This is a genomic window from Sinimarinibacterium arenosum, from assembly GCF_005047655.1.
Lineage (GTDB): Bacteria > Pseudomonadota > Gammaproteobacteria > Nevskiales > Nevskiaceae > Solimonas.
Window position 1 is genome coordinate 512187 of record NZ_SUKF01000003.1, and the last position, 49118, is coordinate 561304.

Below are 49118 nucleotides of genomic sequence, written 5' to 3' on the forward strand. Positions count from 1 at the left end.
CGACATCACCTTGAGCAGGGTCGATTTTCCGGCGCCGTTGCGGCCGACCAGACACACGCGCTCGCGTTCGTCCAGCGAAAAATCGACGTCATCGAGCAGGACAGTGCCGGCGATGGCGAGATGAACCTTGTTGAGTCCGAGCAGCATAGGGAAGGGCGCACGCGAGGGCGCACAGTGTAACGACGTCGCGCCACGTTGGCAGCGAGGAATTTCCCCGGCGCAGCAATTCCGTCAGGTGCGGTAGCATCCCGCCATCATGACCCTGGGGGCGCTGCGTGATCGGTGGGCTGGACATTGTTGCGATCATCGCCGTCGGTATGGGGCTGGTGTTCTGGCTGACCGACCGTTCAAGCCCCAGCAGTCGCGCCCTGGCCTTGTTTTTCGGACTGCTTGGCGCGGCCGTGGCCGCCAACGCCGAATTGATTCCGCTTCGTTTGACCTTGCCCTTGCCGTGGTGGGCGCCCGGAGTGGCGATCCTCGATACCGCCACCTTCATCGTCGGCTGCGAATGGGGCATGCGCGCGGCGCGGACGGTGAGCGATACGGCCGGCGGCATCTCGCGCATCCGCGTGATCCGCGCCGCACAGGCGCTGACCGCGCTGTATGCGCTGCTGGTGATCATGTACCCGGAATTGCGCTATCACGCTCTCGGCCTCGCGCTGCAGAACAGGACTGCGCCGCCCGCGCAATTCCTGATTTTCATCGTGCCCCCAGTACTGGCCGGACTGCTGGTCATGACTGGCGGCCTACTGCTGCTGCGACGTCGGCCGGATACAGCGGAACGGATCCGCATCGTTGCCGCGCTGGCGGCGATGCCTCTGCTGGCCGGCTCGCTGGTTCTGCCGGAACGGTTCAGCGCGCTGGCCATGGCGCTGGGCGAGGTGGTGTTCCTGTATGGCGCGATCCGCTACTACGTGGTCCAGGGTGCGCGCGCAAACTTCATGTCGCAATTTCTGTCGCCCCAGGTTGCCGAGCTGGTGCGGCAGCGCGGCCTGCGCCATGCGATGGCGCGCAAGCGCGTGGAAATCACCGTGGTGTGCTGCGACATCCGTAGATTTACTGCGTATGCGCAGCAGCACTCACCGGAACAGGTCATGCGCCTGCTGCGCGCGTTCTATGCGGCGGTCGGCGCAACCGCCAGGGAATTCGGCGGGACGGTCAAGGATTTTGCCGGTGACGGCGCCCTGATCCTGATCGGTGCCCCGGTGCATTACGAGGACCGTGCACAACGCGCGCTCAATCTGGCGCGCCGGCTGCAGGCACGGGTGCGACCAGTCGTGCGCCGGCATTCGCCGGACTTGGGTCTCGGGGTCGGGGTCGCCAGCGGCAGTGTCGCCGTCGGAATTGTCGGCGAGGGTGACCGCTTCGAGTACATGGCGGTTGGGGCCGCGGTGAACCTTGCTTCAAGACTGTGCGACAAGGCCGGCGACGGCGAGATTCACGTTGATGAGGTGACCTTGGCTGAATGCGGCGAGCCGGTGCCGGCACGCCGTCGCCGCCGGACGGTCAAAGGCATCGCCGAACCGGTGACCACCTACGTGATCGAGGCGGTCGATTGAGCGCCGCCCGCCGGTCCTGACCTCAGCACTTCATCGTCAGCGTCCGCTGCGTCCTGGCGTCGATGTAGCGAATCGTCGACTTCTTGAAGATCAGATCGACGAACAGCTCGCAGTAGTACTCATCCTTGCGCCAGCACATCGCGACGCTCTTGTCGTTGGAGTACTGCAGGGCGAAGCGGCCATCGAATGCCGGGTAGCTGCTGCGGAACTGCATCAGCTTGTGCAGGCGCTTGACCACCGGGAGCAGAACCGCGGCGTCGACTTCCTCGCGAGTATAGAAATGGCGGTTGATATCGCGCGCTTCGCCGGTCTGGTCCATCAGATCAGTGTCGTTGGTGCCGCACAGCCAGCCGACGTAATAGACCTGCGGGATGCCCGGCGCGAAGAACTGGATCGCGCGCGCGGCGATATAGGCGTCGTCGTTCTGCTTGACCGCGTCGTAGAACGTGCAGGTCAGCTGGTAGATCGCCCCCACGCTGTGCACATTGGCCGCCGAACGTCGCAGGATCGGGTCGGCCGAACGCTGCGAGACGTTGTGGATCATGTCCTGGATCTTGTCCTGCGGCACGATGCCCTCAACGTCCGGGATGCAGATGCCGTCATGCGTGTCCAGCACGGTGATCTGGTTGCGTGGGCACATGCGCAGCCACTGCTTCAAGTAGGTACTGTCGGCGTCGAGTAGCGCGTGTAGCAGCAGCGGCGGCAGCGCAAAACCGTAAGGGCGCATGCCATGCAACGCGATCGCGTACTGATAGCTGGGGTGGTCGTGCACCTCCGGCAGCATCTCCGCACCGTTTTCGGCCGCGACGCCGTTGATCCAGCGCAGAATCTCGTAGACGTCCGGTTCGACCAGGAAGCAGCTGGTGCCGATCTTCTTGGTGGTGTAGCCGAAAGCATCGAGCCGGAACAGCTTGACCCCGCGGGCGGTGAGGAAGCGGATGTAGTCCTCCATCAACGCGTAGGTCCGCGGCGAGTTGTAGTTCAGATCGATCTGGTGCTCGGTAAAGGTGCACCAGACCCGATCCTTGGTGCCGTCAGCGAAGGTTACTTCGCGAAACGGCTCCTTCTCCTTGCGGATATGGATCTTGGCCATGTCGTCCGGCGAGATTTCGCCGAGCTGGTCGACATGGACAAACAGTTCCGAATACTCCGAGCGATAGCCGTTCTGGATGAAGTCCTTGAACTCGACCGAATCGTCGGAAATGTGATTCAGCGTCAGGTCCAGGCACAGGTCGTACTTGGACGAAATGCGCTCGACGTCGGTCCAGTCACCGTAGACCGGATCGACTTCCTTGTGCGTCAGCGGCGAAAACCCGCCGTCGGCATTCGAGGGGTACAGCGGCAGGATGTGCAGTCCGCCGATGGCCGAGCCCAGATGCGCCTCGACGATTTCAAAAAGGTCGGAAAGGTTGCCCCCCAGGCGATTGGGGTAGGCAATGAGTTGGACCTGATTGCGTAGTGACACGGGCGCCTCGCTGGTTTTTTTGCCTTGTTCTGACAAACAGGATGCGAGATTCGCGCCGAATGTCCAGTCTCGCGCTCGTTTCACAAACACAACGGCCGCCCGAAGGCGGCCGTCGATTTCCCAGAATGAAGTGAAACTCAGCGCACGTTGACCGGCCCACGCAGCGAACGCTCCAGCGGCCGACTGGCGCCGTCACTCAAGCTGCCGGCGATGCTGACGGTATAAATGCCGCTGTTCTCGACCGGCAACACCAGCATGCGCTTGTTATTTGCGCCGACCTCCCATTTTCCGGTCACACGCTTGCCGTGGCTGTCGGTCACGGAGATGCTCTGGTCTGCGGCGGCTGCACTGTTAAATGCACCGTTGAACATCAGCACGATGGCACGCTTGTACGCGGCAGACCCCGCATACACCAGGGACAGACGGCTTTCATCGACCGGCTCCCACCATTGGGTCATCTTCTGTGTGCTCGGCGCGGGCTTCGCCGCCGGCTTTGCAGCCGGCTTGCTGGTCACTGCCGGCTTGGGCGTCGGCTCTGCCTTGGCAACCGCCATTGGAGCCGGGGTCGGGGGCGGAGTCGCGGCAACCGTCGGCTCAGGCGTGGGTTCCGGAGTCGGTTCCGGCATGGGCTCTGGGGTCGGTTCCGGAGTCGGTTCCGGCATGGGCTCTGGGGTCGGTTCCGGTGCGGATTCGCTTGCAGTGGCAAGGTCCGAAGTGTCTTCAGCCGCAGCCAGTTCATCAGACGGCGGTTCAACATCTTCCGGTTCGCTGGCCGCGATTTCGGCAGCGCGTGCACTGATGGCTGCTTCCGCAGGAATGGTCTCGCCCGAACTCACCGTGTCATCGACGGCGACCTCCGGCGACGGCGGCGCGAGTGATTTGCCGAAGACTTCTTCAGGCGACAAGGTTTCTGCAACGGCGGCTTTCTCGTGCTGCTGCGGGTACAGGGCTTCAAGCCCGAAATACGTGCCTGCAGCGACGGCCACGGCCACGGCGCTCATGGTCAAGGCTTTTGCGCTCATCGGAAATGCCAACCTCCAGATTGGTTTTTTTGTGACGCCGTTTCTGCGGCGCACGCACCCGTTCGTCTCGAATACCTCAGGACGTCATCTGGCGCGAGCTTGGATTGAAGAACCTTCAGAAACTGCTTCCCCCCGGCGTCCCCGAATCGGGAGCGCGGACCTGCAGACTATCGGATAGACGCCCCTGTGCGTCAATGGCGGCAGCGGCGGGCGGTGGTGCCGCATCTGCGCTGTCGAAGCGCGATGCAGCCTGCGATAATGCTCGGATCAGCAGGCCATAAGCCCGCCGCAAGCCATTTTTCAGTTCTCGAACCTCTTCACTACAACCCGGAGCAGCGATGTCCGATCGCTATCTTGATTTCGCACATTCCTCGTTCGGCAAGACTTTTGCCAGCATGCTGGGACTGCCGACACCGCCGCGCCTGCGCCGACCGGACGCACCGTGGGCCGGCCAGCTACTTGAGGGCAAGTTCGTCCTGATCGGTGGCGATGACGCCGCGGTGCTGTCCGAGCCCTTGCTGACTGCGATCCACGGCATGGGCGCCGGTTTGCGCATTGTCCCCGAACATGTTGGCCTGCCGCCGCTGAAGAAAGCTGCCGCCAAGCTGAAGCTTTCGCTGGCCGGCAATCCCTCCGCTGAGAGCGGTGAGCCGCGCAGCCACGCCCTGGTGTTCGACGCCAGTGGCCTGAACAGCATCGAATCGATTCGCGAGCTGTACGACTTCATGCAGCCGCTGGTGCGCGGCCTGCCTTCGAACGGCCGCGTCCTGGTGGTGTCGCGCGCGCCGGAATCGGCGGACAGCGTGCTGGCGAAGACCATGTCCATGGCAATGCGCGGCTTCGTCCGCTCGCTGGCCAAGGAAATCGGTAAGAACGGCAGCACCGCGAATCTGCTGGAAGTCGAGATCGGCGGCGAAAGCGGACTCGACGCGCCGCTGCGCTTCTTCCTCAGCGAACACTCAGCCTACGTGTCCGGGCAAACCCTGAGCGTGGGCCCGGCGGAAGGCACCAGCCGGATCGCATTGCCGGGCAGCCTGAACGGCAAAGTGGCATTGGTTACCGGCGCCGCGCGCGGCATCGGCGCGTCGATTGCCAGCGTGCTGGCGCGCGAGGGCGCGCAGGTCATCGGCATGGATCACCCGTCGCAGGAAGGCGCGCTGGGCGAAACCATGGCGAGCTTGAATGGTGTCGGCCTGGCGCTGGATGTCACTGCCGCCGACGCTGCCGAGCGCATTGCCGCTGAAGTGGGTCCGCGCTTTGGCGGTCTGGATGTCGTGGTTCATAACGCCGGCGTCACCCGCGACAAGATGCTGCGCAATATGTCTCCGCAGTTCTGGGACATGGTGCTGAACATCAATCTGGGCGCCATTCTGCGCATCAATGAAGGCCTGTTGAAGAAAGGTCTGCAGCAGAACGGCCGGATCGTCTGCATCTCGTCGATCGGTGGCATCGGCGGCAACGCCGGGCAGACCAACTATGCCTCGACCAAGGCGGGCGTGATCGGCTATGCCGACGCCATGGCGCCGTTGATGGCGAAGCGCGGCGGCGCAATCAATGCCGTCGCTCCGGGATTCATCGAGACGCAGATGACTGCCGCGATGCCAATGGCGCCTCGTGAAGTCGGACGCCGCATCAACTCGCTGTCGCAGGGTGGCATGCCGCAGGACATCGCCGAGGCCGTGGCATTTCTGGCCTCTCCGGCGGCGGCCGGCATCAATGGCCGCACCTTGCGCGTCTGCGGTCAGAACTGGTTCGGCGCCTGAGCCGCATCGACGGCACCCTGAAGTCCTGCGCTCAAGCACGGGGACCGGTAAACTCCGGTCCCCGTGTTCGGCTTTGATTCCAGGCCGTCAGACGTCGAGAGAAACTTGTCCAAATCAGTCAATCACTTGGAGCGCATTGCCGAATCTCGGTTGCCGACCGTGTGGGCGGAATTCAGCATCACGGTGTTCAAGGCCGGTGACGGCAAGGAGCATGTCGTGGTCTCGCTGGGGGATCTGAGCGGCGAACCGCCGCTGATCCGCGTTCACTCGGAGTGCCTTACCGGCGACGCCTTGTTCTCCCTGCGCTGCGATTGCGGCGCGCAACTGGAAAGCGCATTGCAGCGCATTGCGGCCGAAGGCCGCGGCGCGGTGTTGTACCTGCGTCAGGAAGGCCGCGGCATTGGCCTCGGCAACAAGATCCGCGCCTATGCCTTGCAGGACCAGGGCGCCGACACCGTCGAGGCCAACCACCAGCTCGGGTTTCCTGCCGATGCACGCGAATACAGCCTGGCGGTAGAGCTGTTGAGTGCACTGGAGCTGCAGCGGATCCGTTTGATGACCAACAATCCGCGCAAGCTGGACGCCCTGCGCGCCGACGGCATCGAAATCGTCGAGCGGGTCGCGCTTGAAAGCGGACGCAATCCGTATAACGAGAAATATCTCGATGCCAAGGCGTCCAAGCTCGGACATTGGCTGACCTTGCCCTGAGCGCACGCGCCCCGATCGCAGCGACCATGGCAAACAAGGCCGATGCAGCGCCCCCCGGACTGCTCAGGGAACTAGGCGCACTGACCGTGTCGACCTACGCGGTGTCGCGCGGCTTTGCGCCACTGCTGCGGCTGCTGGCATCCGATCAGGACGTTACACGGGAAGCGCTCAACCAGGCGATCGACACCGCATTTACGGGGCTCTATAAACATCCGCTGCTGCACCAGACCGAGCGTCTGACCGGGTATCTGCGCGCCCGCAAGCTGATTCCCAATGAACAGTCGACTGAAGAACTGATCCGGTTTGTGGTCGAGCAGGCGGTTGCACGTTCGCCGGTTCAGGTCCCCGAGCAGTTGGTGCAGGAGTTCTGGCAGTTCTTCAATGAACTGTTTTCGTCGCCTGAGATCAAGGGCCTTGGCGAGCTGACTCTGGACATGGTCCGGCTGGTCATCGCGACCTATGAGCCATTGCTGGTCGAGACGATCAATATTCTCAAGGCCGGACGCCGCTTCAATCAGTGGCAGATGCAGGAAATCCTGCGCCGGGCGGCCACAGTGCGTCAGGACATCGTGATCATCCGCCGTCAGATCAAGGCGCTGCGCCACATCAAGCCGTTCTTCCAGGTCGACCCCAAGGACTTCAAGGCGCAGGCGCAGATCGTCGCGGCAATGGTGCGGGAATTTGGCCCGTTCTTCGTCAAGATGGCGCAGGTGGCCGCCGCCAATGCTGACTTCCTGCCCGACGAAATCGCACGCGAGCTGGCGGTGTTTCATGAAGACGTCGAGCCGATGACCGAAGAGGAGGTCGTTCAGGCCTTCATCGAGTGCTATGGCAAGCCACCGCACAAGCTGTATCTGGATTTCGACCCCGCACGCCCGGTGAAATCGGGTTCGGTGGGATCCGTCTACTACGCCAAGAAGCCGTTTATCGAGGACGGGCGTGAAGTGCTGCGCGCCGTCGTGATCAAGGTCGGGCGTCAGAACATCGATCGCGAGTTTGCAATCGGCAAGCTGGTGCTGGGACTGGCGATTATGTCCTCCCAGTACTGGGCACCGCACTCCAAGCTGGCGCCGTTCCTGCGTGCGATGCAGGCGCAGGTCGACGAGTTTGTGGCCGGTTTCGTCGAGGAACTGGACTTCGATGCGGAGGCGGCCAATCACCTGCGTTTCTACCGGCGCAGCCTGAAGTCGCAGATGTGGCGCGTGCCGGAACTCTACGGTCACTCGCGCCGCATCATCGAAATGGAATATCTGGCGGATGCCACCAGCCTGACCCGCGGCCTGCGGCGAATGCCGCGCTCGGAGCGGCGGCGGTTCCAGCGCCAGGTTTCGGAACGGCTGCTGTACACCTTGCTGTATCACGTGTTCGTCCATCACGAGATGCATGGCGATCTGCATCCCGGCAATGTGATGGTTGGCTCCGATGGCACCTTGCACCTGATTGACTGGGGCAACGTCGTCGGACTCGACGGCAAGTGGAACCTGATCTGGGACTATCTGGCGGCCGCAATCACCGCAGATACCGCCCAGCTGTCCGATGCGCTGCTGCGCATGAGTACCGAGCCGGACGCCGGCCCGGCGCGGCAGGCCGAAATCAAGGCGCTGCTCGACGAAACCCTGAACAAGAAGGGCATTACGCCGCTGACGCGGATGGGATTCGCCTTTGAGCTGCGCCGTGGCGGATTTGAAGGTCTGCATCGCCGCGGTCAGAGCGTGCTGCATCTGATGTCGAACACACAGCAGGCCGGTCTGGTGCTGCGGCGCGACTACCTGCATCTGTCGCGCGCGCTGTTCGCGGCCGCTGGCAGCTTCGGATCACTGTACGAAAATGATCCTCGCAGCCGCCTGCTGCTGGACCTGCTGCGCGGCGTGGTGCGACTGCCGGCGACGCTGGCCCAGGACAAACTGTTTGAAGAGGTCGACGGACTGCGGAGCCGTCTGGCCCGAAGCCTGCCGATTCCACGGCTGCTGCGCGAACGCATCGCGCCACCGCGCGCCCAGTTGGAGCATTGAGACAGATGTACGCGCTAGCACGCAACCTGCTGTTTCGCCTCGACGCGGAACATGCGCATGAATTGACCCTCGGGCTGTTCAAGCGCCTGCCGCATCTGAGCACAGCGCCGTTTCGCAGCACCGTTCCACCTGATCCGGTATGCCTGTTTGGCGTCGAATTTCCCAACCGCATCGGGCTGGCGGCGGGGCTCGACAAGAACGGCGAATGCCTGCAGGCCTGGCAGGCGCTGGGATTCGGTTTCGTCGAAGTCGGCACGGTCACGCCACGGCCACAGCCCGGCAATCCGAAGCCACGAATGTTCCGGATACCGTCGCAGCAGGCGATCATCAATCGCCTGGGATTCAACAACAAAGGCGTCGACCATCTGCTGCAGCAAGTCGAAAAATCCGGCTATCGCGGTGTACTGGGCATCAATATCGGCAAGAACTTCGACACTCCGATCGACCGCGCACCAGACGACTACCTGCAATGCCTGCGCAAAGTGTATGCGCGCGCATCCTATGTGACGGTCAATGTTTCCTCCCCGAATACGCGCAATCTGCGCGATTTGCAGGATGAGGGGAGGTTGCGAGAGCTTCTCGGTGCGCTGGATGCCGAACGTCGCGAACTTGCCCAGCGTTACGGCAAGCACACGCCGATGCTGCTGAAAATTGCCCCGGATGTGTCAGACGCACAGCTCGATGGCATCGCCCAGGCCGTGTGTGACGCCCACATCGAGGGCCTGATTGCGACCAATACGACGATCAGTCGCCCCGGACTGGAGGAGGAGCCGCTGGCACAGGAAACCGGGGGGCTGTCTGGCGCGCCGCTGCGTGCACTGGCTGACGCCACGTTGGCGGGTTTGCGCCAGCGCATGGGCTCAGGCTACCCGCTGATCGGCGTCGGCGGTATCGTCAGCGGCGACGATGCACGCGCCAAGCGCGCAGCAGGTGCAGACCTGCTGCAGATCTATACCGGATTCATCTATCGCGGTCCGGCATTGATCGCCGAAATCGGGCGAGCAATCGGCTGATAGGAAAATACAACCTACTGCGGTTGATGCTGTAACAGTGAATCCAGTACAGTCGGCCGCGACATAACACCTTAAGTCTGTCTTGGGGGACACGACACATGCGCATGAAGCTGATTTCGGCGATGGCTATCGCCACGGTATGGGCCGGCAGTGCCCAAGCGGTTTCCACCGACGACAATGCATATCCGTACGTCGGTGCAAGCTATATCTATGAGATTCCCGACAGCTCGCGCGATTCGGACAGCGGCAATGGCTTCGGCCTGAATGTCGGCTGGCCGTTGGCGGCCTACGGTTATCAGAACCTTGCCGCGGAACTGACGTTCCACACCCTGAGCCGTCAGCGCGACATCGACGGCAAGGACGACTACCAGTCAGGCCTGATGCTGGATTTGGTCTATGACCTCGGTAACTACGGCTGGGGTACGGGCAATGATGTCAGTGGCCAGTTCAAGCCGTTTGTGCTGGCCGGTCTCGGTGCAGTGCAGGACGACGTTCGCGGCAACAAGAGCGAATTCTTCGGCGCCAATGTGGGCGTCGGCGCGCTGATTCCGCTGCCTTGGTACAACCTTGCAGCGCGCCTTGAAGGCCGCGTGCTCGGACAGATGAATGACGAGTCGGTGCCGGGTGAGGATTACCTGGTCGACTATCGCGTCAGCCTCGGACTGCAGCTGCCGTTGACGATGCTGTTCAAGCCGTCGTCGCCGGTCGTCGAGTCGTCGCAGACCTGCGAACTGGCTGTGGTGGATCCAGTCACTGGCCGCAGTGATTGCGGCACCGATACCGACCGCGATGGCGTACTCGATGGCCTTGACCAGTGCCCGGCAACGCCGGAAGGCACGGCGGTTGATGGCCGTGGCTGCCCGGTCGACATGGGCACCGACGCTGACGGTGACGGCGTGCCGAACGAGATCGACCAGTGCCCGGATACCCAGATCGGAACCCAGGTTGACGCCGTGGGTTGCGTGATCACGCAGAGCTTGGTGCTGCGTGGCGTCAACTTCGAGAACGATTCCGCGGTGCTGACTCAGGAAGCGACAGGCATTCTGGATGACGCCGCTGCCTCGCTGCGCAACCAGATGAACGTGCGCGTCGCCATCGGCGGGCATACCGACAACGTCGGCAACGACACCTACAATCAGGCGTTGTCCGAGCAGCGCGCCGAGTCAGTGAAGCAGTATCTGATTTCGCACGGTGTAGATGGGTCGCGCATCGAAGCGACCGGCTACGGTGAAACCCAGCCAGTGGCGTCGAACGACACCCCGGAAGGCCGCGCTGAAAATCGTCGCGTCGAGTTCAATCTGATCGTCGACTGACGCATCAGCTCGCCGTTCACAACCGCGGTCATCGTATGATGGCCGCGGTTTTGTTTTTGGATCTGCATCTTGATTCGCGCACGCACGTTACCCGCTGCTACTGCTTCTGCTTCTGCCGAAGTCGAGTCTCCCTGCATCAGCGTCTGTGCGCTGGACGATGCGGGGATCTGCAGCGGTTGTGGGCGCACGATTGACGAAATCACCCAATGGTCGCAAGCGCAGGCGGCGCGTCGATTGGAAATCCGTATCCTTGCAGAGCGACGCCTGCGCCACATTACTTCATCGAATCAACCGGACCGTGCATGAACCCCCCGGCATCTGCAGACGATTTTGGTTACTTTTTCGACATCGCAACGCGGTGGTCCGATCTTGACTCGCTTGGCCACGTCAACAACGCGAGGTTCTTTACCTTCGATGAATCGGCACGGCTGGATTACTTCGGCGAGCTGATGCACGGTGATCCGGAATTCTGGCAGTCCAAGGGCTTCATCCTGGCGCATATCGGCTGCGATTTCATCGCGCAGCTGCATCATCCGGCGCGGTTGCGTATCGGCTTTCGCATCAGCCGTCTCGGGCGCAGCAGCATGGACACGCAGTCCGCGATGTTCGATGGAGAACGTCTGGTCGCCGTCACGCGGGGCGTACTGGTCTGGTTCAACTACCGCGAGCAGAAGACCGCACCGATCCCCGATGATGTGCGCGCACTGATTCGCGCCCGCGAAAAGATCCCGCCAGACGAGGGCTGAGTTCTGTCGCGGCACGCTACCAGCAGTTTGACGATGTCGCTGTCTGAGCGCCGAGATGATCCAGGGTAAAGCTGGCGCACTGGGTGTCGTTGGCCTGCGCGCCCTGTGCTGTCGCGGTCAGTGAGAAAGTCGTTGCGGCGCGAGTCACCGCAACGCTGTAGTACCCATGATCACTGTCGTACGGTGAAGTGATGCTGCAGTTCGCGCTGCTGTAGCTGCCGAACTGCGTCAGGCAGCGCTCCAGCGTCTGCGCCATCGATGTCAGCGCGGTCTTGGCATCCGCGCGGCGTGTCTTGCGGACGCTGTTCTGGTAGCTCGGCAGTGCAATGGCCGCCAGAATCGCGACAATCACCACGACGACCATCAGCTCGATCAGCGTGAAGCCGCTTGCTCGAGATCGCATGCCGCCGCGTGTAGCGGTGATCACTGCACCTGCCTCCACGATAGGCGTCCACCGGCATCGACCCCAGCCGGAGGCTCGTAAGTCACATCGATGCCCCCGGTGGTTCCGCTGGCAAGTTTGACTTCGAAGGCCCCCGCCGAAATGATCGCCGGTGTCTTGATGATGCCTTCTTTGGAGCGGCGGCCACTGACCGGAATCGCCACACCGTCGACCGTGATGTAGTCACTCTCGTTGAAGGCGGTGTCGTGGTTGACATCGAACGGCGTGGTGCTCAGACGCGAACCCGTCACTGCATCCAGCTCCATGAGATAGCTGTCCCCCCCAAATCCGCAGGCATCGGTATTTGGAATCAGCGTCGTGAAAATGACCGATCCCCCGCGCAGAATCGGAGTACTGACCTGGCGCTCACCGCTGGCCGGAAGATCCAGGTACCAACCCTGCGCGCCTGCCGTCAGAGCGTTGTTGCTGGTCGCTCGAACACGCTCACTGACCCCATCCACTGTAACGTTCTGCTCTGCAATGACGGTTTGCTGCAGCAAGTCGTCGCGATCGCCTGGCGGTGAACTTCCGTTGTCCGTGTCGTAGATCGCGTAGAAGCTGTTGGTGTTGCCTCCGGCAACATTGTCCAGCGCAGCAAAGTAACGTCCGGTACCGAAGTAGACAATGTATCCACCCGTCGGATTGATCCCAACTTCAGGGCGCGCAGTAATCGACTGCATATTTGCGGCGGTGCACGTCACCGCTGAGCAGGCGCGGTAAAGCGGGTCGGGTGACGCCGTTGTGCCGTAAGCAAAGCCCCAATTGCTGGAGCTGGCATCACGCACATCGATCTTCCAGAGATTGCCCTGAAGGTCGCCGGCATAGATCAGGTCAGTGATGCGATCGCCATCGACATCCACAGGCACCGGTGACGACATGCCGTTGTTGCCGGCAACATGCGTATCGAACTTTCTGATGATGCTGCCATCCTCCAGATCCAGCACATACAGCACAGCCTTTTCGTTGGTGCTGTTGTAGCCGTTGGCGACGATGGCAACCCACTTGCCGTTGTGCATGCGCGCGATTGTCGGCTGCGGATAGGAATAGCCCATATCGGCATCGTCGGCGCTGGAGAATTCCCACAGCACGTCGCTGGTGCTGAAACTGTCGGGATCGCCCACATCGAGGGCGAAGACTGACTTGCCGCCACCGCCCAGCCCTCCCACCAACACACTGGTCCACTGGTTGCCCAGATAGGCGTCGACCACCTTCGCCGGGCCATCGACAAGATAGTGATGCGAACTGTTGTAGTTCTGACCCGTCAGCTGGCTGAGCCGTGGAAAGACTGCATTCGGAACATAGGCCATCAGCTCCACGCCATCGCTGGCGCGAAAGCCATGCAACATGCCATCGTTTGCACCGACGTACACCACAGAAGGACGGGCCTGGTAAGCATTGCTGCTGAGGAAGCTTGTGTACGCCGTTCCTTCGGTTCCAGGCAGGGCGGAAAATCCGTAATCGACCGGGCCGACGTAGGCTGGATCTGAATTGACAATGTCTCCGAGTACGGAGTTGCCTCGCACACGGAACTGGCCGGCGCTGCTGCCTTCGTTGCTGCGGCTTCCACGAAGATAGTCCACGCGAGAGGAGCCCGCTCCATCTGCGGTGCCATTGCTGTCGGTATTGAGGTAGGTCTTCTGACTGCTGTTCAGCTGGTTCCACTGAAACGTCTTGCCGCGATTATTGACATTGGCGGTCGGATCGTACGTAAAGATCTCGCGACTGCTGTACGCCGGGATGTGTTGGGCCGCGTCCCACACAACCTGTCCGATCGTGCCATCCAGATTGACCCGGAGTGCTAGCAGCTGTCCGCTCCAGTCGGCGGTAATGAAGCGCGCCTGATAAATCGCGGTGTCAACCGTCAAGCGGGTCGAATTGGTCGCAACCGAGGCAGCGGCGCTCGTGCGCGATGCGATTTCGGTCAGCGCGCTTTGCATGGCGTTTTGCAGCTGCGCCGTATTGGTAGCCGTATACGACTTGCCATGACCATACGCGGCGGCATCAATCAGCATCTGGTTGTTGATCGCAAAGCCAATCGCATAGGTTTCCAGACGCTGGAACTTGAAGCTCGGATCATTGAAGCTGACACCGGTCGCGTCAGTGCCGGTCTTGACCATATCGGTGTCGTAGGCGAATTTGGCCAAATCGTCCAAATACAGGGTGTATCCCTCGTCCGACAGACTGCTTCCGTTCTGGCCGTGGAATCCATCGGAGTACTGTGGGAAAAACGGGAAATCGCCGGAAGTCGTGGTCGGTGCGCGGTTGTCCCAGTTCGGCAGACTGTGTGCGGCATCGGCCGCATCGTCCGGGTCGTTATTCGGGAACTGGTTGTCCCAGGTCGGAAATCCGTCGGTCACGACAAGAACGAAGTTCTTCTGACAGCGATACTGAATCGGGCTGGTATAGGTGCCGTTGTTGAAGTAGGAACTCAATCCGCGGAAATAGCGCGTGATCTCGTAATAGGTCTCAGCCAGTGGCGTGTTGGTGTCGGGCTGGATCCCCGCGATGTCGCCGATCATATCGGCGGTACTGCTACCACAGCTGCGAAGCACCGTTCCGCCCGGAGCGCCATCGCCACCGATCAGATTTCCTCTGCGATCAAATTGCCAGGTCGGATCGTTGAACCGGCTCAAACCCCAGCGCAGAGAACTATTGTCCGTGACCAGAGTGGTCGCCACTGAACGCGCAGACTCGATGCGCGTTTCCTGTGGAATCGTTCCCGCAACGGTGAGATTGGTATTGTTGTTGTAGGTCTCGAACAGGTAGTTCAGATAATTTCCGTAGTACCGCGTGTCATTGCCCAGCGGCGCCGGCAGCTTTAGACATTTTCGCGTAGAGCTGAAATGTGACTCCTTGCGCCCCTGGGTCCAACCATAGCTGCAGTTGCCGCGCGCAAAGTTTTGCGGAGTGATGCTGGTGCTATCGGAGGACCAGCACGCACTGCTGCCGTTTCCACAACTCTGACTCCAGTCAGGGTAGGTCGTGGCCGGATCGTAGCCATCGTCCCAGATCATGTTGCGCATGCTGCCGGAGTTGTCGAACAGCAGCATGATGTTCGGCGTCACGCCGGTTGACAGGAACAGGGGCTGCTCCGAAAGGGTAAGGGCCGCATACGCGGGGCCGACCAGCGAAAGCATGCCGGCACCGAGTATCTGCTGGATCAGGCGAAGCGAACATCTATGCATGTCAGTACGTCCTCGGCCGGCGCGTCAACGCTTGAACGTCGACTGCAGAATCACCATCGGCGACGGGTTGTTCGCACCGGTCGCGCCCCAGGCCCTGGCAGTCACTCGAAAGATCACGCGCTCGCTGGTTTCAGCTGCACGGTCGGAACTCAGGCTCTCACCGGGTGAAAGTTCCTCCTGCACCAGCATTTGCTCGATGATGAATTGTCCGCGCGCACTGCCAATCGGCTCGGGCGGCGCATCATCGGTGACTGTCGCATCTCGCCACTGTGTACTCCCGCGCTCCCACAGCGGCACGTAGCTCGTTCCGGGACTCTCGGGATCCGGACCGTCGTAGGTATACAAGCCATTGCTGTTGGTGAAGGCGGGCAGGGTGGGCTGCTGGACCAGCAACTCTCCTTCGCGCAGCGCTGCTTCGGCAACCTGGAACGCGATCTGCGCGTCCTGGGTGTTATTGGTCATCCGCTCTTCGAGCGTCGTCGAGCGCATGGAGCCAAGCGCCAGCAGGGTCAGCACCAGCAGCACGATCAGGCCGACGATCAGAATGACCCCCCGCTGCCGCGAGGCGTAGCTCAATATCGGTTCGCGCATCACGGCAGGCGGTTCCTCAACGAGAACGTGTATTCGACGACGCGGCGCAGGCGGCGGTCGCTGAACGGCCCCACCGTGACGCCCAGCAGTGTGAATGTGCGGTTATCGGATTCCGCGGCGTAGTCGCGCGTCCCCGCGATCAGCAGGGCGATGCGCGCCGTCACGACCTGCCGCCACGCCGCGGTATCGGCAAACGTGTCGGCGGTGCGATAGACATCCGGCACCCGGTCGGCGTTGGTGTCGACGCCGTACAGCACCTGCATGTTCTCGACGCCTTCGGCAATTTCCTGCGCGGTGCCGTCGACATCGCGCCACAATGCCGGCCCAGTGCCATTGTCGCTGTTGCGGATGTAGTAGCTAACTGTGGAGATTCTGAGAATCTGCGAACCGACCGGATATTTGCGTCCGAGATCCTTGGTCCAGTTTCCGGGTGCACCGGCGCCGGTGTTGTGCACGATGTTGCCGAAATTGGCCGGCACTCCGTTCGGCGTGCTGCCACTGGCAAGGTTGTAGTTGGTCAGCTGGAAAATCGCAGCGCCGCCGCAATCCGTGATCAGAAGAATGTCGTCGTTGGCAAACGGCGCGGGGTTCAATGGATTGGTCTTGATGTCGGCGGAAGTCGTCGGCATTTCCTTGACGACGTAGACGTCCGGATCGAACGCCGCGCGAATGGTCAGGACGTCGGTATCCGCAACCGCGCTGGCGATGGTTGCGGGCAGGCTCGGCTGCCAGGCGCCGCCGCTGCCATCGAAACCTTCGACATAGCGTTCAAACCGATACAGATAGCTACCATGCGTAAATTCTGTGCGCCCGCCACCAGCGGGATCCGGGTTCACCGTATTGCGAATTTCCCCGGTGTCGGGCAGACAGCCGCGGTAGCCGGCCATGCGCGTATCCGCAGCCATGCGCGCGAACACATAGCGCACCGTTTCCTGCCGCGAGGCCAGGGCTTCCGCCATGGTGTAGCTGCGTTTGGTCGCAAGGTAGACACTGAAAAGGCCCGCCAGCAGCACCAGTCCCAGGACCAGCGAGATCATGATCTCGATCAGCGTGAATCCTGCCTGACGGCGATGGGTGCGACGCATCACAGCTGCGTCCGTAGATTGAATGAACCGGCGCTGCCGCTGCCGGTGTCCACACGCGCGGTATCGGTCCAGGTGATCGTAATCGTGGCAATCTGCGCCTCCACCAGGACCGACCCGTCGCCATCGGGCAGTGCAGCGGCAAGCCGTGCTTTCCACTGCGACACATCGGTGGTCGCGAGGTCCCCAGCGGTCGGGGTGGTGCCGATCTGAACGTCGTAGCGCCCGGCGATCGCCTGCGCCCGATTGGCGCGCATACGGTCCAGCAGGTCATAGCCCAGTTCTACGGCGGCAACGCGCTGCGCGGAGCTGTTGCTGCGCTGGATACTGTAGGTCTGCAACGACGCGAGCCCCAGCAGTCCGATGGACAGCAGAAGTGTGGCGACCAGCACCTCGACCATGCCGAATCCCTGCTGTCGGCGCATCGCCATTTCAGCAGGCCTCCGGAGCAGTGTGCGCACGCCCCTGCAGACTCAAACTGATCGCGCGGCGCTGTAGTCCGCTGCAGTGCCCCGGCACCAGCGCAAAGCTGGCGCCAGCAGCAGCATTGAGGAATCCCTCGGTACTGAAGCGCAGGGATGAAACCGTCGCGGTCAACGTGTCTGTGCCGCTGATGCCGGGAAAAACCCGCAGCAGGACATCCGTGCCGTCGAAGGTGCCGCTGGTGCCGGTCGCGTCGGTAAAGACGATCCAGCCACCTGACCACGAGGTGGAATTGACGCAGGCATAGACACCATTGGCGTCCCGACCGTAAGGGCACATGCTGATGGCGCTCGAACGGGTCACGGCCTCGCTGCGCGCAAAACTGAAAGCACTGACCAGGGCGTTGGCTTCGGCCGCGATGCGGTTGGCGGTCAGGAACGATCCCAGTGCGGGGGCAGCGAACGCTGTCACGATTGCCGCCACCGTAATGGTGACAAGCAGCTCGAGTGCCGTGAAGCCGCCACAGGCGCGGTTCGGAGTTGAACTTGTGTGCACGGTCACGATTCCCCGTATTCCCCGGGATCGAACAATACACAATTTTGTATATCAATCGTTAACGAGCGTGCCGGGACTGCTGGCGGGCGGCAGTCACACCGCGATGGAAGGTACGCGCAATTCGCTCAGGTCGGGCAACTCCCGACCGTGCGGGAATCAGAGTCGAAACTCGCCCAACTCCTGTGCGGGCACGGCATATTCCCAGATCGCGTCAAAATCGCGCAGACGCAGGCGAGCTTCCAGCGGCGCTTCGGGTTGCCAGACAGCATCCAGCTGATCGGCGCGTTCCTTGTACAAAACCTGTCGCTCGTCGCCGATCAGATACTCGCTCGCGATCCTGCGATGTTCATCGGAAGGCTGGCGGAACTGGATCCGGCTGGACAGGCGGCGTCCAAGTTCCACCAAGTGATTGGCACTGCGAACGGTCACCTCGGGCTGCTGAATCAGCACCTGAACGCGCGTACGCTCATGCTTCAACACAAACTCGCGCACCGCGTCAGCGAATCCTTCGCCACCATAGATGCGCGCATCCAGGGTCTGGGAGAACAGGCAGACGCGCATGCGCGCCGCGCGCACCAGACGCTCCGAATGCTCGGTAAACGCCGCCGCACCCTGAATCACGCTGCCGGATTCACTGGACTCGGTCATTGCGGTTTCAGACCTGGATTCGTTGTGGTGACCGCGCTCAGACCAGCTTGGCTTGATCGACAGCGTTGCCGGTATAGCTGGAAGGCGTCATCTCCAGCAGACGCTGCTTCTCGGCTTCGGGCATTTCCAACTGGCGTACGAATTCACGGATCGCGTCACGTCCCACTTTTTGTCCGCGAGTCAGACGCTTGAGCTGCTCGTAGGGTTCCGGCAGGCCATAGCGGCGCATCACGGTCTGGATTGCTTCGCCCAGCACCTCCCAGTTGCCATCCAGATCCTGACCCATGCGCCAGGCATCGGCCTCAAGCTTGCTGATGCCCTTGGCAATGGCCTGATAGGCGACCAGTGCGTGCGCAGCACCGACACCGAGATTGCGCAAGACGGTGGAGTCAGTCAGGTCGCGCTGCCAACGCGACATCGGCAGCTTCTCGGCCAGGTGCTGCATGATCGCATTGGCCAGTCCCAGATTGCCTTCGCCGTTTTCAAAGTCGATCGGATTGACCTTGTGCGGCATCGTCGAGCTGCCGACTTCTCCGGCCACGGTGCGCTGCTTGAAGTAGCCCAGCGAGATATAGCCCCAGACGTCGCGGCAAAAGTCGAGCAGGATCGTGTTGAGTCGCGTCAGCGCGTGGAAATATTCCGCGATGTAGTCGTGCGGCTCGATCTGCGTGGTGGCGGGACTCTGACCGATGCCCAGATCGTCGAGGAAGCATTTGGCGACATTCGGCCAGTCGACGTCGGGGTAGGCGGCGTAATGCGCGTTCCAGTTACCAACCGCACCATTCATCTTGCCCAGCACTTCCACCGCGGCGAACTGTTCGCGTTGCCGCTTCAGGCGCTGTGCAAACACCGCCATTTCCTTGCCCAGCGTCGTCGGCGATGCCGGCTGACCATGCGTGCGCGACAGCATCGGCTGTTCGGCATAAGCGTGAGCCAATACGCCAATCGACTTGATCAGCTTGTCAATCACCGGCAACAGCACCTGATCGCGGGCATCGCGCAGCATCAGCGCGTGAGCGAGGTTGTTGATGTCCTCTGAGGTGCAGGCGAAATGGATGAACTCCTTGATGCCGCTGAGCTCGGCATGGGAGCTGATCTTTTCCTTCAGGTAGTACTCGACCGCCTTGACGTCATGGTTGGTCGTATCCTCGATCGCCTTGACCCGCTGCGCCTCTTCAAGATCGAACTGCTCGGCGATGCGGTCCAGCTTTTCCCGGGCGGCCGGCGACAGCGCCACAACTTCCGCCACCGCCGGCGTCGCGGCCAGGGTCTCAAGCCAGCGGATTTCGGACAGCACGCGGTAACGCATCAGCCCGTATTCGCTGAAGATCTGCCGCAAAGACACGGTTTTTTCGGCGTAGCGACCGTCGATAGGAGAGATTGCGGAAAGCGAGGTCAGATTCATTGCGTCGTTCGATAGTGGGGCAGCGGCGCCAAGATCGTTGGCGATACCGCGCCCGAAGGGGAGCAAAGCGCGTATTTTATCCGACGCCGACCCATCCCATGAAACTGCAGCGAGAGGACCCCCGATGGCCAGCAGGTATCGCGTCGAAAAAGACAGTATGGGAAGTCTTCGTGTGCCCTCATCTGCTGCTTGGGGCGTGCAGACTCAGCGGGCGATCGAGAACTTTCCGGTCTCGGGTCTGCCCATGCCGACCCGATTCATCCGCGCGCTCGCCCTGATCAAGGCCTCGGCCGCACAGGTCAATGCCGCACTCGGCGGACTTGATCCGCGTATTGCAGCGGCGATCATTGCGGCCGCAAATGAAGTCGCCGAGGGGCAACACAGCGCGCAATTCCCAGTCGACGTGTTCCAGACCGGCTCGGGCACCTCCAGCAACATGAACGCCAATGAGGTGCTCGCACATCTGGCGAGCAAGGCGTCGGGAATGAGCATCCACCCGAACGATCACGTCAATTGCTCACAGTCATCGAACGACGTGGTACCGACTGCCATTCATCTTTCCGCGGCGCTGGCTCTGAAGCACGATCTGCTGCCGGCGCTGAAACACCTGGCCGGCACGATCGAACGCAAGGGGCGCAGTCTGCGGCGCCATTGCAAGACCGGACGCACGCACCTGATGGACGCGATGCCGCTGCGTTTTGATCAGGAACTGTCGGGCTGGGCGGCGCAAATCCGCACGGCGATCGACCGCCTCGAATCCGTGCGTCCGCGTCTACACCAGCTGGCCCAGGGCGGTACCGCGGTGGGCACCGGCGTCAACGCTCCCGCCGGATTTTCCAGAAAATTCGCCACCGACCTGTCGCGTCGGACCGGTCTCAGGCTCAGCCCGGCGACCAATGCGTTCGAGGCGCTATCCAGCCAGGATACGGCGGCCGAGCTGTCAGGCCAGCTCAAGGTGCTCGCCTGTGCACTGATGAAGATTGCGAATGACCTGCGCTGGATGAATTCCGGACCGCTGGCCGGGCTCGGCGAGATCGAATTGCCCGCGCTGCAGCCTGGCTCGTCAATCATGCCGGGCAAGGTCAATCCGGTGATTCCGGAATCCGTTGCCATGGTCGCCGCCCAAGTCATCGGCAACGATGCGACGATCGCCATCGCCGCCCAATCGGGCAATTTCCAGCTCAACGTCATGCTGCCAGTCATTGCGCATAATCTACTGCAGAGCCTGCAATTGCTGACAAATGCTTCGATTCTGCTCGCGGACAAGGCTATCGCCGGATTCCGGGTCCGGGCCGAGAACCTCGCGCGTCCGCTGTCGCTCAATCCGATTCTGGTGACGGCGCTCAATCCGGTCATCGGCTACGAACAGGGCGCGGCGATTGCCAAGCAGGCCTACGCCGAAAACAGGCCCGTGCTCGATGTTGCAGCGGAGCGCACTTCGCTTGGAAAGGCCGAGCTCCGGAGTATGCTGAATCCGGAAAAATTGACTCGAAGTCCGCGGTAAAGGCGCAAGTCCAGCTGATTTTGAGTGCAAACCTCTGGTCGGGGTTACAAACCGTTTCGTCGGTCTCCTACATGAAAAACTGCCGGCAACGGCTAGCCTCATCCGATCTAGCAGGTGAGGAGACGGGTGCATGTTCGGAATCGGAGTACGGCGGTCCGCCACCGCCACGCGGATGCTGCATGCGCATCCTGCCGATGTCGTGGTCTACACCACCGCTGCGCATCTTCAGGACGCCCGCCTGGATGCCGCGCTATCTGCAGCGCTGCCGGAAAATACGGTGCATGAAATCCGCGGAGCATCGGAACTGCGCGCCGACATGCGTGCGCCGTCAGCAGAATTCATCCTGAGTCTGCTGATCAACCCCTCGGCACTTGACCCCCTGGCGGACGCGGTCCTGGATGCGCGACGTGCGGGCCGATCGACCACATTGATCGTGGCCATCAACGGGCGCCAACTTGCGGAACTTGGCCAGTGGCTGGACCGCCGGGCAAACGACGGCAAACTCGGTGGCATGCGCCTGATGCTGGGAGATACCCCCGAAGCAGTGCTGGCCGAGCTACCGCATCGACTTGGCGCTGGCGCAGACAACAATGTGATCCGCATGCCGATTTCGGCCGAAGTCGACAATTCCGCCTTCCGCAACTTCTTTACCTTCAGCCCACAGCTGGTTTCGACAGTCGAACGTATCCGCGCCTTTGCCCAGAACGGGGTGCATCGCACCTACCTGCTGGGCGGCCCCGGCAGCGGCAAGACTTCGCTGGCGTATTACTACTTCCTGTCGCGCAAGCGAGGACGTTTCGTCTCCGTCAACCTCGCCGCTGAAAATACCGGTGACAAAGCTGCGGTCAAATCGCTGCTGTGCGGGCACGTGTCCGGAGCGTTTCCCGGTGCCGGGGCGCGCACCGGTGCATTTACGCACGCGCGCGACGGGGTCTGCTTCATCGACGAGAGCCACGGCATCACCGGCCCGGTGATGGAAGTATTGATGGAGGCGTTCGACAGCGGTCAGTATCTGCCGTTTGGCGCATCAGCCAAACAGCCTCTGGATTGCGCGATCGTGTTTGCAACCAACCGCAGCTGGCAGCAGCTGCAGAGCTCGGTCAATATTGACGAATTCACGCGTCTGGGCGCGTCGACCGTCGTCGTTCCGGAGCTGCACACCCGCGAGGAAGACATGATCGCGGTTGTCGCCACAACCCTTGCGCGCCTGTCTGCACGCTGCACCACCTGGGAACCGGTGCAGGGCATCAGCGAATCGGGCTGGGCATTGCTGCGGCAAAGCCGTTGGCACGGCAACATCCGTGCTTTGGTCCGCGTGCTGGAAGCAGCCTTCGTCGACTGCGCCGCGATGGGGGCGGGTGCATTGCTACAGTCAGAGCAGATTGCGCATGGTATCGAACTCTGGGAACCGTCGTCGCACCATAGTCATACCCTTTACGCAACCGGCTGAGCGGCAACTTCGCCTGCATTGCAGGCTTCTCCCGTTGAAAGAGTCCTGGAAACTTGAGCGAGATCCACGCGCTTCCCGGCAGGGTTGAAGCTGTGGCGCCAAGCGGCGGGTACGACAATCCCTGATCAGGAAACGGGAAGGGAAGCACGTCCGGCGCAAACCCTGCGTGCAGGAATTGAAAGGCGGGCTGCGCGCGAGCAGGGGGACTGACGCGGCAAAGTCCGGTAGCATGCGCGCGCCAAAAATGTTCCATCGCAGGACACTCCCGAGCCATGACCACCATCCGCCAGGACGATTTCATCCAGTCGATCGCCGACGCCTTCCAGTACATCAGCTGCTATCACCCGCTGGATTACATCCAGGCACTGGGTGAAGCCTACGAGCGGGAACAGAACCCGGCAGCCAAGGATGCGATTGCGCAGATCCTGACGAATTCGCGCATGAGCGCCGAGGGCCGTCGACCGATCTGCCAGGACACCGGCATCGCCACGGTGTTCCTGAAGGTCGGCATGAATGTGCGCTGGGACGCCACGATGAGCGTCACCGACATGATCAATGAAGGTGTGCGCCGCGCCTACATGGACGAGAACAACAAGCTGCGCGCCTCGGTGCTGGCCGATCCGGCGGGCGCGCGCAAGAACACCAAGGACAACACCCCGGCGGTGATCCACTACGAGATCGTGGCCGGCGATGACGTCGAGGTGATCTGCGCCGCCAAGGGCGGCGGCTCCGAAGCCAAGTCCAAAATGGCCATGCTCAACCCGTCCGACTCGATCGTCGACTGGGTGCTGAAAACCGTGCCGACCATGGGTGCCGGCTGGTGCCCACCGGGCATCCTGGGGATCGGCATCGGCGGCACGCCGGAGAAGGCGATGCTGCTGGCCAAGGAGTCACTGATGGCGCCGGTGGACATTCACGATCTGATCAAGCGCGGCCCCGCCAACCGGGCCGAAGAGCTACGTCTGGAACTGTACGAAAAGGTCAACGCACTGGGCATTGGCGCGCAGGGCCTCGGCGGTCTGACCACGGTCGTCGACGTCAAGGTGTTGGACTATCCGACCCACGCGGCCAACCTGCCGGTGGCGATGATCCCGAACTGCGCGGCGACCCGTCATGTGCACTTCCACCTGCACGGGGACGGCCCAGCGCATCTGCCGCCGCCGAAGCTCGAAGACTGGCCAAAAGTAACCTGGCAGGCCAACACCGAGACCTCAACCCGTGTCGATCTGGCGACGCTGACGCCCGAGCAGGTCGCATCATGGAAGCCCGGCCAGACGCTGCTGTTGAACGGCAAGATGCTGACCGGCCGCGACGCCGCGCACAAGCGCATTGCCGACATGCTGGCCAAGGGCGAGAAACTGCCGGTCGACTTCACCAACCGCGTGATCTATTACGTCGGCCCGGTCGATCCGGTGCGCGACGAGGTCGTTGGCCCGGCGGGCCCGACCACGGCGACGCGCATGGACAAGTTCACCGAGACGATGCTGGCGCAGACCGGTCTGATTGCGATGGTCGGCAAGGCCGAGCGCGGTCCAGCGGCAATCGAGGCGATCCAGAAGCACAAGAGTGCCTATCTGATGGCGGTCGGCGGCGCCGCGTATCTGGTCGCCAAGGCGATCAAGGGCGCCAAGGTCGTTGGCTTCGAGGACCTGGGCATGGAAGCGATCTACGAGTTCGACGTCGTCGACATGCCGGTGACGGTTGCGGTCGACAGTCAGGGGACGTCCGTACACCAGACCGGGCCGAAGACCTGGCAGGCCAAGATCGGCAAGATTCCGGTCGTTAGCGCCTGACCGGAGTCAGCGTTTGGATTGAATGGGCGCCCGGCTCCCTGGCCGGGCGCTTTCTTTTTGGAGTTGCGCTAGGGCAGCAGTGCGCCGCGAATCGTAAAGAAGATCACAGCCGCCATCAGCGCCGACGCGGGCACGGTGATGATCCACGCTGCGACGATGCGCAGCACGACCGAGCGCTTGACCAGATTCTTCTGATGAACCTTGCGCAGTTGCTTGCGCTCCTGGTTTGAAATGGCGGAAACACCGGTTTTCGTACGTTGCTTGAGCTCTTTGAGCATGCGCCCTTTGTCTTCGATGCTCGCCGCCTCGAAGCGCTCGATAAAGGCTTCGACTTCATCGTGCCCGGCGTCCTGCGCGTGATGGTGTTCGCGAATCTCAAGCAGGATTCGAGCATAGTTTGCCTTCAGATATTCCCGCAGAAAGCCGACACCAAAAACCGCACCAATCGCGACATGTGTGGTGCTGATCGGCAGGCCAAGTTGGGATGCGATGATCACCGTGATCGCTGCCGACATCGCAATGCAGTAGGCCCGCAACGGGTCGATCTCAGTGATCTCACTGCCGACAGTCCGTATGACACGGGGGCCGTACAGCGCCAGTCCGATCGAAAGCCCCAAAGCCCCCATCAGCATGATCCAGAACGGCACGCGCGCCGACGTGCCGATGTGCGCGGTGCTGAGCGTGTCATGAATGGCTGCCAGCGGACCGATTGCGTTCGCCACGTCATTGGATCCGTGGGCAAAACTCAGCAGGGCGGCAGCGAACATCAAAGGCACGGTGAACAGCCGGTTGAGACTTTCGCGGTCATTGCCAAGCAAATGTTCGCGCTGGGCATAGCGACGCAGCATGACCACGTAGGTCACCGTGCCGGCACCGGCGCCGACGAATACAGCAGCCATGAACGGGACGCTGAACAGATGCTTGAGCCCCTTCAGCAACAGATAGCTCACAAACGCCCAGGCCATCAGCCCGAGCAGGATCGGCACAACGCGCCGCGCAGCCGCCATCAGATCAGCCTGATACACGATGTAGCGCTTGATGGCGTAGAGAATCGCCGCCGCGATGATGCCCCCGAACAGCGGCGAAACCACCCAGCTCGCCACGATCTGCGACATCTTCGACCAATTGGCGACATCCCAACCCGATGCGGCGACGCCGGCACCCAGTACCGCCCCCACAATCGAATGAGTCGTCGATACCGGCGCGCCGGCCCAGGTCGCGAGATTGAGCCAGAGCGCTCCGGCCAACAGAGCCGCCATCATCAACCACACGAACGTTGTGGTACTGCCAACATGGGCCGGATCGATGATGCCGCTCTTGATGGTGCCGACGACGTCGCCGCCAGCAATCAGGGCACCCAGCGCCTCGAAGACGCCTGCGATGACAATGGCCTGCGCAAGTGTGATCGCGCGCGCACCGACTGCGGGGCCCACGTTGTTGGCAACGTCGTTGGCGCCGATGTTCATCGCCATGTAGGCGCCGAACACGGCGGCGATCACCATGGTCATGCTTAAGCCGCTGGCCTGAACTCCGGTGAAGACCGCCACAGCGGCCATGAACAACAGGGACAGGCCCAACTTCAGCGGTTTCACCGCCGCCGCGTACGGCGACGCGGAATCCTTGATCTCTGGAACATTCATGTGAAAGTCGATGGTTCTTTGAAGTATTTGTTGTTGCGCTCTGCGGCGCCCTTGAATGCCGCCAGCGGTTAATTGTTTCACGAACGTCCCGTTTGACGCGCGGGAGCAACGCTGATGATTCGCCAGCGGCTACGCACACACCTACGTTTGCGCGATAATCCGTGCCTTCCCTGCATCCGCTCCCCCGGCATCATGACTCTTACATTTCGCCAGTTTTCCCTGCTGGGTTTCATCGGCTGCGTCGGTGGCATGGCGTTTGCGCTGTATTTGCAGTATTTCAGGGACTACGAACCTTGTCCGATGTGCATTTTCCAGCGCATGGCCATGATTGGCGCTGCGACGGCGTTCCTGCTTGGTGCATTACACGCACCAAAAGCCGGCGGCCGCTGGGTCTACGCGGGGTTGGCCGCGCTGACATCACTCGGCGGTGCGATCATCGCCGGACGTCATGTCTGGCTGCAGTCGCTGCCGCCGGATCAGGTTCCAGCGTGCGGCCCGACCTTGGACTATCTGCTTGACATGCTGCCCGTGATGGAAGTGGTCACGATGGTGTTCAAGGGCGACGGCAACTGCGCGAAGATCGACGCCCAGTGGCTGGGCCTGTCGCTGCCGATGTGGACCTTGATCACCTTTATCGGTTTTGTGCTGTATTCGCTGTTGCTCCCCATACTTGCTACGACGTTTGAGAGGAAATCCAGATGAGCTTTGCCACCACTGACCTGTCCGACAGCCACCCCGAAGCCCAGTGCGCTGACCCGGTCTTCGGCGATTTTGGCGGCCTGCTCGCATTCCACGGCCAGATCGTGACGCTCAAGGTATTCGAGGACAACGCCATGGTGCGTGCGTTGCTGGAAGAAAAGGGCGACGGCAAGGTGCTGGTCGTCGATGGCGGCGGTTCCCTGCGCTGTGCCCTGGTCGGGGGCAACCTCGCTGCGCTGGGCGTCGAAAATGGCTGGTCCGGCATTGTCGTCAACGGCTGCGTGCGTGATTCCGACGAGCTCAGCGAGCATGAAATTGGCATCAAGGCGATCGCTGTTCATCCGCGCAAATCCGAGAAGGGTCTGCATACCGGGCGCCGCGACCGTGTCGTCAGTTTTGCTGGCGTGACGTTTGAGCCCGGCATGTGGCTGTATGCCGATGGCGATGGCATCGTGGTTTCCGAGAGTGCGATTCATCCACAGGGAGATTGACGCCGTCGGCGCGTATTCCTGCCGCATTGGGATATTGAGCATTCGCACGCCTGGTAGCAGGCACGCCTAGTTTCGAGAAATCATATGAGTCTCATTTGCATGCCTCGCCGTGTGCTGGGTGCCGCATTGCTCGCCATCATGCTGGCGGGCTGTGGCTCCGATCCGGAAACGGTTGATGTCGTGGTGGTGGAGCAGCCTCAAGCGGCCCCGTCCAGCGCCTGCGCAGCGTCATTCGATCCGTCAAAGATCGCTTCAGGCGACGATTGCGCCCCCAAGTCGGGCGCATACTGCCCGCAGGGCAATAACGGATTGGTTGTTTTGCAACCGAATCCCATTCCCTGCGATGGCGTAACGGTCAGCACGCATGCCGTCAATGCGGCCGGACTCAGCAGCGACTATCTGGCACTGCATGGAAATGGCTCGTTCGACGCCATTTACCTGGCCCTGCATTATCTCGGCGCCAACACCGGCACCTTTGCGAATGTGGCACGCCTGCCAGAGCTGGCCAAAGCACGTCGCGTGCTGGTCATCGTGCCCCAGGCACCGTCGCCGCCTGGACTCAGCCTGACCTCGCGCTGGCCGGTGAACCCCCAGTTCGATCCCGTCGATCAGTACGTTCACTACCTTGACGCGGTCGTCAGCGACGCGCGTGAGCGGTTCAGTGTCGGAGATATTCCGGTCTATGTCGCAGGACTGTCCAATGGTGCTGTCATGGCCTACCACTACGCGTGTCGTAGCGGCGTGCCCAGTGCAATCGAGGCTGTTGCGGGCGACATCAGCGATACTGCATTCAGCGAGTGTGCGCCGTCACACGCCGTCAGTAGCGTGATCGTCCACGGCACTGCGGATGTCGTTACGCCTTATGAAGGATTGTTGGGCTTGACTGCTTCAATCCCGCAAGTTCACAGCCTTTTTCGCAACGCAGGTGGCTGCTCGCTTGACGATACGCGTACCGCGATGCCGAAGGTGGAGGATCCACTGTTGGTTACGATTTTCGACAGTGGAGTCTGCGGGGACAGAAGTCGACACCTGCTGGTCAAGGTCGACGGAGGGGGGCACACGTGGCCAGGTCATCCGCAAGGTGAAACGACGAACCTCAGCATGCTGGGTTTGCTGGGGCCGCGTACCGCGAATTTCGATGCGACGCTCCAGGGTTTCGATCTGTTGCGTCTTTCTGCCACCCGTTAAGTTTGCGCAGACTGCAATTCCCCGGGGTGCGCATCCCGCAGTTTCATTGCGCCTGCGGGGTCGCTTGGCTATAGTTCGGCGCCGCGCGGTACCCGTCACACAATCGTTATCGAGAGGTCAGCAATGAGCGCAGTCAAGGGCGTCGAAATCACCGGAGCATTGAGCCCGGCTTACAACAAGATTCTGACCCCGGAGGCGCTCAAGTTTGTCGCCAAGCTGGTCCGTAAACACGGCCCGACGCGCGACAAGCTGCTGGCCTATCGCGAGCAGCGCCAGGCGCTGGTCGACAGCAAGAAGCTCAAGCTGGGCTTTCTCAAGGAAACCAAGAAGGTCCGTGACGGCAAGTGGAAGGTCGCCGGCATTCCGGCCGATCTGCAGGATCGTCGCGTCGAGATCACCGGTCCGGTCGACCGCAAGATGGTGATCAACGCGCTGAACTCGGGCGCCAAGTGCTTCATGGCGGACTTCGAGGATTCGGCCAGCCCGACCTGGGACCTGATGATGGAGGGGCAGATCAATCTGCGCGACGCCGTCAATCGCAAGATCTCGTTCACCTCGCCGGAAGGCAAGAAGTACGCGCTGAACAAGGACATCGCCACGCTGATCGTGCGTCCGCGCGGCTGGCACCTGGACGAAAAGCACATCCTGATCGACGGCAAGCCCGCTCCGGGCGGCATTGTCGACTTTGCGCTGTTCTTCTTCCACAACGCGCAGACGCAGCTGAAGAAGGGCACCGGCCCGTACTTCTATCTTCCGAAGATGCAGTCGCATCTCGAAGCGCGCCTGTGGAACAACATCTTCAATGACGCACAGGATCTGCTGAAGATTCCGCGCAAGACCATCAAGGCCACGGTGCTGATCGAGACGATCTGGGCCGCGTTCGAGATGGAAGAGATCCTGTACGAGCTGCGCAACCACATCGTGGCACTGAACTGTGGTCGCTGGGACTACATCTTCAGCTTCATCAAGACCTACCGGAACCATGCGGACCGCATGATCCCGGACCGCCAGAGCGTCGGCATGGACCGGCACTTCCTGGACAGCTACTCCAAGCTGCTGTGCCAGACCTGCCACAAGCGCGGCGCGATGGCGATGGGCGGCATGGCCGCGTTCATCCCGATCAAGGGCGACGAAGCCAAGAACAAGGCGGTATTCGACAAGGTCCGCGCCGACAAGCTGCGCGAGGTCAACAACGGCCACGACGGCACCTGGGTCGCGCATCCGGGCTTGGTCAGCGTCGCGATGGAGGTGTTCGACCAGAACATGCCGGGACCGAACCAGCTCGACAATCTGTGCCAGAGCTACAAGATCAAGGCAAGCGATCTGCTGGAGCTGCCGACGGGCGACATCACCGAAGGCGGGCTGCGCAACAACATCAACGTCGGCATCCAGTACATCGAGGCGTGGATCTCCGGCAACGGCTGCGTGCCGCTGCACAACCTGATGGAAGACGCCGCTACCGCCGAAATTTCGCGCACCCAGCTGTGGCAGTGGCTGCGTCACGGCGCGGTGATGAAGGACAAGCGCAAGGTCACGCGTGAACTGGTGCTGCAGATCGTCGACGAAGAATTGGCGGCAGTGCGCAAGGAACTCGGTGATGCGCGCTTTTATGCAGGCCGCTTCGCGGAAGCGGCAGGTATCTTTGCGCGCATGTCGACTGCGACGCGCTGCGCAGACTTCCTGACCTTGCCGGCCTACGCTTACCTCGACTAGGCTGCAAGCGGACGACGGATCCGGATGAGGGCGCGGCTACCGCGCCCTCATCATTTGTGAGGCCGTGAACGGGGAGCATTGGGTGGGCAAGCGGATCCTGGCGGTGTACTTCTCGCAGACCGGGCAGCTCAAGCGCTGCGCGGAGGCGATGGCCGCGCCGGTGCAGGCGGATCCGCAGATCGCGCTGGACTGGTGCGAATTGCGTCCGCAGGCGCCGTATCCGTTCCCATGGCCGTTCTTCACGTTCTTCGACCAGTTTCCGGAGACCGTGCATCTGGTGCCGCCGGCGCTGGAACCGCTGCAGATTCCCGCGCAGCGTTACGACCTGATCGTGCTGGCATATACGGTGTGGTTTCTGTCGCCGGCGCCGCCGGTCACCGCATTTCTGAAATCCGACACAGGCCGGGCGCTGCTGCACGACACGCCGGTGATCACCCTGATCGCCTGTCGCAACATGTGGCACATGGCGCAGGAACAGGTAAAAGCGTTGCTGGCCGACGCCGGCGCGCGTCTGTCCGACAACGTCGTGCTGACCGACGCCGGCAGCAGCCTTGCCACCTTCATCACCACGCCGCGCTGGATGCTGACCGGACGCACCGATCCGCTGTGGGGACTGCCGGCACCGGGCATCCGCGATTCGGAGATCGCAGCGACGCGTCGTTTCGGCGATGCGATCGTCACAGCGCTGCATGAGAACCGGGTGGATGGACGCACGCCGGTGCTTAGCGGACTCGGCGCGGTCGATGCCGACGTGCGACTGGTGCCCAGCGAGAAGATCGGACGTCGCAGTTTCTATCTGTGGGGCAAGCTGATCCGCGCCTGCGGCAAGCCCGGCGCGGCGGCACGCAAACCGGCCCTCGCGCTGTATGCCGTGTTTCTGGTGCTGATGATCGTGACCGTGGTACCGGTCACGATGCTGTTGCGTGCGCTGCTGCGTCCGCTGACGCGGCGCCGCCAGGCGGCGCAGAAAGCCTATTTCGAACAACCCTCCGGCAGCTCGCGGCTGCGCCTCGACGAGCGCGCGCATGGCTGAGGTCTTCATCACCCGACTGGCCAGCGCGTTACCGAATGCGCCGGTCGACAACGACGACATCGAAGCCGTGCTTGGCCAGGTCGGGGATCGACCGTCGCGCGCCCGCGCCCTGGTATTGCGCAACAACGGTATCCGCCGCCGGCACTATGCGATCGATCCGGCGACCGGGACGCTCACGCACACCAACGCGCAACTGACTGCCGAAGCCGTACGCGGTCTGGTCGGTGACGATTTCGCGCTGGACGATATCGACGTCCTTGCCTGCGGCACCAGCTCGCCGGACCAGCTGATGCCGAATCACGCAGTGATGGTTCACGGCGAACTCGGCCAGCGCAGCTGCGAAGTCGTCTCCACCTCCGGGATCTGCGTCAGCGGCGTGATGTCGCTGAAGTACGCGGACCTGGCGATCCGCGCCGGACAGGCCAGCACCGCGGTCGCCACCGGCTCCGAACTCGCTTCGTCGTTCATGCGCGCCGGCAACTTCGCCGCGGAAAATGCCGCGCGGGTCGCGGCGCTGGAGAAGCGTCCGGCACTGGCCTTCGAGAAGGACTTCCTGCGCTGGATGCTGTCCGACGGCGCTGCCGCGGCCTTGCTGCGGGACCGGCCGAACCCCGCAGGGCTGTCGCTGCAGATCGAATGGATCGATCAGTTTTCCTTCGCCAACGAACTGCAGCCGTGCATGTATGCCGGCGCGGACAAGGACGCCACCGGACGCCTGGTCGGCTGGCGCGAATTCGCTTCGGCCCAGGAGATCGCGGAGCGCTCGGTGATGTCGGTCAAGCAGGATGTGCGCCTGCTCGAAGATGGCATCCGCTACAGCGCCCGCGCCGGCTTCGAGGCAATGATCGCGCGGCGCGGCATTGCCGCGGATTCGGTCGACTGGTATCTGCCACACTATTCCTCGGCGCATTTCCGTCAGGTCATGTTCGAGGTGATGCCGGAACACTGGCGCATTCCACAGTCACGCTGGTTCACCAACCTGAGTGAGCGCGGCAATGTCGGCTCGGCGTCGATGTATCTGATGATCGAGGAGCTGCTGGCGTCGGGACGTCTGACTCCCGGCCAGCGCCTGCTGTGTTTCGTGCCGGAAAGCGGGCGCTTCTCGATCGCCTTCGTGTGCCTGCGCGTGGTCGGAGCCGGCGCATGAAACAGTCCGAAGTGCCGCAGGATCAGCTGGCGTATTACGGCGATGCACGGCGCGCGGTCTATGCCGTCGACGACAGCGGTCACTACACCACGGTCGCTTCAACCGGCTGGAGTGCCGAGGCCCAGGTCAACGCTGATGCGGTGGCCGAATTCGAGCGTCTCGCGCAGGAAGCCCGCACACGGGTGGAGCAGGGGCGCTCGTCGCCACTGGACTATCACATGTACGCACGCCGCATGGACCTGCCGATGCTGGCGCAGAGCTCCGGAATCTGGCGCTGGCGCGTGCGTCGTCATTTGCGTCCCCAGGTCTTCCAGCGTCTGCCCGAGCGCCTGTTGGCGCGCTACGCCGAGGCCCTGGGTCTGAGCATCGCCGCGCTGAAGGAACTGCCGTGATCGTCGAGAACTTCCGTCACCGCCACGCCGGTCATTGCGAAAGCGGGGTCACCAGCAGTCTGCTCGGCCATTACGGGCTGGAACTGTCGGAGCCGATGGCGCTGGGTCTGTCGGCGTCGCTGACGTTTGCCCATATCCCCTTCGTCAAGGTCGGGGGGCTGCCGCTGACGGCCTACCGCATGCCGCCCGGCAGCATCTACAAGGGACTGCGCAAGCCGCTGGGCCTGCGCATGGCGCAGCAGCGGTTTCGCGATCCCGACGAGGCGATGCGCGCCCTCGACGCCGAGCTGGCCGCAGGCCGTCCGCTGGGCCTGCAGACGTCGGTCTACTGGCTGCCGTATCTGCCGGCGGAGATGCGTTTCCATTTCAACGCCCACAACATCATCGTCTTCGGCAAGGACGGCGACGACTATCTGGTCAGCGATCCGGTGTTCGACCAGCCGCAGCGGTGTCCCGCGGCCGACCTGCGCAAGGCGCGCTTTGCACGCGGCGTGTTCGCCCCCAGGGGACTGCAATATCAGCCGCAGCATTTCGAGCGCGATTTCGATCTCGATGCCGCGGTGCGGCGTGCCATCGCCAAAACCTGGAAGATGATGCTGTATGCGCCGGTGCCGATGGTCGGCGTTGGCGCGATCCGGCGCCTGGCCCAGCGCATCGAAGCGTTTGATCGCAAGCTGCCGGATGTGCGGCTGCAGCGCCTGTTCATCGGCAACATCGTGCGCATGCAGGAAGAAATCGGCACCGGCGGCGGCGGCTTCCGCTTCATGTACTCGGCGTTCCTGCAGGAGGCCGGCGAAAAACTGTCGCAGCCGGCGCTGCTCGACGCGTCGACGCGGATGACCGCCGCCGGCGATCAATGGCGGCAGTTCGCGCTCCTGGGCGCGCAGTTCAGCCGCAAGAAGGACATCACCCTGCAGCAGATCGCTGAGGCGCTGCGCACGGTTGCGCAGACCGAACGGGCGGTCTATCTGCAGCTCAAGGACTGGAGCAAGGGCAGGGCGCCGGCGGATGGCGCGCAAGCCGCCTAGGCGCGTCGAACGCGCAGCAGATAGTAGCCACCGTCGCCGCTGTGATTGACCTGCAGCAATCCGGGCGCTGAATCCAGCAGCAGAAATCCGATCAGGCGCGCCGCCGTGGTCGCAGTCGAGTAGGTGGCATCCGCGTCCAGCGCCTGTGCATCCCGACGCACCGCGCGCAACGCGTCGATGTCTGCCCTACTGCAGCGGTGGCCGATCGCAACGCGCCACTGCGCCGGCGCATCTGCAAGCGCGCGCTGCGCCTGCTCCAGGGTCGAGCAGCGCTCGATCGGATCGATCAGGCCGAGCGGCGCGGCGCAGTCTGCGTCCAGATAGAACCAGTGACTGCTTTCGCTCAATTCGGCAGTCGCCGGCAGCCCCAGCCGCAGGCGTTGCTCGGCCAGCGGCCAGACACCCTCCTCGACATAGCCCAACAGCGCGCGACGATGCCGGGCACTCTGCAGCTGCAGCAGCTCCAGAGCGCATTCCAGACTGGCGCTGTTGCGATGCACCGCCAGCTGCGGCCCGCGCATGCGCAGATGCTGCGCGATGTAGAACCCGGCCATGTTGCCGGAGATGTTCATGAACTCGAACGGGGTCGGCGGCCGCGCCTCGGCGATCACGCCGCGCAGCGCGCGCACGCAATCGGCCAGCATCGGCGCCTCGGAAGCAAGATACAGCGCCGTATCGTCGCCGACGCCGCCGGCTTCGCGGCCACAGCGCAGCGCACCGTAGACCGCCAGTTCGATGAAGCGGTTGATGCGGCGGAATGCCTGGCCGGTCATGTCCAGCAGCTCCGCGCGCAAGTCCTGCGGCGCATCGTCGAGAATGCGCTCGTGCGCCGACACGGCGGCAAGGCGCAGAGGCTCAGCGTTCACGATCGAGCACCAGTGCGCAGTTGTTGCCGCCAAAGCCGAAATAGTTCAGCAGGACCGGACCGCCCGACCAGGCCCGTGTCGCGGTTAGCGGCTGCGCGCCGATCTCCGGATCCGGCTGCTCGTAGCCGCGGGTCACGGGCACACTGCCGCGATCCAGGCAGGCGGTGAACGCCAGGGTCTCCAGTACGCCGCAGGCCCCGAGGGTATGTCCGAGCACCGGCTTGATGGAGGTAAACGGCGGCAGCGATGGACCAAAGCATTCCCGCATACCCAGACCCTCAGCCAGATCGTTGGCGCGCGTGCCGGTGCCGTGCGCCTTGATCGCACCGATCCGCGCCGCCGGGATCGCACTGTCCGCCAGCGCATCGCGCAGGGTGGCCGCAATCTGATCCGCCGACGGATTGGTCGGATGCGTGGTGTCGCACAGGGTCGCGCCGCCGAGTATCCGCCACGCGGGCTGCGCCGTCGGCGCCTCACGGCTCAGGACCAGCGCCGCCGCGCATTCGCCAAGCACGATGCCGTCACGTTGCAGGTCGAAGGGGCGGCTGCTCGCGCGCGTCGCCAACATCATGCTGAAGAACCCCTGCTGCGACAGCCGGTTTTCAATCTCGACGCCGACCACGAGCGCATCGTCGAGCCGGCCTTCACGCAGCATCCAGCTCGCATACAGCAAGGCGTTGGCTGCGCTTGAACAGGCGGTGGCGATGGTGTAGCTGGGGCCATCCAGATGCAGCTGCTGATGCAGCCAGGTCGCCAGCCGGCTCTGGTCCGGTCGATGAATCGGCAAGGCCTCTGCGTTGTTGGCATAAGCCTCTGCGTATGCCCGCTCGTGATGATGGATGCCACCGGAGGAACTGCCGACGAACAGGCCGATCCGGCGCCGCCGCGCTGCGGACAGCTGTGCATCGTCGAGCGCCGTACGGGCGACCTGCAGCAGCACCGCATCGGCCGCGGCGCCGGCGTCGAGCGCGCGGAAGTAGGGCAGTTCGATCTCGCGCCCGAGGCTTGAAAATCGCACCTGAGCCGGTGTCGTGCTCAGGGCCAGACAGGCGTCGGCGAGCGCGACGCGACCGCGGCCGGCCGCAGACACTGCATCGCCGCCGCGCAGATAGACCGCCGCCGGCGCATTGGCAGACATCACGTGCAGCGTCACTGCGGCTGGATGTAGTCGGCCAGCGTATCGATGTTGACCAGGATCCTGCGCATCTGCTTGGGATCCTCGATACGCAAATTGAACTGCATCTGGAGCGCCATCGAGATCTGCAGGCCGTCGACCGAGTCCAGCTCCAGCGCCGACCCGGGGCCGAACAGCGGCTGGTCGTCGGGCAGGGTGGCCGGATCGACGTCCTTGTCGGTCTCCGTCACGATCATCTGCTTGAGACGCGCCTTCAGCGCAGGATCCTGCGAACCCTTCATGGTGTTGTCGTCGTATTGGTTGAATTGCGGCGCAGCAGCCCTGCCGCCAGCGCCAGGCAGCTGAGGCCGAATCCGGCCAGGCTCATTGCTTCCGGCAGAGCGTCCTGCCAGCCTCCCTGGCGCAGCACGATATCCCAGAAGCCTTCGAGGCTCCAGGCCATCGGCGACACCCCGGTAAGCTGCTGCATGGTGGCCGGCATCACCAGTTTGGGCACCATCACGCCGCCCAGCGCCGCGAGTATCAGGCTGATCGCACCGCCGGCGATCGTCGCTTGCAGCGTCGTGCGCACCCGGACAGCAACCAGCAGTGCGAGACCAATCGCCGCCAGACTGGTCGCCGTGCCGATCATCCACAGTCCGAACACGCTGTGACCGACGGTGAATCGGTCACCGCCCAGCGCCGGCACCAGCCACACTCCGATGGCGATCATCACGACCATCTGCAGCAAATTCACCAGGTAATACGGCAGCACCTTGCTGGCCAGCAGCAGCGTCGACGACACCCCGAGCACGCGCAGCCGCAGCAGACTGCCTTGCTGCCGTTCGACGACAAAGGCACTGGCCAGCGGAATCACCGCGAAGAACATCGCGAAGATCAGCCATGCCGGAACATTCTGTTGCACCGAGGTCGGCGTGACCGCCGGGGTGCCGTCTGCGCTTCGATAGCGCTCCTCGACCGGCAGACGCCTGGGATCACCGAGATACCGCATGGTCTGCATCTCGGCGTCGCTGTACCCCATGACCTCGGCCATCAGGTAATCCGACTGCACCGATAACAGGCATTGACGCACGCTCAACGCCGCTGCCGCGCGCAGCTGCGGCAGCACACTGGGCTGGAATTCGAGCTGAAGCATCGGCGGTTCCGCGACGCCATCGCGAAACGATGCGGCCAACTCGTGGCGCGTCGCGAGAAACTCCGAGAATCCCGGCACCACGTGGATCACCACGTCGGCATCCTCCGCCGCGACCTGGCGAAATCCCTGCTGCTGCCACAGGGTCCCGACGAAGTCATGTGCCAGCGTTCCGCCGTCTTCGTCGATCACCGACACCGCGATGCTGAAACCTGCATCCGCACGGAAGGCATCGCGCAGCGACAACGACATGATCAGGATAAACAGCGTCGGCACCGCGAACAGCACCAGCAGGCCGTGACGATCACGCGACAGCAGGCGCAATTCCTTGCCGCACAGCGCGGCGAACGCTCGCATCGGATACGGCATCAGATCGAATCCCGCAGCCGCGTGTGGGTCAGCCGCAGAAATGCGGCTTCGAGTCGTTCACCCTCGATGCGCAGGGCGTCCAAAGGACCCTGCGCGACGAGCTGCCCCTGGTCCAGGATGGCGGCACTGGCGCACAGGCGTTCGATCTCTTCCATGTAATGCGTGCTGTACAGCACCGTGACGCCGTCCTGCGCCAGGTTCCGCACCGCCTCGATCAGGAAATTACGCGACTGCGGATCGACGCCGGCGGTGGCTTCATCCAGGCACAACACCTGCGGTTCGCCGAGCAGGGCGATGGCGAAATTCAAACGCCGCTTGAGCCCACCGGACAGCGTTTCGGCCCGCTTGCCGCGATGTGCCTTCAGGTCGGCCACCTCCTGAGCGCGCGCCAGAGAGTGCGCGGTCGCACGCGGCGTCAGGCAGGCGAACAGTTCGAGATTCTCGGCCACAGTGAGTCCCGGATAGAACGCCAGCTCCTGCGGCGCGTACCCGAGCAATGCCCGAACCGTTGCGGGCTCCTGCGCGAGCGCGTGACCACCGATGGTGACGCTGCCACTGTCCGCCGTCAGCGTGCCGGTCAGAATCGACATCAGCGTGGTCTTGCCGGCGCCGTTGGGTCCCAGCAGGCCAAACAACCCCCCGCGTGGCACGTGCAGCGAGACGTCATCCAGCGCGGCCTGGGCGGCACCGGGATAACGCTTGTTCAGATGCTCGAGACGGATCACCGGGGCATGAAAGAGTTATAGGCATGAGACAATGGCCGGATTCGATCACCCCGGCGCGAGGACACTGCGGTTTGAAGACGCCCGCATTCAAGCGACTGATTGTGCCAGCATTGCTGATCGCGCTGCTGCTGCCGGATGTCGCCACGGCCAGTCCCGGGCCGCGCAGCACAGCCGACGCCGTGGCGCTGCAGCAGCGCCGCGCAGCCCTGCGGGAAGCGAGGGAAGCGCAGTTCCGCCGCGCCGATACCAACGGAAATCGACGCTTGTCACCCGCCGAGATCGAGCAGGGCAGGCTGCCCAGGGTGCTGTTGCAGCGCTTCGGCGAGATCGATCTCGACGGCGACGGCGAACTCAGTCCGGAAGAGCTGCAACAGCTGGCGGATCGCCGTGTGCGGGCGGCGACACAGCCGGCCACCGCGGCAGGCGGAGAATAGGCCACTTCAGGCTTTGGTCGAACATTTGTGCATCGCAATATCATTGCCGGTATAATCCCGCCCCCGAAGTGGCCCCCCAGTCAGATCGGTGCGCCTGCATCTGGCGCCGTCGGCTGTCACAAGCCCCTCAGAAAGATCTGGATTTCTTTTTCTCCCCGAGAGGACTGCTGCAAATGACTCGTGACGAGCAAATCAAGGCCCTGGAAAACGACTGGGCGACCAATCCCCGCTGGAAGACCGTAACGCGCGCCTATAGCGCCGCCGACGTCGTACGTCTGCGTGGCAGCATCCAGCCGGAATACACCCTGGCCAAGAACGGCGCCGAAAAGCTCTGGAAGGCCGTCAACGGTGGCGCGAAGAAGGGCTACGTCAATGCCTTCGGTGCAATTACCGCTGGTCAGGCGATGCAGCAGGCCAAGGCCGGCCTTGAAGCCGTCTACCTGTCGGGCTGGCAGGTTGCTGCCGACGGCAACACCTCCGAAACCATGTACCCCGATCAGTCGCTGTACGCGTACGACTCGGTGCCGACCATGGTTCGCCGCATCAACAACACCTTCAAGCGCGCTGACGAAATTCAGTGGGCCAAGGGCATCAACCCGGGCGACAAGGAATACGTCGACTACTTCCTGCCGATCGTGGCTGACGCTGAAGCCGGTTTCGGCGGCGTGCTGAATGCCTTCGAGCTGATGAAGAACATGATCGCCAACGGCGCTGCCGGCGTTCATTTCGAAGACCAGCTGGCTGCGGTGAAGAAGTGCGGCCACATGGGCGGCAAGGTGCTGGTTCCGACCCAGGAAGCCGTCGAGAAGCTGACCGCCGCGCGCTTTGCCGCGGACGTCATGGGCGTGCCGACCATCGTGCTGGCGCGCACCGATGCCGAAGCAGCCAACCTGCTGACCTCGGATCATGACCCGAACGACAAGCCGTTCCTGACCGGCGAGCGCACCCAGGAAGGTTTCTACCGCGTCAAGAATGGCCTCGAGCAGGCTATCTCGCGCGGCGTTGCCTACGCTCCGTACGCCGATCTGGTGTGGTGCGAAACCGGCGTGCCGGACATCGGCTTTGCACGTGAATTCGCGCAGGCCGTCCTCAAGGCGTGCCCGGGCAAGCTGCTGTCGTACAACTGCTCGCCGTCGTTCAACTGGAAGAAGAACCTGGACGACAAGCAGATCGCCAAGTTCCAGGACGACCTGTCGGCGCTGGGCTACAAGTATCAGTTCATCACCCTGGCTGGTATCCACATCAACTGGTACAACACCTTCCAGTTCGCGCATGCCTATGCGCGCGGCGAAGGCATGAAGCACTACACCGAAATGGTTCAGGAGCCGGAATTCGCTGCGCGCGAGAAGGGTTACACCTTCGTCTCGCACCAGCAGGAAGTCGGCGCCGGCTACTTCGACGACGTCACCACGGTGATCCAGGGCGGCAGCAGCAGCGTCAAGGCGCTGACCGGCTCGACCGAGGAAGAGCAGTTCCACTAAGGAACTGGCGTCACAGCGTTTCAGGGCCCCCGCTTGCGGGGGCTTTTTTTGGTCCCGGTATCGGGCTTGAGTTGCCGCGGAGAGCACACTACCGTGTCGCGGGACATCGCCAACGGACGGGGGAATCGATGAAGGTGCTCAAGTGGCTGCTGATTGTCGTCGTTGCGCTGCTCGTCGGCGTTATCGGCGCCGGATTTGTCCTGCCGGACACCGCGCATGTCGAGCGTTCAGTTGTGATCAACGCCAGGCCTGCCACGGTCTACACCGTGCTCAACGGCTTCAGGCAGTTCGACAAGTGGTCGCCCTGGGCCGGACTTGATCCGAATGCGACATACACCGTCGAGGGGCCGCTGATGGGGGTCGGCGCCAAACAAAGCTGGCGCAGCGACGATCCCTCGGTTGGTGCAGGGAGCCAGGAAATTCTCGAGAGCGTGCCGAACCAGAAAATCGTCATGGCCCTCGTCTTCGAGGGATTCGCCAGTGAAAACCGTGCGAGCTACCTGCTCCAGCCGGAGGGTGAGGCGACGCGGCTGTTGTGGACCTACGATTCGACATTTCACGGCAACCTGCTCGGACGTTATTTCGGTCTGATGATGGATGGCATGCTCGGCCCTGACTACGAACGCGGTCTGGTAGCGCTGAAGACTCTGGTTGAAAGCCTTCCGGCAACCGACATCAGCGATCTGCAGATCAGCCTGGAAACTGTCGACAGTCATCCGATGCTGTACATCTCAGGCAGTGCCGGACCGGATGAGGCCCGGGACGTACTCGGCGCAATCTATGGTCGCATCGGCGCATTCATGGCGGAACGTCAACTGCAGCAGGCGGCCCCTCCGATTGCCATCACCCGTGCCTATGACGACGAAACCCGTGCATGGCAGTTCGATGCGGCGCTGCTGCCGGACCGCAGCGAAGTTGATGTCCCGGAGCTCAGCGAAATCCGTCTGGGCCAGACCTATGGCGGCGCCGTGCTGACGGTGCTCAACACAGGCCCGTATACCGAGATGGAAACTTTGTATACCCGGCTGACGGCCTTTCGCGAAATTGCCGGATTGCAGGACAACGGAGATTCCTGGGAGCAGTACCTGACCGATCCGAGCACGACCCCACCTCAACAGGCACAAACACGGGTTTACTGGCCTGTGAAGTAATGCGCCACCGGCCGTTCGCACTGCACTGAATCGACAGCGCTGCGCAGACGGAACTCCGTCACCAAGGGCTGACCCGACATGGAATTCCGTACGGCAGCGTCAGGGATTTGCGCATGCGAATGTCAGCAGCTGCGTGTCGCACCGTAAACCCGAGTAACATGCGCCGCGTAAGGAGATCGCTATGATTCGTATCATGCTTGTTGACGATCACCGCCTGGTTCGCGCCGGATTGAAGCGCGTTTTGCAGGAAGTGGCCGATATGGAAGTTCTGGCAGAAGCCAGCAGTGGCGAAGAGGCGCTGGAACTCGTCCGCACGATCACCCCCGACATCGTGTTGATGGATATCAACATGCCCGGCATTGGTGGACTTGAGGCCACTCGCCGGCTGCTGCAGCGCTGCCCGACGGCGAAAGTGATCGTGGTATCCATGCATCTGGAAGAGCCGTATCCGAGCCGGATGCTCGCCGCCGGTGCTGCCGGATACATCAGCAAGGACTCTGCCGCCGATGAGGTCGTGACCGCGATCCGCAGGGTCTCTGGGGGCGGCCATTACGTCGCGGCAGATGTTGCCGGCAATCTTGCTGCAAGTCTGGTCAAAGGCCCGAACGGTGCATCACCGTTCGATCAGCTGTCGCAGCGTGAAACCCAGGTCATGTTGATGGTGACCAAGGGCTACTCGACACAGGAAATTTCCGACCGCTTGCACCTCTCACCGAAAACCGTCAGCACCTACCGTTATCGACTATTCGAAAAGCTCGGCGTCAACAATGATGTCGAACTGACCCGCATGGCCATGCGCTACGGTTTGCTGGAAGAGCGCTCGGAAACCCGCAGCGAGCCTTGAACGCGGAGCGTCGAACTGCGCATCCATGACGGCTGAATCCCGCAGCTTCGATCCTCGCGCCTTTCTCTCTCAGCTCAGCACCTCGCCGGGCGTTTACCGCATGTACGGCGCCGGCGACGAGCTGCTGTATGTCGGCAAGGCGCGGAATCTGCGCAAGCGCGTCTCCAGCTATTTTCTGCGCGCGAGCGGCAATCCGCGCATCGAAAGCATGGTGTCGCAGATCCAGCGGGTCGACGTCACGCTCACGCACACAGAGGATGAGGCACTGCTGCTCGAAGCGGCGCTGATCAAGGATCAGTCGCCGCGCTATAACGTCCAGTATCGCGACGACAAAAGCTACCCGTACCTGCGCTTCACATCCCACCGGTATCCGCGCATCGCGTTCTACCGGGGCGCGACCAATGGTGCCGATCGTTATTTCGGACCATTTCCCAGCGCAGCGGCAGTTCGAGAAACCCTGCAGACCTTGCAGAAACTGTTCCATCTGCGTCCGTGTCGCGACAGCTTTTTCGCGCATCGGGATCGGCCGTGCCTGCAATATCAGATCAAGCGCTGCTCGGCGCCCTGCGTCGGCCTGATTGCACCTGAGGACTATGCCCGCGATCTGGCAAACGCTGCACGTCTGCTTGAAGGCAAGGGCGAATCCTTGGCTCAGGATCTGACAACAGAGATGCAGCGCGCAGCTGATACGCTGGATTTTGAACAGGCGGCCAAACTGAGGGACCAGATCGCAGCGCTCAAGCGCGTACGCCAGAGCCAGTCCATGACCGGCGGGGCTGAAGACATTGACGTCATCGCTGTTGCCGCTCACGCATCCAGCAGCTGCGTCACGGTGATCAGCGTACGTGACGGCGTCAATCTGGGTCACCGCAATCATTTTCCCAAGCACCCGGCGCATACGCCGCCCGAGGAATTGCTGGAGCGCTTTGTCAGCCAGCACTATCTGACGCAGAAACCGCCGCCGGAGGTCCTGCTCAGTCATCCTCTCGACGATGGCGGCGTCAGCGAGGAGGCAATCTCCCAGCATGCAGGCCGCCGTGTGCGCCTTTACTGCCCTCAACGCGGGGCCAAGCTCCGATTGCTCGAAATGGCCGTCAGCACGGCAGCGCAGGCGCTGTCGTCGCGGTTGGTCGAAGCCGCCAGCATGGACCAGCGTCTTTTGGAGTTGCAGCGTGTATTCGAGCTCGAGCATCCACCGCGGCGCATTGAATGCTTCGATATTTCCCACACGCAGGGCGAGCGCGCCGTGGCATCCTGTGTCGTCTTCAACGAAGACGGGCCACTCAAGTCAGCCTATCGCAAGTTCAACATCGAGGGCATTGTCGGGGGCGACGACTACGCCGCAATTGCCCAGGCGGTTAGTCGTCGTTTTGCGCGCGCTAAAGCGGGCGAGGGCAGCATTCCTGATCTTTTGCTGATCGATGGTGGACAGGGGCAGCTCAACGCAGCTCTGGAGGCCCTGGACGAGCTGGAGATGGCGCAGGAGATGCGCGTGGTGGGTGTCGCCAAAGGGCCGACGCGAAAACCGGGGCTCGAAGAATTGTGGATGCCGGATCTGGAGCTGCCGCTGCGTCTTCCAGCCGACTCGCCGGCGCTGCACTTGATCCAGCGCGTACGTGACGAAGCGCATCGCTTCGCGATCACCGGGCACCGTGGCCGGCGCGACAAAGCACGAATTGGCTCGGATCTGGACTCCATCGAAGGCTTGGGGCCGGCGCGGCGCAAAGCGCTGCTGCAGACATTCGGCGGCCTCGGTCAGCTCAAGCGTGCCGGCATCGACGAGTTGGCCCAAGTGGCCGGTATATCCAGAACTCTGGCAGAACGCATCTACGCGCATTTCCATTGAGGCCTGCGCTATCCTTGGACCTCACTGATCCACTCAGTCTTCCTTCGGAAACAGACCTGTGCGGTTGACGCTACCCCTGACGCTCACCGTGGCGCGCGTCGCCGCTATCCCTGTAGTGCTCGCGCTTTTCTTTCTGGACTGGCACTACTCGCGCTATGCCGCCACTGTCTTGTATGCGGCAGCCGGGATCACCGACTGGCTCGACGGCTGGCTCGCACGTCGCTGGGGGCAGACCAGCAAATTCGGCGCCTTCCTCGATCCTGTCGCTGACAAGCTACTGGTCGCCGTGTGCCTGGTCATGCTGCTGCGTGACGACCCCAGCGCCGTCCTGGCCGTCGTGGTGGCTGTCATCATCGGCCGAGAGATCACCATTTCTGCCTTACGCGAGTGGATGGCTGAACTGGGGCAGCGAACCAGTGTGGCGGTCAGCCGCATCGGTAAATGGAAGACCGGCTTCCAGATGACTGCGATCGGCATGATGATCTGGAAGACATCGGTATTGGGCCTGCCGATCTATGCCATCGGTTACGGCCTGCTATTCGTCGCAGCAGCGCTGACCATCTGGAGCATGGCAGTTTATCTGCGTGCAGCGTGGCCGATTCTGTCCCAGGACGAGTGATGCGGCAGGGCATTCAAAATTGATGAAAGAAAGTTCTTGACTTCGACCGGCGCGCCCCTAAAATACGCCGCTCAACGCGGGAATAGCTCAGTTGGTAGAGCGCAACCTTGCCAAGGTTGAGGTCGCGAGTTCGAGCCTCGTTTCCCGCTCCAAACATACGAAAACCCCGGAGGACCACCCACGGGGTTTTTTAGTCTGAGGTCACGCTACAATCGAGTAGCTGACCGATCAGGGGCTAGGTGGCAGAGTGGTCATGCAGCGGACTGCAAATCCGCGTACGCCGGTTCAATTCCGACCCTAGCCTCCATATTGTTTCTTACGCCGTAGACGCGGCCCGTGTGGCGGAATCGGTAGACGCAAGGGACTTAAAATCCCTCGACCATTGGTCGTGCCGGTTCGATTCCGGCCGCGGGCACCAGCAAGCGATCCACATATCGGATCAGCGTAAAACCGTAAAAAATAAAAAAACCCCGCAACTGCGGGGTTTTTTTGCCTGAAAGGGAGAAGGGCGGCTTCTTCCTAGCGGTCGCGGTACTGCGCTTCGACGCGCTCATCCTGACCCTTGACGTCGACACACACCGTCGCCGTTGGACGCGCCAGCAATCGCGGAATACCGATCGGATCTCCAGTCTTCTCGCAATAGCCATACTCTTTGTTTTCGATTCGACGCAGCGCTTCGTCGACCTTGCGCAACAAAAGCGATTCGCGCTCACGCAAGCGAAGGTCAAGCCAATGTTCTTCCTCAGCTGTCGCTCGATCGGCGGGGTCCGCAAACACCTCGCGCTCATGCAGACGCTCCTTGACGTCCACTTCGCGCTGCAGCACTTCTTCACGCATCTGCAGCAGACGCTTGCGGAAGAACGCCATCTGCGATTCGTTCATATAGTCGTCGTCGGACATCCGACGCAGCTCATCCTCGGTCAATGCACTATTGAAGGACGGCGCCTTCGAGCGAGGGGACTTTACGGCAGCTTTAGTCACGTGTTTTTGTTCAGTTATAGATCGAGAAGAAGTGGTCGCCTGTGACAGCTTCGCCGAAGTCTTTCCGGTGAGATTGTCATCAGACGCTTTCGCTTTTGACGCAGGAGTCTTGCCAACAGCTTTTTTCGACAACGCTGTCTTGGTGGGTACAGCCTTGGTCTGTGCGGCTTTAGACTCCGGTTTGACCGATGCCTTTCCAGAAGGTTTGCTCACGGTGGCAGTTTTCTTCGCCGGGACCAGTTTCTTGGCCGGCTTTGCAGCTGCCGTCGCAACAGAAGCCTTGGGTTTGTTCAGCGCTCCGCGCAACTTGCTCAGCAAGCCGCCACCGGCGGTTTTGCCAGCTGAGGCCTTGCTCTTAGCGGTCGTCTGCTTCTTTGAACTTGCAGGTTTTGTAGTCTTCTTAGCGGTCATGGTGCGGGACGTCTCGGAAAAGACTGGCCTGGGGCAACCAGCGCAAAGGCCGGCGTTATACACCGGTGTGCGCGCTTGGTCAATGAGAACGCACTACATAAATGAAGTCTTCCATGTACTGGTGACGATCATACTGAATGAAGCGTAATCGTGACCTGATGCAAAAGTAGGGCATCCGCGACTGTCCGTTTTTGAGATAGATTCAACTAGGGAGTTGTAGCTGCCAGCTCGGCGGCCTCGGCGGCTTCGGCGGCTTCGGCGGCCAACGACACTGATTATCGACCAGCTTTTCATCGAACGGGGAACCTATGGAATCTCAAGGAACACACATCATTCGTTCACTGGAACTTGTTAGCGAAATGCATGGAGACCCCGTCCATCAGATTTACGAATGCCTTTTCGAAACCCGACCTGAACTGGAGAAGCTGTTTGCGCTGGACCGTGATGCAAGCGTGCGTGAGGAGATGATGCATCAGGTCTATGACTGCATACTCGATCACTGCAGCAGTAATCAAATGGCCCCCAGCTTCATTGCCACCAGCCGCTCGCTGCACAAGGGCTACGGGGTGCCTTCTCAGAGCTTCGACGAATTTTTCGCTGTAATGCAGGCAACAGTACAGAAATTGCTCGGCCACCTATGGACTGAGCAGATGACGCAGGAATGGGACGGAATGCGCAGTACCTTTGCCGAAACTTGCTAGCTTTGCGCTATACCGTGGGTTCTACCCCACTGTCTCGACCCCGACTTGCTTCCCGGAGACTTGCGGTTGACTGGTAGTTGACTGGTAGTTGACTGGGTTTTGATATTTGCATGAGACCAACGACCCCGCCCCTTGCAACTGACGCTAATGCGCCCACAGACCTTATCGGGCGTTCCTTGACCCCATTAGCGTTCCTCGGGCGGCCACCTGCTTGGGCAGCCCTGCCTCACGATGACCCGGCTGCACGTGCTGGTCTTCGGGCGAAAGCCATCCGTTGACCGGCCGTAGGCGATCAAGCGCGGGAAACTTCGACTCTGCTGTGTTATTGGGCTTTTCGGTCTGCTTCAACCTTGGCAAATTCGGCGTTCGACTTGGCTTGCTCCAGATCGTGGTCCGCCTGCGTCTTGCAGGAGCTGCGCATCTCGCCGGTCATGGCTTCGCATTTCTCGATCGCTACCTTGTTCGCGGCCTCGGCCTGGGCGATGGCGACGTCTCGATTGGCGTTGGCAGATTCACTCGCAAGCTTGGTGCGTGCCTGATCGACGTCCTTTTGCGCGGCGATCGTGCCCTCTGCTGCTGCGCTGCGTTCCTGGGCGACGTCTTTCGCGCCATCGAGGCGAGCCTCCGAGACATCTGCTCGGGTCTTGGCGCTTGGTTCCGTCTGCCCGCATCCGGCGACCGCCAGACACAAGACGCCGGCTGATAGCATCGTAACAGCGAGATTTCTGCTGTCGTTCATGGATAACTCCGTAGGTAGTGCGTATCTGCGCAGGATGAACGACGGCGTGCAAGGTGTCGGTGCGCCAGCACACGGTCCCCAGTGGCGGAACTCATGATTCGACTCGATAACATCAGCAAGCAGAACGGCCATCAGATCCTGTTCATCGACGCGTCGATGAGCTTCCAGAAGGGAGAGAAGGTCGGCCTTGTCGGGCCCAACGGTGCCGGCAAGACGACGCTATTCAGGATGATCACCGGCGAGGAGGAGCCCAGCGACGGCAGGGTGACGATCGATCCCGGTATGACCATCGGCTATTTCAGCCAGGATGTCGGCGAGATGTCGGGCGTGAGCGCGGTGGCGGCGGTGATGGATGGCATCGGGCCGTTGAGTACGCTGGCCACCGAGATGGCCAGGCTCGAGGCGGCGATGGTCGATCCAGCGCAAGCCGCCGACATGGATGCCATCGTCGAACGCTATGGCGACGTGCAGGGTCGCTTCCAGGAGCTGGACGGCTATGCACTGGATGCCCGGGCGCGTGAGGTGCTGGCAGGCCTGAGCTTCAGCCAGGAACGCATGGACGGGGACGTCGGCTTGCTCTCCGGCGGATGGAAGATGCGCGTGGCCCTCGCTCGCATCCTGCTGATGCGCCCCGACGCCATGCTGCTCGACGAGCCGAGCAACCATCTCGACCTCGAGAGCCTGATCTGGCTGGAGGACTTCCTCAAGGCCTACGAGGGCGCGTTGCTGATGACGTCGCACGATCGCGAGTTCATGAACCGCATCGTCGGCAAGGTCGTGGAGATCGACGGCGGCGAACTCATCACTTACTCGGGCAACTTCGATTTCTATGAGCAACAGCGCGCGGTGAGCGAGCGGCAGCGCCAAGCCCAGTTTGATCGGCAGCAGGCGAGGCTTGCCAAGGAGATCAAGTTCATCGAGCGTTTCAAAGCACGCGCCTCACACGCTGCCCAAGTCCAGAGCCGGGTGAAGAAGCTGGACAAGATTGAGCGGGTGGAGCCACCGCGGCGGCGCGAGTCGGTCCAATTCGAATTCCGCAGCCCGCCGCGCTCGGGCGACGAGGTGGCGAACCTCAAGAACGTCCACAAGAGTTATGGCAGCCACGCCATCTATGCGGCGTTCGATTTCCAGCTGCGACGCAAGGAACGCTGGTGCGTCCTGGGCGCCAACGGCGCAGGCAAATCCACGCTGTTGAAGCTGGTGGCCGGCGCTACCGAGCCGGACCAGGGCAGCGTGACGCTGGGCCCCAGCGTCCGCATGGGCTACTTCGCCCAGCACGCCATGGACCTGCTCGATGGCGACGACACGGTCTTCGAGTCGCTCGGTGGTTCATTCCCGTCGGCCGGACAGGGTTCGCTGCGCTCGCTGGCCGGTTGCTTCGGGTTCTCCGGCGACGATGTCGACAAGCCCTGCCGCGTGCTGTCGGGCGGTGAGAAGGCTCGTCTGGTCATGGCCAAGATGCTGTTCGACCCGCCGAACTTCCTGGTGCTCGACGAGCCGACGAACCATCTCGACATGGCGACAAAGGAAATGCTGGTCGCATCCCTGGTGAAATTCGAGGGCGCCATGCTGTTCGTCTCGCATGATCGCCACTTCCTGGCCGCGCTCTCGAATCGCGTCCTGGAACTGACCCCAGACGGTGTCCATCAGTACAGCGGGGGCTATACGGAATAC

The 49118-nt window shown here is 62.2% G+C and carries 46 protein-coding genes and 3 tRNA genes (1 of these 49 only partly in view); 30 read left to right on the forward strand and 19 right to left on the reverse strand.

Annotation, left to right across the window (positions count from 1 at the left end):
• Positions 1 to 147, reverse strand: partial view of an ATP-binding cassette domain-containing protein gene (locus E4T66_RS08735; RefSeq protein ID WP_136848619.1) — the 5' portion only. The gene continues 1743 nt to the left of window position 1, outside the view; only the first 147 of its 1890 coding nucleotides appear in the window; the start codon lies at positions 145 to 147; its stop codon lies off the left edge, out of view.
• A 128-nt stretch (positions 148 to 275) separates the two neighbouring features.
• On the opposite strand from E4T66_RS08735, the gene E4T66_RS08740 reads away from it, so the two are divergent.
• Complete coding sequence (locus tag E4T66_RS08740) at positions 276 to 1559, forward strand: adenylate/guanylate cyclase domain-containing protein (protein WP_136848620.1); 1284 nt, start codon at positions 276 to 278, stop codon at positions 1557 to 1559.
• Positions 1560 to 1581: 22 nt separating this feature from the next.
• Here E4T66_RS08740 and gtfA read toward each other — a convergent pair whose 3' ends face one another.
• Positions 1582 to 3024: a sucrose phosphorylase gene (gtfA, locus tag E4T66_RS08745; protein WP_136848621.1), complete on the reverse strand. Its 1443-nt coding sequence runs from the start codon at positions 3022 to 3024 to the stop codon at positions 1582 to 1584.
• Positions 3025 to 3161: 137 nt separating this feature from the next.
• A complete protein-coding gene (locus tag E4T66_RS21540; protein ID WP_136848622.1) occupies positions 3162 to 4046 on the reverse strand; it encodes a hypothetical protein in 885 nt (294 codons plus the stop codon).
• A gap of 338 nt (positions 4047 to 4384) precedes the next feature.
• On the opposite strand from E4T66_RS21540, the gene E4T66_RS08755 reads away from it, so the two are divergent.
• From E4T66_RS08755 to E4T66_RS08785, 7 genes are all read left to right on the forward strand, one after another.
• Entirely contained in the window at positions 4385 to 5809 is a 1425-nt protein-coding gene (locus E4T66_RS08755) for a 3-oxoacyl-ACP reductase (RefSeq protein WP_136848623.1), read from the forward strand.
• 105 nt (positions 5810 to 5914) lie between these two features.
• Positions 5915 to 6517 (forward strand): GTP cyclohydrolase II, encoded by a 603-nt coding sequence (gene ribA, locus E4T66_RS08760; protein WP_248679554.1) that lies wholly within the window; start codon positions 5915 to 5917, stop codon positions 6515 to 6517.
• Between the two features lie 26 nt (positions 6518 to 6543).
• Positions 6544 to 8529, forward strand: a complete 1986-nt coding sequence (locus E4T66_RS08765; RefSeq protein WP_136848624.1) for an AarF/UbiB family protein — start codon at positions 6544 to 6546, stop codon at positions 8527 to 8529.
• A 5-nt stretch (positions 8530 to 8534) separates the two neighbouring features.
• Positions 8535 to 9542, forward strand: a complete 1008-nt coding sequence (locus E4T66_RS08770) for a quinone-dependent dihydroorotate dehydrogenase (protein WP_136848625.1) — start codon at positions 8535 to 8537, stop codon at positions 9540 to 9542.
• 104 nt (positions 9543 to 9646) lie between these two features.
• Positions 9647 to 10855 carry an OmpA family protein gene (locus tag E4T66_RS21545; protein ID WP_211242825.1) on the forward strand — a complete coding sequence of 403 codons (1209 nt, stop codon included), beginning with the start codon at positions 9647 to 9649 and terminating at the stop codon, positions 10853 to 10855.
• 72 nt (positions 10856 to 10927) lie between these two features.
• Complete coding sequence (locus E4T66_RS08780; protein WP_136848705.1) at positions 10928 to 11161, forward strand: DUF1289 domain-containing protein; 234 nt, start codon at positions 10928 to 10930, stop codon at positions 11159 to 11161.
• Positions 11158 to 11601, forward strand: a complete 444-nt coding sequence (locus tag E4T66_RS08785) for an acyl-CoA thioesterase (RefSeq protein WP_169577552.1) — start codon at positions 11158 to 11160, stop codon at positions 11599 to 11601. The genes E4T66_RS08780 and E4T66_RS08785 overlap by 4 nt, the downstream gene beginning before the upstream one ends.
• A gap of 16 nt (positions 11602 to 11617) precedes the next feature.
• Here the strand turns inward: E4T66_RS08785 and E4T66_RS21695 are convergent, their stop codons facing one another.
• The 8 genes from E4T66_RS21695 to purB all read right to left on the reverse strand — a co-directional run bounded on the left by E4T66_RS21695 (position 11618) and on the right by purB (position 19932).
• Positions 11618 to 12004 (reverse strand): type IV pilin protein, encoded by a 387-nt coding sequence (locus E4T66_RS21695; RefSeq protein WP_136848627.1) that lies wholly within the window; start codon positions 12002 to 12004, stop codon positions 11618 to 11620.
• A 20-nt stretch (positions 12005 to 12024) separates the two neighbouring features.
• Positions 12025 to 15228, reverse strand: a complete 3204-nt coding sequence (locus E4T66_RS08795) for a pilus assembly protein (RefSeq protein WP_136848628.1) — start codon at positions 15226 to 15228, stop codon at positions 12025 to 12027.
• 24 nt (positions 15229 to 15252) lie between these two features.
• Positions 15253 to 15819: a pilus assembly PilX family protein gene (locus E4T66_RS08800; RefSeq protein WP_136848629.1), complete on the reverse strand. Its 567-nt coding sequence runs from the start codon at positions 15817 to 15819 to the stop codon at positions 15253 to 15255.
• Positions 15819 to 16904 carry a PilW family protein gene (locus E4T66_RS08805; protein WP_136848630.1) on the reverse strand — a complete coding sequence of 362 codons (1086 nt, stop codon included), beginning with the start codon at positions 16902 to 16904 and terminating at the stop codon, positions 15819 to 15821. The genes E4T66_RS08800 and E4T66_RS08805 overlap by 1 nt, the downstream gene beginning before the upstream one ends.
• On the reverse strand, positions 16904 to 17332 hold the full coding sequence (pilV, locus tag E4T66_RS08810) for a type IV pilus modification protein PilV (protein WP_136848631.1): 429 nt from the start codon (positions 17330 to 17332) through the stop codon (positions 16904 to 16906). Before pilV ends, E4T66_RS08805 begins: the two co-directional genes overlap by 1 nt.
• 1 nt (position 17333) lies before the next feature.
• Positions 17334 to 17879, reverse strand: coding sequence for a GspH/FimT family pseudopilin (locus E4T66_RS08815; RefSeq protein WP_169577553.1), 546 nt, complete (start codon positions 17877 to 17879; stop codon positions 17334 to 17336).
• Positions 17880 to 18035: 156 nt separating this feature from the next.
• Positions 18036 to 18527, reverse strand: coding sequence for a DUF7931 domain-containing protein (locus tag E4T66_RS08820; RefSeq protein ID WP_136848633.1), 492 nt, complete (start codon positions 18525 to 18527; stop codon positions 18036 to 18038).
• Positions 18528 to 18564: 37 nt separating this feature from the next.
• The gene (gene purB, locus E4T66_RS08825) at positions 18565 to 19932 is read right to left on the reverse strand and encodes an adenylosuccinate lyase (RefSeq protein WP_136848634.1); all 1368 of its coding nucleotides are present in this window, start codon (positions 19930 to 19932) and stop codon (positions 18565 to 18567) included.
• A gap of 124 nt (positions 19933 to 20056) precedes the next feature.
• On the opposite strand from purB, the gene E4T66_RS08830 reads away from it, so the two are divergent.
• The 3 genes from E4T66_RS08830 (at position 20057) to E4T66_RS08840 (ending at position 24679) form a co-directional block, all read left to right on the forward strand.
• Positions 20057 to 21436 carry a class II fumarate hydratase gene (locus E4T66_RS08830; protein ID WP_136848635.1) on the forward strand — a complete coding sequence of 460 codons (1380 nt, stop codon included), beginning with the start codon at positions 20057 to 20059 and terminating at the stop codon, positions 21434 to 21436.
• Between the two features lie 130 nt (positions 21437 to 21566).
• The gene (locus E4T66_RS08835; RefSeq protein WP_136848636.1) at positions 21567 to 22886 is read left to right on the forward strand and encodes a sigma 54-interacting transcriptional regulator; all 1320 of its coding nucleotides are present in this window, start codon (positions 21567 to 21569) and stop codon (positions 22884 to 22886) included.
• A 272-nt stretch (positions 22887 to 23158) separates the two neighbouring features.
• The gene (locus E4T66_RS08840; protein WP_136848637.1) at positions 23159 to 24679 is read left to right on the forward strand and encodes a fumarate hydratase; all 1521 of its coding nucleotides are present in this window, start codon (positions 23159 to 23161) and stop codon (positions 24677 to 24679) included.
• A gap of 68 nt (positions 24680 to 24747) precedes the next feature.
• On the opposite strand, the gene E4T66_RS08845 is transcribed toward E4T66_RS08840, so the two are convergent.
• Positions 24748 to 26319 (reverse strand): inorganic phosphate transporter, encoded by a 1572-nt coding sequence (locus tag E4T66_RS08845; protein ID WP_136848638.1) that lies wholly within the window; start codon positions 26317 to 26319, stop codon positions 24748 to 24750.
• A gap of 114 nt (positions 26320 to 26433) precedes the next feature.
• On the opposite strand from E4T66_RS08845, the gene E4T66_RS08850 reads away from it, so the two are divergent.
• The 8 genes from E4T66_RS08850 to darH all read left to right on the forward strand — a co-directional run bounded on the left by E4T66_RS08850 (position 26434) and on the right by darH (position 34010).
• A complete protein-coding gene (locus tag E4T66_RS08850) occupies positions 26434 to 27021 on the forward strand; it encodes a disulfide bond formation protein B (protein WP_248679558.1) in 588 nt (195 codons plus the stop codon).
• Positions 27018 to 27509, forward strand: a complete 492-nt coding sequence (gene rraA / locus E4T66_RS08855) for a ribonuclease E activity regulator RraA (protein WP_136848639.1) — start codon at positions 27018 to 27020, stop codon at positions 27507 to 27509. The genes E4T66_RS08850 and rraA overlap by 4 nt, the downstream gene beginning before the upstream one ends.
• Before the next feature lie 126 nt (positions 27510 to 27635).
• A complete protein-coding gene (locus tag E4T66_RS08860; RefSeq protein ID WP_136848640.1) occupies positions 27636 to 28697 on the forward strand; it encodes a CE1 family esterase in 1062 nt (353 codons plus the stop codon).
• Between the two features lie 123 nt (positions 28698 to 28820).
• Complete coding sequence (aceB, locus tag E4T66_RS08865; RefSeq protein WP_136848641.1) at positions 28821 to 30410, forward strand: malate synthase A; 1590 nt, start codon at positions 28821 to 28823, stop codon at positions 30408 to 30410.
• Between the two features lie 82 nt (positions 30411 to 30492).
• A complete protein-coding gene (locus E4T66_RS08870; RefSeq protein WP_136848642.1) occupies positions 30493 to 31443 on the forward strand; it encodes a dialkylrecorsinol condensing enzyme in 951 nt (316 codons plus the stop codon).
• Positions 31436 to 32590, forward strand: coding sequence for a beta-ketoacyl-ACP synthase III (locus E4T66_RS08875; protein WP_136848643.1), 1155 nt, complete (start codon positions 31436 to 31438; stop codon positions 32588 to 32590). The genes E4T66_RS08870 and E4T66_RS08875 overlap by 8 nt, the downstream gene beginning before the upstream one ends.
• Entirely contained in the window at positions 32587 to 32982 is a 396-nt protein-coding gene (locus tag E4T66_RS08880; protein ID WP_136848644.1) for a DarG family dialkylresorcinol biosynthesis protein, read from the forward strand. The genes E4T66_RS08875 and E4T66_RS08880 overlap by 4 nt, the downstream gene beginning before the upstream one ends.
• Complete coding sequence (darH, locus tag E4T66_RS08885) at positions 32979 to 34010, forward strand: BtrH-related acyltransferase DarH (RefSeq protein ID WP_136848645.1); 1032 nt, start codon at positions 32979 to 32981, stop codon at positions 34008 to 34010. Before E4T66_RS08880 ends, darH begins: the two co-directional genes overlap by 4 nt.
• Here darH and E4T66_RS08890 read toward each other — a convergent pair.
• The 5 genes from E4T66_RS08890 to E4T66_RS08910 are packed head-to-tail and all read right to left on the reverse strand — an operon-like array spanning position 34007 to position 38237.
• Entirely contained in the window at positions 34007 to 34876 is an 870-nt protein-coding gene (locus E4T66_RS08890) for a hypothetical protein (RefSeq protein ID WP_136848646.1), read from the reverse strand. The two genes, darH and E4T66_RS08890, sit on opposite strands and share 4 nt — an antisense overlap.
• On the reverse strand, positions 34866 to 36029 hold the full coding sequence (locus E4T66_RS08895) for a beta-ketoacyl synthase N-terminal-like domain-containing protein (RefSeq protein WP_211242826.1): 1164 nt from the start codon (positions 36027 to 36029) through the stop codon (positions 34866 to 34868). Before E4T66_RS08895 ends, E4T66_RS08890 begins: the two co-directional genes overlap by 11 nt.
• Positions 36026 to 36292, reverse strand: a complete 267-nt coding sequence (locus E4T66_RS08900) for an acyl carrier protein (protein ID WP_136848648.1) — start codon at positions 36290 to 36292, stop codon at positions 36026 to 36028. The genes E4T66_RS08895 and E4T66_RS08900 overlap by 4 nt, the downstream gene beginning before the upstream one ends.
• Positions 36289 to 37512: an ABC transporter permease gene (locus E4T66_RS08905; RefSeq protein WP_136848649.1), complete on the reverse strand. Its 1224-nt coding sequence runs from the start codon at positions 37510 to 37512 to the stop codon at positions 36289 to 36291. The genes E4T66_RS08900 and E4T66_RS08905 overlap by 4 nt, the downstream gene beginning before the upstream one ends.
• A complete protein-coding gene (locus tag E4T66_RS08910) occupies positions 37512 to 38237 on the reverse strand; it encodes an ABC transporter ATP-binding protein (RefSeq protein ID WP_136848650.1) in 726 nt (241 codons plus the stop codon). The genes E4T66_RS08905 and E4T66_RS08910 overlap by 1 nt, the downstream gene beginning before the upstream one ends.
• Before the next feature lie 23 nt (positions 38238 to 38260).
• Here E4T66_RS08910 and E4T66_RS08915 point away from each other — a divergent pair, with 23 nt between their 5' ends.
• The 9 genes from E4T66_RS08915 to E4T66_RS08955 all read left to right on the forward strand — a co-directional run bounded on the left by E4T66_RS08915 (position 38261) and on the right by E4T66_RS08955 (position 45030).
• Positions 38261 to 38671 (forward strand): EF-hand domain-containing protein, encoded by a 411-nt coding sequence (locus tag E4T66_RS08915; protein WP_136848651.1) that lies wholly within the window; start codon positions 38261 to 38263, stop codon positions 38669 to 38671.
• A 173-nt stretch (positions 38672 to 38844) separates the two neighbouring features.
• Positions 38845 to 40152, forward strand: a complete 1308-nt coding sequence (gene aceA, locus E4T66_RS08920; protein ID WP_136848652.1) for an isocitrate lyase — start codon at positions 38845 to 38847, stop codon at positions 40150 to 40152.
• A gap of 128 nt (positions 40153 to 40280) precedes the next feature.
• On the forward strand, positions 40281 to 41303 hold the full coding sequence (locus E4T66_RS08925; protein WP_136848653.1) for an SRPBCC family protein: 1023 nt from the start codon (positions 40281 to 40283) through the stop codon (positions 41301 to 41303).
• 181 nt (positions 41304 to 41484) lie between these two features.
• Positions 41485 to 42147 carry a UvrY/SirA/GacA family response regulator transcription factor gene (uvrY, locus tag E4T66_RS08930; RefSeq protein WP_136848654.1) on the forward strand — a complete coding sequence of 221 codons (663 nt, stop codon included), beginning with the start codon at positions 41485 to 41487 and terminating at the stop codon, positions 42145 to 42147.
• Positions 42148 to 42172: 25 nt separating this feature from the next.
• The gene (gene uvrC / locus E4T66_RS08935) at positions 42173 to 43993 is read left to right on the forward strand and encodes an excinuclease ABC subunit UvrC (protein ID WP_136848655.1); all 1821 of its coding nucleotides are present in this window, start codon (positions 42173 to 42175) and stop codon (positions 43991 to 43993) included.
• Positions 43994 to 44051: 58 nt separating this feature from the next.
• Complete coding sequence (pgsA, locus tag E4T66_RS08940; RefSeq protein ID WP_136848656.1) at positions 44052 to 44612, forward strand: CDP-diacylglycerol--glycerol-3-phosphate 3-phosphatidyltransferase; 561 nt, start codon at positions 44052 to 44054, stop codon at positions 44610 to 44612.
• A gap of 76 nt (positions 44613 to 44688) precedes the next feature.
• Positions 44689 to 44764 (forward strand) — tRNA-Gly (locus tag E4T66_RS08945).
• A gap of 81 nt (positions 44765 to 44845) precedes the next feature.
• Positions 44846 to 44919, forward strand: a tRNA-Cys gene (locus E4T66_RS08950).
• A gap of 25 nt (positions 44920 to 44944) precedes the next feature.
• Positions 44945 to 45030: transfer RNA gene (locus E4T66_RS08955), tRNA-Leu, on the forward strand.
• 101 nt (positions 45031 to 45131) lie between these two features.
• Here the strand turns inward: E4T66_RS08955 and dksA are convergent.
• Entirely contained in the window at positions 45132 to 46004 is an 873-nt protein-coding gene (dksA, locus tag E4T66_RS21700; RefSeq protein ID WP_248679561.1) for an RNA polymerase-binding protein DksA, read from the reverse strand.
• A 308-nt stretch (positions 46005 to 46312) separates the two neighbouring features.
• On the opposite strand from dksA, the gene E4T66_RS08965 reads away from it, so the two are divergent.
• Positions 46313 to 46705, forward strand: coding sequence for a globin (locus E4T66_RS08965; protein WP_136848657.1), 393 nt, complete (start codon positions 46313 to 46315; stop codon positions 46703 to 46705).
• 322 nt (positions 46706 to 47027) lie between these two features.
• Here E4T66_RS08965 and E4T66_RS08970 read toward each other — a convergent pair whose 3' ends face one another.
• Positions 47028 to 47444, reverse strand: a complete 417-nt coding sequence (locus tag E4T66_RS08970; protein WP_136848658.1) for a hypothetical protein — start codon at positions 47442 to 47444, stop codon at positions 47028 to 47030.
• A gap of 93 nt (positions 47445 to 47537) precedes the next feature.
• Between E4T66_RS08970 and E4T66_RS08975 the strand changes: the two genes are divergently transcribed.
• A partial coding sequence (locus tag E4T66_RS08975; protein ID WP_136848659.1) for an ABC-F family ATP-binding cassette domain-containing protein occupies positions 47538 to 49118 on the forward strand: 1581 nt, incomplete at its 3' end.

Coding starts and splice junctions, on each gene's coding strand:
- aceB (WP_136848641.1), top strand. CDS start 28,821: ATGAGCGCAGTCAAGGGCGTCGAAATCACCGGAGCATTGAGCCCGGCT.
- uvrC (WP_136848655.1), top strand. CDS start 42,173: ATGACGGCTGAATCCCGCAGCTTCGATCCTCGCGCCTTTCTCTCTCAG.
- E4T66_RS08965 (WP_136848657.1), top strand. CDS start 46,313: ATGGAATCTCAAGGAACACACATCATTCGTTCACTGGAACTTGTTAGC.
- E4T66_RS08765 (WP_136848624.1), top strand. CDS start 6,544: ATGGCAAACAAGGCCGATGCAGCGCCCCCCGGACTGCTCAGGGAACTA.
- E4T66_RS08795 (WP_136848628.1), bottom strand. CDS start 15,228: ATGCATAGATGTTCGCTTCGCCTGATCCAGCAGATACTCGGTGCCGGC.
- E4T66_RS21540 (WP_136848622.1), bottom strand. CDS start 4,046: ATGAGCGCAAAAGCCTTGACCATGAGCGCCGTGGCCGTGGCCGTCGCT.
- uvrY (WP_136848654.1), top strand. CDS start 41,485: ATGATTCGTATCATGCTTGTTGACGATCACCGCCTGGTTCGCGCCGGA.
- E4T66_RS08925 (WP_136848653.1), top strand. CDS start 40,281: ATGAAGGTGCTCAAGTGGCTGCTGATTGTCGTCGTTGCGCTGCTCGTC.
- E4T66_RS08875 (WP_136848643.1), top strand. CDS start 31,436: ATGGCTGAGGTCTTCATCACCCGACTGGCCAGCGCGTTACCGAATGCG.
- pilV (WP_136848631.1), bottom strand. CDS start 17,332: ATGGCGATGCGCCGACAGCAGGGATTCGGCATGGTCGAGGTGCTGGTC.
- E4T66_RS08820 (WP_136848633.1), bottom strand. CDS start 18,527: ATGACCGAGTCCAGTGAATCCGGCAGCGTGATTCAGGGTGCGGCGGCG.
- E4T66_RS08905 (WP_136848649.1), bottom strand. CDS start 37,512: ATGCCGTATCCGATGCGAGCGTTCGCCGCGCTGTGCGGCAAGGAATTG.
- E4T66_RS08830 (WP_136848635.1), top strand. CDS start 20,057: ATGGCCAGCAGGTATCGCGTCGAAAAAGACAGTATGGGAAGTCTTCGT.
- E4T66_RS08785 (WP_169577552.1), top strand. CDS start 11,158: ATGAACCCCCCGGCATCTGCAGACGATTTTGGTTACTTTTTCGACATC.
- E4T66_RS08845 (WP_136848638.1), bottom strand. CDS start 26,319: ATGAATGTTCCAGAGATCAAGGATTCCGCGTCGCCGTACGCGGCGGCG.
- E4T66_RS08880 (WP_136848644.1), top strand. CDS start 32,587: ATGAAACAGTCCGAAGTGCCGCAGGATCAGCTGGCGTATTACGGCGAT.
- E4T66_RS08900 (WP_136848648.1), bottom strand. CDS start 36,292: ATGAAGGGTTCGCAGGATCCTGCGCTGAAGGCGCGTCTCAAGCAGATG.
- E4T66_RS08915 (WP_136848651.1), top strand. CDS start 38,261: ATGAGACAATGGCCGGATTCGATCACCCCGGCGCGAGGACACTGCGGT.
- E4T66_RS08850 (WP_248679558.1), top strand. CDS start 26,434: ATGATTCGCCAGCGGCTACGCACACACCTACGTTTGCGCGATAATCCG.
- purB (WP_136848634.1), bottom strand. CDS start 19,932: ATGAATCTGACCTCGCTTTCCGCAATCTCTCCTATCGACGGTCGCTAC.
- E4T66_RS21695 (WP_136848627.1), bottom strand. CDS start 12,004: ATGCGATCTCGAGCAAGCGGCTTCACGCTGATCGAGCTGATGGTCGTC.
- E4T66_RS08970 (WP_136848658.1), bottom strand. CDS start 47,444: ATGAACGACAGCAGAAATCTCGCTGTTACGATGCTATCAGCCGGCGTC.
- E4T66_RS08805 (WP_136848630.1), bottom strand. CDS start 16,904: ATGCGTCGCACCCATCGCCGTCAGGCAGGATTCACGCTGATCGAGATC.
- E4T66_RS21545 (WP_211242825.1), top strand. CDS start 9,647: ATGAAGCTGATTTCGGCGATGGCTATCGCCACGGTATGGGCCGGCAGT.
- dksA (WP_248679561.1), bottom strand. CDS start 46,004: ATGACCGCTAAGAAGACTACAAAACCTGCAAGTTCAAAGAAGCAGACG.
- rraA (WP_136848639.1), top strand. CDS start 27,018: ATGAGCTTTGCCACCACTGACCTGTCCGACAGCCACCCCGAAGCCCAG.
- E4T66_RS08755 (WP_136848623.1), top strand. CDS start 4,385: ATGTCCGATCGCTATCTTGATTTCGCACATTCCTCGTTCGGCAAGACT.
- E4T66_RS08800 (WP_136848629.1), bottom strand. CDS start 15,819: ATGCGCGAACCGATATTGAGCTACGCCTCGCGGCAGCGGGGGGTCATT.
- E4T66_RS08835 (WP_136848636.1), top strand. CDS start 21,567: ATGTTCGGAATCGGAGTACGGCGGTCCGCCACCGCCACGCGGATGCTG.
- aceA (WP_136848652.1), top strand. CDS start 38,845: ATGACTCGTGACGAGCAAATCAAGGCCCTGGAAAACGACTGGGCGACC.
- E4T66_RS08770 (WP_136848625.1), top strand. CDS start 8,535: ATGTACGCGCTAGCACGCAACCTGCTGTTTCGCCTCGACGCGGAACAT.
- E4T66_RS08840 (WP_136848637.1), top strand. CDS start 23,159: ATGACCACCATCCGCCAGGACGATTTCATCCAGTCGATCGCCGACGCC.